Below are 56,142 nucleotides of genomic sequence, written 5' to 3'. Positions count from 1 at the left end.
CCTGGCGCTGGCCATCCCGCACACCACGGAGACCGGCGCGCCCTTCCCGGCGCGCGACGAGATCCTCTTCATCGCCTTCTCCGTCGTCCTCACCACCCTCGTGCTGCAGGGGCTCACCCTTCCGAAGGTCGTCAAGCGGCTCGGGGTGAGCAGCGACACCCAGGTGGAGCACGACATGGAGATGCTGCTCGCGCTGCGCGCCATGGCCGCCGCCAAGCAGCGGCTGAAGGAGGTCGAGGCGACCGAGGACTTCTCCGAGGAGGTCTCCGAACTCCTGCACCGCCGGGCCTTCGACGTCGGGGCCCGGATCTGCCCCGACATCGTCGACGACGAGAAGCGCGACCGGCACACCGCCCGCGTGCGGCGCACCAGGACGGTCGAGCGCGTCCAGCGCGACATGCTCTCCGCCGCCCGGCACGAGGTGCTCGCCGCGCGCAGCGAGCCCGGCTACGACCCCGAGATCGTCGACCGGGTGCTGCGCCAGCTCGACGTGCGCAGCCTGCGCGTGTCCCGGTAGGCGGTGCGTCCCGTCCTCTAGCGGGCCCCCGGGCCCGGGCCGATGTCACCGGCCCCGGGCGTGGCCTGCTCCCGGTCCGGGGCCTCGGCCAGGCCGGGGGCGGTGGCGGTGTTGATGCGCGGCAGCGCGTACGGGTGCTCGCGCCGCAGCCAGTCGATCATGTGCTCCCGCACCACGCAGCGCACCGTCCAGATGTCGTCCGCGTCCTTCGCCGTGGCCAGCGCGCGCACCTCGATCGTGGACGGCGTGCTGTCCGTCACCACCAGGCCCCAGGCCCGGCCGTCCCACTGCTCGCACCCCTTGAGGACGTCGTGCAGGTGTTCGCGCATCAGGTCGACGGGTGTGGCGTGGTCCAGATGGAAGTAGACGGTGCCGGTCATCCGGGCGTTGCCGCGGGACCAGTTCTCGAAGGGCTTGCTGGTGAAGTACGAGACCGGCATGGTGATCCGGCGCTCGTCCCAGGTGCGGACCACCAGGTAGGTGAGGGTGATCTCCTCCACCGTCCCCCACTCGCCCTCCACGACCACCGCGTCGCCGATCCGGACCATGTCCCCGAAGGCGATCTGCAGCCCCGCGAAGAGGTTGCCCAGCGTCGACTGTGCGGCGATGCCGGCGACGATGCCGATCACCCCGGCGGAGGCCAGCATGGAGGCGCCGAAGCCGCGCATCGCGGGGAAGGTCAGCAGCATGGCCGCGACCGCGACGACGCCGACGACCGCGGTGACGACCCGCTGGATCAGCGTCACCTGCGTCCGCACCCGCCGCACCCGGGCAGCGTCCTGGGCGGCGGAGGCGTACCGCGAGTAGGACGCCTCCACGACGGCAGCCGCGACCCTGACGACCAGCCAGGCGCAGGCCCCGATCAGCACCAGCGTCAGCACCTGCCCGATCCCCCGGGTGTGGCCGCGGGCCAGGTGCGCCTGTTCGTACGAGCCGCGCAGCAGCGAACTGCAGATCACCAGCTGGAGCGGGAGCCGGGCGCGCCGCAGCAGGTTCCACAGCGGGGTCTCCGGGTGCCGGGCGTCGGCCCGGCGCAGCGCGTGGCCGACGGCCCAGCCCACGGCGAGGGTGACGACGAGGGAGCCGCCCACCACGCCGAGCGGTCGTATGACGGAATCCATGTCTTCGACGGTAACGGGCATGATGGAGCCCGTACCCGACCGTGCGCCGATCATGGGAAGTGAAATTGTGAGCTCCGGCATGACCATTGTGCTGTTCCACTCGGCCTACGGACTCCGTCCCGCCGTGCACGCCGCCGCCGACCGGCTGCGTGCGGCCGGCCACGAGGTGCACGTTCCCGACCTGTACGAGGGCCGCACCGCGGAGACCGTCGAGGAGGGCATGGACATCAAGGACGAGATCGGCCGCGACGAACTGCTGATGCGCGCCGTCACCGTCTCCGGCCCGCTCTCCGACCGAGGCCTGGTCTACGCCGGGTTCTCGCTGGGCGGCTCCATCGCGCAGAACCTCGCCCTCGCCGACGAGAAGGCGCGCGGCCTCCTGCTGCTGCACGGCACCTCCGACATCGCCGACGACGCGGCCACCGGCCTCCCCGTCCAGCTGCACGTCGCCGAGCCCGACCCCTTCGAGCCCGACGACTGGCTGAACGCCTGGTACCTGCGCATGCGCAAGGCGGGCGCCGACGTGGAGATCCACCGCTACCGCGGGGCCGGCCACCTCTTCACCGACCCGGACCTCGACGACTACGACGCGGAGGCGGCCGAGCAGGCCTGGGCGGTCGCCCTGGACTTCCTCGCGGACCTCGCGGCGGAGGCGGGGGAGAGCGGGAAGGGCGAGTAACAACCCTGTGGGCGGGGGCCGTTGTCAGTGCCCGCTGAGATCATCCGGGACATGGGTGTTCTCTACGGGTACTACTCGGCCGCCGACGACAAGGACGCCGCCCGCGCCGTGGTCCGCGAGTTCCGCCGGGCCGAGGCCGGCAGCCGCGACCAGCACGTGACCCAGGGCATCGACCCGGTCGTGGAGTTGCTCCCCGCGGAGGTGCTCATCACCGGCCGCGCCCCCGAGGACGTGCGCTCCGACCCGCGCCGCGGCGCCCTGGTGGGGGTGGCCGGCGAGGGCAGGGTGGTCGCCGTCTCCCTCACCGACACCTTCCGCGACGCGCTCGCCGCCTTCGACGCGGACCTGCTCGACGACGTCGCCATGGGGTGGTCCCGCACCTCCGAGGGACTCCACGGCGTCCATGGCCCCGACGTCCTCGGGCCGTTCCTCAAGGAGCTCGCCGGGCTGGCCGGCCGCGCCACGGCGGACGGGCGGCGTCTCTACTGCTGGATACGCCCCTGAGCGACGGCGGCCCGGCGGGGCCCGGCGGCTGCGGCCAGCAGCAGGAGTGCGGCCGAGGGCAGGAACACGTACAGCGCGAGCACCGCGCCGATGACGGACCAGGCGACCAGCGCCAGTGCGATGACGACGCAGGCCTGGGCGAAGACCCGGGGGAACCGCCCGAGGAGCGGCGGCAGCGCAAGCGGCACCACGGCCAGCACGAAGAAGCCGCCGTAGTAGCTGTCCAGCCCGAAGAGCAGCCCGGGCACCGCCGCGGCGAGCGCCCCCACCGCGAGCACCCACTGCCGGCGCCCGATTCCCGTCCGTGCGTCCGGCCTTCCCGTCCCAGCCCCCATGGCCGCGCCTTCCCCCTGGCGAACACCGCTTTGAACGCGTTCAACATAGCGGATCGCGGGCCGGCCCAGTACCAGTGGCTGATCGCGGCGACGGTGCGCCCGGCGTCCAGGTGTGCGTCGAGCAGCTCCGCCGCGTCCAAGTGCGCGTCGCCCATGACGCGCGTCCGGTCGGCCACGCGGGCGAAGACTTCCTTCCGGTGGGTGCCGGAGACGCCCGGGGCCCCACTTCCCCGCGCGCAACGTGCTTTGCCGTTCCCGGGACGGCCGGGGTGGAATGGGCGGATGGAAGACCTGTCCTCGATCGCCGCCGCCCTGGCGGAGGTCGGCCCCCGCCTCAAACGCCTGCGCACACAGCGGGGCGTCACGCTCGCCGCGCTCTCCGAGGCCACGGGCATCTCCACGAGCACCCTGTCCCGCCTGGAGACGGGCGGGCGCCGGCCGAGCCTCGAACTTCTCCTCCCGATCGCCCAGGCCCACCGCGTACCGCTGGACGAACTGGTCGGCGCCCCCGAGGTCGGCGACCCCCGGGTACGCCTCACCCCGCCGCGTGAACGGCCGTACCGTCCTGCCGCTGACCCGGCAGCCGGGCTCCCTGCAGGCCTGGAAGGTCGTCATCCCGGCCGCCCATTGCGAGCCCGACCTCCGCGTCCACGAGGGGTACGAGTGGCTGTACGTGCTCTCGGGACGCCTGCGCCTCCTGCTGGGCGACCGCGAGGTCGTCCTCGGTGTCGGGGAGGCCGCCGAGTTCGACACCCGGCTGCCCCACTGGTTCGGCAGCGCCGGCGACCAACCCGTCGAGGTCCTCAGCCTCTTCGGGCCCCAGGGCGAGCGCATGCACGTCCGCGCGAGGCCCGGCGCCGGGAAGGGGGCCGGCGGGGGGTGACGTCTGAGGGCGAGGCGGTCGCAGCCGCCTACGGCACCGGTTGGCCGATCATCGGCTATTGCGTCGCTCTGCGGCCAGCCACCAGATCACCAGTGCCACGCCGACGACGAGACACAGCAGTGAGAAGTGGAACCCGCCACGGTGTCGGCGGAGCGCGAGTTCGAACGTGCTGTCCGTCGGCGGGACTGTACGGCCAGGCCGTAGTGCCCGACCAGGCAGTGTGACGATCACGCCCGCGGGCGGGCGTGGCCTCGCCGCGGTGGGTTGAGCGCGTGCGCTTCCACTGGCCCCCGGCAAGGGTCTGCTACTGGGTGGCCGAGGTTGCAGCAAGGGAGTCGGAGAACTACCAGGGCAGCCAACGGTCACCGGCGGAACCCGGTGCCGGAACGGGCGGGGAACCAGGGGGAATCCCAGCGCGGAGGCCTCACTCCCGCAACGGTGAATGCTCGCCCGCGCGGCAGGTGCAAGTTGCTGGGCCTCTTGTCGTACCCCAGAGCTACTGTGACCGCCGTTGATCGCGAACTACGGAAGGCGGGCCATGGGTGCCAGCGGGTGGGGCTATGTCACTCCCTGCAGAGGAAGCGTCGAGGCGACGCTCAAGGCCCTGCACGACGAGGTCTTCCAGGAGCTGTTCGGCGACGACGAAGAGTACGGAAGCCTTGCCGAGCTCTACGCCGACGAGGACATGAGCGAGTCGGGCACTCATTCGATTCTGGACGTATACCGCATAGTCGAGACGACAGAGCCTCCGCAGGAGCGGGAGGCGGACTACTTCACGCTCCGCCCACTCACTGCCTCCCGCCTTGTGCACCACTTCGGCACGGATCGGCCGACCGTGCGGCAGTACGAGGAAGCGATGACTCGGGCATACGAGGCCATGGATACCAGGCCTCTCGGGACCGAGGACACGACTTTGCTCGGCGAGGACCGGATGCGCTGGACCGGCGTCTACGTGGTCCTCTACACCGACAACCGGCCCAGCCATGTCGGATTCTTCGGTTCTTCCGGCGACTGAGCCTCACCACCGCGCTGGACCTCCGCTCAGGCGCCTCCGTAACCTGCCCCGGCCGCCTCAGTTCCCGCCTCATTCAGCCCCGTTCGCGATTGGATTGTTCACGCGCCAGGTGAGGCAGGGTCCGCAGTCCCAGTCTTCCAAACTAGTGCTTCGAGTGCGTTACGCCGACGCTCAATGGTGTTCATCAGGGCTTCCTGCCGATCGCGTTACCCGTCTGACCACGCTGTAAGGTGCTCTCACCGATCAGGGGGAGTCGTGGAAGACCTGACAACGTCGCTTGTGTCGCGCGTGTTGAGAGCAGTCGCGTCAGTGGCGTCCTTCGTCGTGGACGTGCTCGGTGTTCGCGACTGGATCAAAGGCGTCAGGCGCGACAAGCGCGGAAAACGATGACCACTGACGCGCAGTAGTTACCGTATCGGCGAGGAGTGGTACGGATCATGCGCGGGCCCGACCCATGGCCCGGTCGGGGGGCAGCGCCAGAAACCAGGTCAGAGAAGGTCTCGCCAGAAGGGAACCGTAGCTCGCGGGCTCCAGCTCCCATCGACTTCACCCCGCGCCTCGTCGAACTCCCGGTGCATGTAGTCGACCAGGTCCAGCCCGTAATAAATGATGTCGGTCTGCCACATCGAGAGCACCGGGTGCCCGGAGCTTCCCCGGCCGGCGGGCAGGTACCGGTGGCCATACACGGGCACCAGCAGCGGCACTTCCAGCAGGTGATGCCGCGCCGCATCCAGTGCCGCAGCCCCGTCAGCCGGACGCTCACCCCAGCCCTCGTACCAGAACCCGTTGTGCTCAACGTCGAGCAGAACACCCTCAACCGGCCAATCAAGCTGCTGGCGCAAGCTGTCCGGATCGCCGCCGCGCCATTCCGGCCAGGGCCTGGACCACGTCTGTCCGTCCTCGGGAGGCACGTTGACCGGAAGGCCTGCCGCAAGGAAGGCTCGATGATCGTCCGCGAACTCGAAGCCGTACTCGCGTTCGATACGCTCGAACTCGGCGTCCGTCAGCCCCGGCTCAAACTCATAGAGGCCTGTCTCTGCCAGGCGGCGTGCGGCCTCCGCACCCAGACGTACTCCCTCATGGCTGATCACCGCCGCACGCTAGCGCCAATCGCAGCCCGCAGTCATCCGAGTTCTCCGTGCTCCTTCTCCATGACCGAAGTCTTTAGAGCACGGCATCAGCGCTGGCCAGCGGGTCGTGCCGTCCGGAGCCGCAGCCCAGCCAGACCGCGGGCTGCTCAGTAGACCGATATGTGCACATGGTCGAAGTGGTTCTGCGTGATGGACCCGCGGTCCTCCATCAGTTTCCAGCCCTGCTGCGGGAGCCGGCTGGACCAGATGTGCTGCTCGTAGATGACGTACCAGATGCCGTATTCGTCCGCGTGCTCACGGACCCAGGCCACGATGTCCTCGCCCAGGGCGTCGGGTTTGCCGGTGGCCTTCTCGCCGGCGGGCATGAGCATGAAGTCGCAGGCGCGGCCGAGGGGGTGTTCGCCGCCGCCGGCGATGCCGCCCTCCTCGCGGTAGCAGCCGGGGGCGCCCTTGAGGCCGCGGGGGCCGAACTCCTTGACGACGGCGTCGCGGACGGTCTCCATGCGGGCGGTGATGTGCTGCGGCCCGCGGGGTTGCTCCTTGGGCCAGTTGGCCGCGCGGACCTGCGCGGAGAGTGTGGGCCACGCCACGGCGGCCAGTACGAGGCCGCCGATCAGCAGCAGCCCGAATATGGTGCGCCGCTTGCCGCGGCGCGCGTTGTCCCGCCCCCTGGTGGTGTTCATCGCAAGCCAGAACGCGCGACCGTGGCCGGAAGTGCCCGCCTGAACGCGGGGCGACCGTGACGCGAACAACACCACGCCCGGGGTCGTCTCCGGGCACGCGAGCGTACGCTCCTGCGTTGAGCCGGGAGACACGGACCAGCCCAGGAGGCACTGCACCGATGGCCACAGGCATGACGACGGACGACGAGCGCGGCGAGCGGATCCTCGAGGTCTTCGGCACCGCGTTCGGGGAGCTGCTGGCGGCCGATCCGGCCGCGTTCCGGGTCAAGTTCCGCAAGATGGCGGCGTCGGCGTTCGCCTTCTACCGGGGGACTGCGTGCCTCTACTACGCCGACCTGGCCGACGCCAAGGACGGCAGCCCGTTCCTGGACGAGCGCACGTCGCGGGTGTGGATCCACGGCGACCTGCACGCCGAGAACTTCGGCACGTACCTGGACGCCAACGGCCGTCTGATCTTCAACGTCAACGACTTCGACGAGGCCTACGTCGGCCCGTTCACCTGGGACCTGCAGCGCTTCGCCGCCTCCATAGCCCTGATCGGCTACAGCAAGGCCCTGGCCGACGACGTGATCTCCGGCCTGGTGCGCAGCTACGCCACCGCCTACCGCGAGCGCATCCGCGCCCTCGCCCAGGGCGAGGCCGTGCCCGCGCTGACGCTGGACTCCGCGCAGGGCCCGCTGCTGGACGCGCTGCGGCACGCCCGCTCGCAGACCCGGTTCGGGCTGCTGGACTCCATGACGGAGATCCGCGCCTGGGACCGGCGCTTCACCGAGGGCGGCGGCGCGGTGGAACTGGACGGCGGCACCCGCGAGAAGGTGCTGCGGGCCTTCGAGGCGTACCTGGACACGCTGCCGGAGACCAGCCTGATCAACCCCGAGAGCCACCGGGTCAAGGACGTCGTGGGCCGTCGCGGCGTGGGCATCGGCAGCGCGGGCCTGCCCTCGTACAACATCCTCCTCGAGGGCCACACCGACGCCCTGGAGAACGACGTCGTGATCTACATGAAGCAGGGGCAGACCCCGGCGGTCTCCCGGCACATCGCCGACCCCGCTGTGCGTGACTACTTCCGCCACGAGGGCCACCGCACCGTGATCTCGCAGCGCGCGCTGCAGGCGCACGCCGACCCGTTCCTGGGCTGGACGGAGCTGGACGGAGTCGGCCAGCTGGTCGCCGAGGTGTCGCCGTACGCGGTGGACCTGGACTGGTCGGACATCGACGACCCCGAGCAGATCGAGGCCGTCGTCGCGGACCTCGGCCGGGCCACCGCCGGCATGCACGCGGCGGCGGACGACGAGAGCGGGCACTCGCTGGTGCCGTTCTCCACGGAGGACGCCATCGACGAGGCCATAGCGCGGGACGAAGAGGGCTTCACCGGGTCGCTGGTGGAGTTCGCCCACTCCTACGGCGCCCGGGCCCGCGCCGACCACCAGATCTTCGTGGACCTGTTCCGCAACGGCCGCATCCCGGGGCTCTGATCCGGGGGCCCTGTTCCGGGGTTTAGGCATTGCTTACACACCGGCATGGCACACTCTGCGCCATGGAAGGGACCGGACCCAGGCTGAGGGCACTGCGCGCGGGATGCTTCGCCGCGCTGTGCGTGACGCTGTCCGCGACCGCCCACATCATGCTCTCGCAGGAGCCCCTGCCGATCACGACCACGGCGGGGGCCTTCGCGGGCGTCTTCGCCGTCGCGTACGCGCTCGGCCGCCGCGAGCGCGGCTACTGGCCGATCGCCGGCCTGCTCGTGCCGCTGGAACTGGCCGTCGACACGCTGTTCACCGCGGGGCAGAACACCTGCTACGGCCCCGGCGGCGGTCCCGTCACGGGCCCGTGGCGCTCGATCAACGAGGCGCTGGTCTGCCACGGCGACGTCGGCGGCTCCCTCGCCCAGGCGCCGGGGATGTCCGGCACCGGACCCGGCACCTCGCCTTGGCTGCTGCTCCTGGCGCACGTGTGCGTCGGCCTGGTCGCCGCCGGGTGGCTGCGGTGCGGTGAGGACGCCCTGCACCGCCTGCTGCGCGCCGCCTTCCGGCCGCTGCTCGTCGCGGTGGCCGTCTTCCGGACGGCCGGCCCGCGCGGCACCACCCGCCCTGGCGCGGCCGGGCCCGCTGCCGCCGCCCCGGCGCTGCCCCTGCTCCTGCACTCCGTCGTACGGCGAGGACCGCCCGCCCGCCTCGGCTTCCGCTGAGCACGGCGCACCACCCCTCACCCACGTACGTACGAGTCGGAGATCACACCATCATGAGCAAGCGGAACAGCCAGGCCGCCAAGAGCGCCGCCCGTGAGCGGCTGCGCGTGGAGCGCGAGCGGCAGCAGAAGCGGGAGAAGCTGCGGCGGCAGTTCTTCGTCGTCGGCGGCGTGCTGGGCGTGCTGGCGCTCGGCGCCGGCATAGCCGTGGCCGTCGTCAAGATGAACGAGCCGGGCTACTGGGAGAAGGCCGCGGAGAAGCCGCTGGTGAAGCCGGCCAACTCCTCGGGCAAGGACGGCACGTCGATCGTCATCGGCGACGAGAACGCCAAGCACACGCTGAAGGTGTACGAGGACCTGCGCTGCCCGGTGTGCGCGCAGTTCGAGCAGACCTCGGGCGAGACCGTCCAGAAGGACGCCAAGGACGGCAAGTACAAGATCTCCTACACCATGGGTGCCTTCCTCGACAACAGCCTCGGCCAGGGCCAGGGCTCGAAGAAGGCGCTGAGCGCGCTGGGCGCCGCCCTGAACGTCAGCAAGGAGGCGTTCGTCGACTACCACACGCTGCTGTACTCCAAGGACGTCCACCCCGAGGAGACCAAGGACGACTTCGGCAGCGCCGACAAGCTGATCGAACTGGCGCAGAAGGTCGACGCGCTCAAGGGCAACAAGACCTTCGAGAACGCGGTCCGCAACGGCACCTACGACAAGTGGGCGCTGACCATGGACAAGCAGTTCAGCGCGGACGGCGTCAACGCGACGCCGACCGTGAAGCTCGACGACAAGCCCATCGAGAGCGTGCAGGCGATGACCCCCGAGCAGTACACAGCGGCCGTCGACCAGATCATCGGCAAGGGATAGCACCGGCCCGCGGGCCGCTTCGCCCTCCGGCCCCCGGCGTCCTGCCGGGGACCGGAGGGCGAAGTGCTCCCGAACTCTTGTGCATCGGGGTCCCGGAAAGGGGTTACTGACGCGTAATCTGACCGTCCGTGACCGAGACCTCTGCACCCTCACAGACCTCATCGAGAACACCCAGCCGCCGTTCGGTCGTCAAGGCCGGTGCCGTCGTGACCGGCGCCGCGCTGATACCGCTGACGGCCGGCACCGCCCCCGCCTCCGCCGCCGCGACGCCCGCCTTCCTGCACGGTGTGGCCTCCGGTGACCCGCTGCCCGACGGCGTGCTGCTGTGGACGCGGGTGACCCCCGTGCCCGAGGCCGTCCCGGGTTCCGGGCTCGGCCCGGCGACCGAGGTGGGCTGGACCGTCGCCCGGGACAAGGCGTTCACCTCCGTCGTGGCGACCGGCACGGCGGCGGCGACCGCCGCCTCCGACCACACCGTCAAGGCCGACGTGCGCGGACTGCAGCCCGCCACGGACTACTGGTACCGCTTCACCGCCGGCGGCGTGACCTCCCCGGCCGGCCGCACCCGTACCGCACCCGCCGAGAACGCCACCGCCGACCGGCTGCGCTTCGGCGTCGTCTCCTGCGCCAACTGGGAGGCCGGGTACTTCGCCTCGTACCGGCACCTGGCCGCCCGCGGCGACCTGGACGCGTGGCTGCACCTGGGCGACTACATCTACGAGTACGGCACCGGGGGCTACGCCGCCCGCGGCACCGTCGTCCGCCCGCACGCGCCCACCCACGAGATCGTCACGCTCGCCGACTACCGCACCCGGCACGGCCGCTACAAGACCGACGCCGACCTGCAGGCGCTGCACGCCTCGGCCCCGGTGGTGGCGATCTGGGACGACCACGAGTTCGCCAACGACGCCTGGTCCGGCGGCGCCGAGAACCACACCGAGGCCGCCGAGGGCGCCTGGGCGGCCCGGGTGGCCGCCGCCAAGCAGGCCTACTTCGAGTGGATGCCGGTGCGTGCCTCGGTCGCCGGCACCACCTACCGGCGGCTGCGCTTCGGCAGGCTCGCCGACCTGTCCCTGCTCGACCTGCGCTCCTTCCGCTCCCAGCAGGCCTCGATCGGCAGCGGCTCGGTGGACGACCCGGACCGGACGATCACCGGCCGGGCCCAGCTGGACTGGCTGAAGGCCGGCCTCAAGACCTCGGACACCACCTGGCGGTTGATCGGCAACTCGGTGATGATCTCGCCGGTCGCCTTCGGCGCCCTGCCGGGCCACCTGCTGGCGCCGCTCGCGAAGCTGCTCGGCCTGCCCGCCGAGGGCCTGGCGGTCAACGTCGACCAGTGGGACGGCTACACCGACGACCGCCGCGAACTCCTGGCCCATCTGCGGGACAACGGCATCCGCAACACGGTCTTCCTGACCGGCGACATCCACATGGCGTGGGCGAACGACGTCCCGGTGAAGGCGGCGACCTACCCGCTGTCGGCCTCGGCCGCGACCGAGTTCGTGGTCACCTCGGTGACCTCCGACAACCTGGACGACATCCTCAAGGTCGCCCCGGGCACCGTCTCCACGGTCGCCGAGGCCGCCGTGAAGGCCGCCAACCGCCATGTGAAGTGGCTGGACATGGACTCCCACGGCTACGGCGTGCTGGACATCACCGGCGAGCGGGCGCAGATGGACTACTACGCTCTCTCCGACCGCACCGACCCGAACGCCTCCTCGACCTGGGAGCGTTCGTACCGCACCCTGTCGGGCACGCAGAAGGCCGAGCGGGTCTACTCGCCGGTACGCTGAGCCTCCCGAACGTCGATTTCCGGCCGGACCCCGCGTCATGCGGGGACCGGCCGGTACGGGGCGGGCGATGGGGAGCTCCCGGGTCCGAATCCGGACACACCGCCCGCCCCGCGTTCCGGGGACGTTGCTCCGGCCGGCGCGGACCCTCAAGGGTCCTTCGTTGTCTAGGGATTACCCTCTGTCCGCCAATGGGCCGGAAGGGGGCTGCACCGGTTCTGGCATGGACACATAACCTCCGGGCGGCGAGGAGGAAATTCCCCCCGTACGTCCCACGAGGAGTGCCCCCACATGTCACGCACCCCCCGTTCCCGCCGTCTCGTCGGTCTCGCCGCCGTGGCCGGAACCCTGGCCCTGCTCCCCCTCACCGGCGCGACGGCCACCGTGAGCAGCGCCTCCGCGCACACGAGAACCCCCGCCGAGCAGTGCGCGGACAGCGGTGACGCCGCGGCCCGCACGATGAAGGGCTCCACGGCCCACGAGCCCAACGCCATCAGCGACGCCACCGCCCAGGAGATGGACGCGGACCTGAAGAAGCGCGTCGCCAAGATCAAGGCCGAGGCCAAGGGCTCCCGTGCCGCCGCCGCCGCGACCACGACCATCCCCGTCTACTGGCACGTCATCCACAGCGGCAGCACCGGCAAGCTCAGCGCCTCCGCCGTCGCCGGCCAGATAGCGGTGCTCAACGCCGCCTACGCCGGTCAGGGCACCGGCAACGTCGACTCGGGCTTCCAGTTCTCACTGGTGGCGACGGACTACACCGACAAGGCCGCCTGGTACAACCTGACCGAGGGCTCCTCGGCCGAGACCGCGATGAAGACCGCCCTCCGCAAGGGCGGGGCGAGCGCGCTCAACATCTACTCGGCCAACCTCCAGGAGGACCTGCTCGGCTGGGCCACCTTCCCGAGCTGGTACGCCGGCGACCCCAAGGACGACGGCGTCGTCATCCTCGACGCGTCCGTCCCCGGCGGTTCCGCCACCAACTACAACCAGGGCGACACCGCCACCCACGAGGTCGGGCACTGGATGGGCCTCTACCACACCTTCCAGGGCGGCTGCGGCGCCAACGGCGACTACGTCTCCGACACGCCCGCCGAGAAGACCGCCGCCACTGCCTGCCCGACCGGCCGCGACACGTGCACGGCCGGCGGTGCGGACCCGATCCACAACTTCATGGACTACACCTACGACTCCTGCATGTACCAGTTCACCACCGGTCAGGTGAGCCGCATGAAGAGCTCCTGGACCGCCTACCGGGCGAGCTGACGCCACCGTCCGCGTCCGGCCGGTCACGGGGCCGGCCGGGCGCGGCGGGACGCACGGGAATGGCATCGGCTGTCGGACCCCCGGCGTAGGATTCCCAACGCCGCCAGATGACGACCGATGCCGGAGGTGTCGCTTCCCGTGACCACGCCGTTCACCCACCTGCATGTCCACACCCAGTACTCCCTCCTCGACGGAGCGGCACGGCTCAAGGACATGTTCAAGGCCTGCGGTGAGATGGGCATGACGCACATCGCCATGACCGACCACGGCAACCTGCACGGGGCGTACGACTTCTTCCACCAGGCCAAGGGCGCCGGGATCACGCCGATCATCGGCATCGAGGCGTACGTCGCGCCGGAGTCCCGGCGCAACAAGCGCAAGGTCACCTGGGGCCAGCCGCACCAGAAGCGCGACGACGTCTCGGCCTCCGGTTCCTACCTGCACAAGACGATCTGGGCGGCGAACGCGACGGGTCTGCACAACCTCTTCCGGCTCTCCTCCGACGCCTACGCCGAGGGCTGGCTGACCAAGTACCCGCGCATGGACAAGGAGACCATCGCCCAGTGGTCGGAGGGCCTGATGGCCTCCACCGGCTGCCCCTCGGGCGAAGTGCAGACCAGGCTCCGCCTCGGCCAGTTCGACGAGGCGGTGAAGGCCGCCGCCGAGTACCAGGACATCTTCGGCAAGGAGCGGTACTTCCTGGAGCTGATGGACCACGGCATCGAGATCGAGCGCCGGGTCCGCGACGGGCTGCTGGAGATCGGCAAGAAGCTCGGCATCCCCCCGGTCGTCACCAACGACTCGCACTACACCTATGCCAGCGAGGCCGACGCCCACGACGCGCTGCTGTGCATCCAGACCGGCAAGAACGTCTCCGACCCGGACCGCTTCCGCTTCGACGGCACCGGCTACTACCTGAAGACGACGGACGAGATGCTCGGCATCGACTCCTCCGACGCCTGGCAGGAGGGCTGCCGCAACACCACGCTGCTCGTCGCGCAGCAGGTGGACACCGACGGCATGTTCCAGGCGCGGAACCTGATGCCCCGCTTCGACGTCCCCGAGGGCTTCACCGAGGTCACCTGGTTCCGCGAGGAGACCATGCGCGGCATGAACCGCCGCTACCCCTCGGGCATCCCGGACGACCGGATGAAGCAGGTCGAGTACGAGATGGACACCATCATCCAGATGGGGTTCCCGGGCTACTTCCTCGTCGTCGCCGACTTCATCATGTGGGCCAAGAACAACGGCATCGCCGTCGGCCCCGGCCGGGGCTCCGCGGCCGGCTCGATCGTGGCGTACGCGATGGGCATCACCGACCTCGACCCGATCGACCACGGCCTGATCTTCGAGCGCTTCCTCAACCCCGAGCGCATCTCCATGCCCGATGTCGACATCGACTTCGACGAGCGCCGACGCGCCGAGGTGATCCGGTACGTCACCGAGAAGTACGGCGCCGACAAGGTCGCCATGATCGGCACCTACGGCACCATCAAGGCCAAGAACGCGATCAAGGACTCGGCCCGCGTCCTGGGCTACCCGTACGCGGTCGGCGACCGCCTCACCAAGGCGATGCCCGCCGACGTCCTCGGCAAGGGCATCCCGCTCTCCGGCATCACGGACTCCGCGCACCCGCGCTACAGCGAGGCCGGCGAGATCCGCTCGATGTACGAGAACGAGCCCGACGCCAAGAAGGTCATCGACCTCGCCCGCGGCGTGGAGGGCCTGGTCCGGCAGATGGGCGTGCACGCCGCCGGCGTGATCATGTCGAGCGAGCCGATCGTCGACCACGCCCCGGTCTGGGTGCGGCACTCCGACGGCGTCACCATCACGCAGTGGGACTACCCCAGCTGTGAATCGCTCGGCCTGCTGAAGATGGACTTCCTGGGCCTGCGCAACCTGACGATCATGGACGACGCCGTCAAGCTGGTTAAGGCCAACAAGGGCGTCGACATCGAGCTGCTGGCCCTGCCCTTCGACGACCCCAAGACCTTCGAACTGCTGGGCCGGGGCGACACCCTCGGCGTCTTCCAGTTCGACGGCGGCCCCATGCGCTCCCTGCTGCGCATGATGAAGCCCGACAACTTCGAGGACATCTCCGCCGTCTCGGCCCTCTACCGGCCGGGCCCGATGGGCATGAACTCGCACATCAACTACGCGCTGCGGAAGAACAAGCAGCAGGAGATCACCCCGATCCACCCGGCGCTGGAGGCCCCCCTCAAGGAGGTCCTCGACGTCACCTACGGCCTGATCGTCTACCAGGAGCAGGTGCAGAAGGCCGCCCAGATCATCGCCGGGTACTCCCTCGGCGAGGCCGACATCCTCCGCCGCGTCATGGGCAAGAAGAAGCCCGAGGAGCTGGCGAAGAACTTCACCATCTTCCAGGAGGGCGCCCGGAAGAACGGCTACAGCGACGAGTCGATCCAGGCGCTGTGGGACGTCCTGGTGCCGTTCGCCGGCTACGCCTTCAACAAGGCGCACTCCGCCGCGTACGGCCTGGTCTCCTACTGGACGGCCTACCTCAAGGCCAACTACCCGGCCGAGTACATGGCGGCGCTGCTCACCTCGGTGCGCGACGACAAGGACAAGTCGGCGATCTACCTCAACGAGTGCCGCCGGATGGGCATCAGGGTGCTCCCGCCGAACGTGAACGAGTCGGACGCCAACTTCACCGCGCAGGGCGACGACGTGATCCTGTTCGGCCTCACCGCCGTCCGCAACGTCGGCCAGAACGTGGTGGACTCGATCATCCGCTGCCGCAAGTCCAAGGGGAAGTACACCTCCTTCCCCGACTTCCTCGACAAGGTCGAGGCCGTGGTCTGCAACAAGCGCACCGTGGAATCGCTGATCAAGGCCGGCGCGTACGACGAGATGGGACACACCCGCAAGGGCCTCACCGAGCACTACGAGCCGATGATCGACAACGTGGTCGCGGTGAAGCGCAAGGAGGCCGAGGGGCAGTTCGACCTCTTCGGCGGCATGGGCGACGAGACCGCGGGCGACGAACCGGGCTTCGGCCTCGACGTCACCTTCTCCGACGTCGAGTGGGACAAGACGTACCTGCTCGCGCAGGAGCGCGAGATGCTCGGCCTCTACGTCTCCGACCACCCGCTCTTCGGCATCGAGCACGTCCTCAACGACAAGGCGGACGCCTCCGTCTCGGCCCTGGCGGGCGACTACTCCGACGGCTCGATCGTCACCATCGGCGGCATCATCTCCGGCCTGCAGCGCAAGATGACCAAGCAGGGCAACGCCTGGGCCATCGCCACCGTGGAGGACCTCGGCGGTTCCATCGACTGCATGTTCTTCCCGGCCACCTACCAGTTGATCTCGACCCAGCTCGTCGAGGACGCCGTGGTCTTCGTCAAGGGCCGGCTCGACAAGCGCGAGGACGTGCCGCGCCTGGTGGCGATGGAGCTGATGGTCCCCGACCTCACGGACGCCGGGACCAACGCCCCGGTGACCATCTCCATCCCGACGGTGAAGGTGACCCCGCCGCTGGTCGCCCGGCTCGGCGAGGTCCTCGCCAGCCACAAGGGGAGCACCGAGGTCCGGGTGCGGCTGCAGGGCGCCCGCAAGACGACGGTGCTCAGGCTCGACCGCCACCGCGTCACTCCCGACCCGGCACTCTTCGGCGACCTCAAGGCCCTCCTGGGCCCCGCCTGTCTCGCCACCGCCCAGCAGCAGGCGGGCTGATCACCCGCCGCGCGGGCGGCAGTACGTGCCGAGGGTGGCACCCCTTCCGGACGGGGTGCCACCCTCGGTCATGAGCGTCGTGCGCCTGCGCGCTAGTTGTGGCCGAACTTCTTCTGCCGCTTCTGCGACACGTGCGGTTCGGCGCCCGGGACCGTCATCGCCATCTGCTCGCGTCCGCCTGCGCTCTTCGCGTGCTCTTCGGTGGTCGCGGCGCTGCGGTCGTGCTGCTGGCCGGTACGTTCGCCCCGGTTCTTGTTCTTGCCCACGATTCCTCCTCGGGGGAAATCTCGGATGATGGGCCGCACTCAGGCTTGCACGGGAGTACGAAGGTCGCATTTCGGGCAGTTGCAGGGTGAGGCGCGCCGGTGATCGCGTAACCGGTCACAACGCCCCGGTGTTCGGGCAGACTCGGGGCAACAGTGTTACCGGGGGGACGGACGGCAGGACTTTCGGAGAAGAGGGTGAGACCGATGGACCGCTGCGTCGTCCTCGTGGACGCCGGGTACCTGCTCGGAGCCGCCGCGAGCCTCCTCGCCGGAGAGCCCTCCCGGTCCCGGATCACCGTCGACCACTCCCGGATCGTCGCGGGTCTGCGGGAGCGCGCCGAGCAGGAGACCGGCCAGCCGCTGTTGCGGATCTACTGGTTCGACGGCGCCCCCGACCGCGTCCCCCAGCCGGAGCACCGCAGGCTGCGCGTGATGCCCCGGGTGACGGTCCGCCTCGGTGCGCTCACCCGCACCGACGGACGCTGGGCGCAGAAGGGCGTCGACGCGGCCATGCACGCCGAGCTGTCCGAGCTGGCCCGCAACCGCGCCTGCTCCGACGTCGTACTGGTCACCGGGGACGGCGACCTCCTGCCCGGGATGATGTCGGCCAAGGAGCACGGCGTCGCCGTCCACCTGTGGGCCGTACAGGCCGCGGACGGCGACTTCAACCAGTCCGAGGACCTGGTCGCCGAGGCCGACGAGCGGCGCGTCCTGGACCGGGAGTGGATCACCCGGGCGATCCAGGTACGCGAGCCCGCCGGGGTCTGCGCACCGCTCACCCCGCGGCCCGAGATCGCAGCCATCCTCTCCGCGCCGCTGCCCGAGACCGCCCAGGGGGCAGAGCCGCAGCCCGCGGCCGACCAGCCCGCGGAGCCGGCCGCCGTCGCGCCCCGGGTCGTCACCGCCGACCGCAACGGCACCCGCCCGACCCCCGAGGCGCCGGCCGCCGCGGCCGGCAAGGGGATGGTGCCCACCCCCAAGGACGTGGCCGGCATCGTCCACCGCGGGCACTCCGCCCCGCACCCCGCCTCCCCGGCCGCCGCCGGCGCCACCCTGCGCTGGTCCTCCGACCGCGGGCTGGTCGGCGGCGCCGAGGGCGCGGACGCGGCCCTGCCCACGCTGGCCCAGCTCACCAGCCCCGAACAGCGCTGGGCGGACCGCGAGGAGGACATCACCGCCGTCAGCGGCGACCCGTACGAGGTCGGCCAGGTCTTCGCCGGCCGCTGGATCGGACGGCTCACCGACACGTCCCACCTCCAGGTGCTCTCCGCCGAGTACCCGCGCGTCCCGCACCGCATCGACGGCGAGCTGCTGCGCTACGCGGCCCGGTTCGGGCTGCTGGCCCACAAGGACGACCAGATCGACGAGCACGACCGTTACGCCATCCGGGCGGGCTTCTGGCGGGAGATCGACGCCCGCGCGGTGGTCGCGCGGGCCTCCCCGGGGGAGTGAGCGCGCCGGACCCGACCCTGCGGCACGTCCCGGCCGGGATGCAGCGTAGGCTCGGTCCTCGTGAGTACGGGCACGGAACAGGGCGCCACCACGCGGACGGCGGCGGTGGTGGTGACCGTGCGCGGGCTGGTGAAGAGCTACCCGGCCGGGCGGGGCCGGCGCGGCGCCGCGAGCCCCCCGGTACGCGCCAACGACGGCATCGACCTGGATGTCCGGGGCGGTGAGATCTTCGGGCTGCTCGGCCCCAACGGCGCCGGGAAGACCACCCTCGTACGCCAGTTGACGGGACTGCTGCGCCCCGACGCGGGCAGCGTCCAGCTGCTCGGACACGACCTCGTCCGGCACCCGGAGCGCGCGGCGCGGCTGATCGGCTACCTCGGTCAGGAGTCGAGCGCGCTGGACGAACTGACCGTCGCCCTCGCCGCCGAGACCACCGGACGGCTGCGCGGCCTCGACGCCAGGGCCGCGCGCGCCGAGCGCGACGCCGTCCTGGAGGAACTGGAACTGACCGCCCTCGCCTCGCGGCCGCTGAAGCGGCTGTCGGGCGGGGAGCGACGGCTCGCCTGCTTCGCCGCCGCCCTGGTGGGCGAGCGGCCGGTGCTCGTGCTGGACGAGCCGACCACCGCCATGGACCCGGTCGCCCGGCGCGCGGTGTGGGCGGCGGTCGACCGGCGGCGCGCCGAGCACGGCACCACGGTGCTGCTGGTCACCCACAACGTGATCGAGGCGGAGACCGTGCTCGACCGGGTCGCGGTCATCGACGAGGGCCGGGTCATCGCCTGCGACACCCCGGCCGGGCTCAAGGCGCTCGTCGCCGACGAGGTGCGGCTGGACCTGGTGTGGCGGGACGAGCCCCCGCTGGCCGTGCCCGCGGTGGCGGCCCTGCGGGAGACCGCGCGTGTCACCGGACGCCGCTGGACGCTGCGGCTGCCGCAGCAGCGGGCCCGTGCCGTGGTCGCCGACCTGACCGGCGGGCCCGCCTTCACCGCGCTCGACGATTTCACCCTGACGGCGCCGAGCCTGGAGGATGTCTACCTGGCACTCGGCGGTCGGCGGAAGGGACTGGTCAAGGCGTGAACCGCGGCAACGGCGAAGACGTGACCCTGGACGTGGACCGGAACGTGAACCCGAACGTGGAGCTGGACGTGCGCGGCACCGCGCAGCGGGGCGGCGCGGAGTGACGATCATCTCCGCGGGAGCGGACACCCGGACGGCGGCACCGGCGGCGGCCGCCGTCCCCCTCGGTGCGGCGCCCGCGACGCTCGCCCCGCGCGCCCGTCTGCTGCCCGCGATGGCCGCGGTGTACCGGGCGCAGCTGTCCCGGGCGAAGGTCGCCCGGATCCCGCTGCTGTTCGTGGCGACCTTCCAGTCGGTCGGCATCATGATCATGATGAGGGGTGTCGTCGACGGCGGCCCGGCCGCGCGCGCGGTGGTCGCCGGGTCGAGCGTGCTGGTCGTCGCCTTCGTGGCGCTCAACCTGCTGGCCCAGTACTTCGGGCAACTGCGTGCCTCCGGCGGCCTCGACCACTACGCCACCCTGCCGGTGCCCCCGGCCGCCGTGGTGCTGGGCGCGGCGGGGGCCTACGCCTCCTTCACCGTGCCCGGGACACTGGTCACGGCGGGCATCGGCTGCGCGCTGTTCCAGCTGCCCTTCGCGAACCTGTGGATCCTCGTCGCGGTCATCCCGCTGGCGGGGGCCGCGCTGTCCGGGCTGGGCGCCGCGCTCGGGCTGCTCGCGCCGCGCCAGGAGCTGGCCACCCTGGCCGGCCAGCTCGGCATGTCCGCGGCGCTGCTGCTGGGCGTGCTGCCGGCCGGCAACCTCCCCGAGCCCATCCGCTACGTACGGGACCTGCTGCCCTCCACCTACGGCGTGGAGGCCCTCATCCGCGGCTTCGACGACCACCCCGACTGGCTGGCGGTCACCACCGACCTCTCGGTGTGCGCGGCCGTGGGTCTGGTGTCGCTGGCGGTGGCCACCTGGGCCTACCGTCGCGCGGCCTGCCGGTGACCCGTGGGTGTGGTGCCGGTGAGGTGCCGGTGACGCGTGCCACGGACGGACCTGGCACGATGGCAGGGTGACCGCACCCCTGACCCCTCATGACCACTGGCCTCCCGCGCCGCTGCCGCCGTTCCCGGACCAGGAGAGCCGTATGGACCCCGTCCGGGAACTCAAGAGCGGCGCGCTGACCGCGGTGCTCGTGGCCGTGGCGGGCGTGGTCCTCGGGCTGCTGTGGCTGTGGCTGGCGCCGCGGATCCCGCTGGTCTCCGACGGCAAGGCGGTCTACCTCAAGGACACCGAGGGGGAGCAGGCGATCGGCGCCGACGGCACCTTCGTGCTGCTCGGGCTCGGCATCGGGGTGCTGACGGGGGCGCTCGTCTTCTGGCGCAGCCGGCGCGGGGGCGTCGGGGTCGTCCTCGGCATGGCCGTGGGCGCTGTCCTCGGCTCCGTGCTGGCCTGGCGGCTGGGCACCTGGCTCGGTCCCACCAGCGACCTGATCGCGCACGCCAGGGCGGTCGGCGCGAAGAAGGTGTTCGACGGCCCCCTCGAGCTGCAGGCCAAGGGCGCGCTCCTGGCCTGGCCGATCGGGGCCGTCCTCACCCATCTGGTGCTCACCACGGGCTTCGGCCCGCGCGACGAGCAGCTCCCCGCCGTGCACTGGAAGCCGCCACCGCCCCCTGGCGTCTGACCCGGGGCCGGGTCCGGGGCCGGAGCCCGGAGGTCACGCCGGGCGCCTGCCGTGGTTGGCGTTGCGCTTCTTGATCCGCCACTTGCGCTTGCGGGTGCGCTTGGACATCGGGCCTCCCCTGAGCCGGGTGCGCTTCCGGGCAGAGTGCGCCCGTACGGCCGCGCCGTCCAGGGGTCAGGCGCGTCCGATCGGCGCGACGACCGCGTCGGTGAGCCGTACCAGGTCCTGCGGAGCCAGTTCGACCTCCAGGCCGCGCTTGCCGGCCGAGAAGAAGACCGTGGCGTGCTCCAGTGCGGAGGCGTCCACGACGGTGCGCAGCCGTTTGCGCTGCCCCAGCGGGGAGATGCCGCCCCTGACGTACCCCGTGGTCCGCTCGGCGGCGGCCGGGTCCGCCATTGAGGCGCGCTTCCCGCCGGCCGCGGAGGCCAGCGCCTTCAGGTCCAGCGAACCCGCCACGGGGACGACGGCGACGGTCAGCGCCCCGTCCACGTCGGCGACGAGGGTCTTGAACACCCGGTCGGGGGAGGTGCCCAGCGCCTGCGCGGCCTCCTCCCCGTAGCCGAGCTCCGAGGCGGGGTCGTGGGCGTACGCGTGCACGGTGAAGGCGGCGTTCGCCTTCTCCAGGGCGACGGTGGCGGGCGTGCCGCCGGAGGATGACTGCTTCTTCTTGGCCATGGCGCTGCGAGGATACGTCAGTTCGGGCTCGGGACCTGCCGGGTCAGGTCCACGGCGGGCAGGGTGCGCAGTTTGTCGATGACGGCCGCCTCGCGGCGCAGCAGCCGCAGCTCCTGCTCCAGCCGGTCCGCGGTGTCCGGGGCCTCCAGCAGGGCCTGCTTCGCCGTGGTCTCGGCGACGGTCGCGGCCGCCACCAGGTACGACAGCACGGTCGGGTCGTCCGGCAGTTCCTGGTTCCCGGCCAGGCTCCGCTCACGGGCCCCGGCGAGCCGCTTCTGGTAGGTGCGGAACGCCCGCGCCACGTCGGCCGCCAGCGCCCCCGACCCGGTGCCGGGCACCTCCCCGACCTCCTCGACCTCACCGACCAGGTACGGCCCGGAGGCGTCCACGGACAGCAGCCGGAAGCGTGTCGTGCCGGTCGCCACGATGTCGAAGCCGCCGTCCTCGCGCTCCCCGATCGTCGCCGCGTCCGCGGTGCAGCCCAGCGCGTACAGCGCCCCGGACAGGTCCGCCGCGTACCCGGCCGACGCCTCCTCCGCCCCGGCGGGGGCGACCTCGTGGCCGTCCCGGATCGCCACGACGCCGAACCGGCGCGGCGCGTCCTCCGGCAGGGCCAGCAGGTCGCGGAAGAGCGCGAGGTAGCGCTCCTCGAAGACGTTCAGCGGCAGCACGAGCCCCGGGAAGAGGACGGAGCCGAGCGGGAAGAGCGGAAGACGAGCGGTCACGGTCAGCAAGCCTAGGGCCTGCGGCGCTCACCCCCATCGTCGCCCTCGTCCCTCGCCGCCCGTTTTCAGGCTTTGCGTCCGGTGTGGGGTCGTGTTTCCCCTCCGGCCGGGGCTGCGCGTCCGTGTGGGTGACGGGTCCGCGTGCGCGCGCGGTCCGTGCCGGGCGGGCGGGCGGGTGGTCCGGTTCGGGCGGTGCGGCCGTGTTGCGCCCGCGGCAGTGCGCTCGAGGCGCCGGCTTCGCCGTGGACGGCGCGCGTCCGCGGTCATGGCGGCGACCGCGCTTCTGCCGTGGCGGGGCCGCGCCCCTGGCGCTTTCGGCCTCGCTGTCGGAGCGGGAAGGGTGCGCGTGCCACCCCAGTCCGCACAGCGGTGGGGTCTGCGGCACTGGCGGCCCCCACCAGCGGCCGTGTTTCGCCGGCGGGCCGGCTTCGCCGGGGGGTTGTTCCGTGCGCCCGGGTTCGCCCTGGACGGCACGTCTGCGGTCATGGCCCGGCGGGGCCGCGCCGCCGGCACCGTCGGCCCGGGTGCCCCCGCGGCGACGGGCGCTTCACCGGGCGGCGGCGGGGCCTGCGGCTCCGGCCGCATCGCGGGCCCGGGCGGGGTGTCCGCGGCCGCGCCCCGACCGTGGCAACGCCCTGGGCGCCGTCGGCCCTGGTGCCCCGCCGCGCGGTGTCAGCCGCGGCGGAGGAGGCGGGAGGCGCCGGCGGCGACGGTGGTGGCGAGGATCCAGCCGAGCATGGTGAGGACGGCGGCCGCCCATTGGGCGTCGCCGCTGAGGCGCCAGGCGTTGTCCTGGCCGAGGTTGATGACCGGCAGGAGCAGGTCGAGGGCGAAGAGGGGGGCGTTCCAGTGGGGGAAGGCGCCGCCGTCGACGGGCTCTGGCTCGCCGTGGGCGGCGAAGAAGACCGCGCCGAACGCCCATAGCAGGGCCATCCAGATGGCGGCCCGGCCGGGGCGGTAGCCGTAGCCGACGGTCACGTCCTGGAGGTAGCCCCACAGCTTGCCCGCGAGCGGGAGGGTCTCGCGGCGCCGGCGGTGCTTGGCCAGCAGCACCTCGCGGGCGTCGGCGTCCTCGCCGCTCGCGCGCAGGGCCGCCGACAGGTGTTCGTACGGTTCGGGGCTGTACTCCGGGGTGGCCGCGGCCAGCCAGCCGATCCGGGCGCGCAGCGGGAAGGCCCCCTCGGGGCTGAGGGAGCCGTAGGCGAAGCCGGTCAGGTCGAGGCCGCCGGCCTCGGGCCAGCAGGTGCGGCTGTCGGTGAGGTTGCCCACGCGCGCGCCGGCCAGCGAGATCGTCCCGGTCGGCGGCTGGTCGAGGGTGAGCCGCAGCTCGGGTGTCTGGATCCGGCGCAGCGACAATTGCTGCCCGCCGGTGAGCCGGAACCTCGCCTGGTGGATGATCACCGCGTTGCCGAACCGGCCGTCGTCCAGTCGTACCCCGCCGTCCGAGCTGAAGCGCCGGGTGCGCACGCCCAGCGGGGGAGTGCCCCCACCGGAGCCGCCGGTGCCGACGTAGCCCGCGCTGAGGTAGAGGGTGTGCTCGACGGTGACGCGGGCCGCGTTGAGCGCGTAGCGGCCGTACGGGTTGTGCAGCCGGCTGCCGCGCAGGCTGAGCCGGCCGCCGATGCGGGCGCTGCGCAGGCTGATCTCGCCGGTCGCCTCGATCAGCTCGGCCTCGACGTCCTGGGCGACGCTGAGCCCGTCGGCCGCCAGCGCCCGGCCGTGCCGGTCCTTGCGCAGGGTGATCTGGTTGAGCAGCAGGTCCGTGCCGATGTGGGCGTCGGTGAGCCGTATCCCGCCCTCGATCGTGCACTGCGGCAGGTGGAGGTCCCCCGAGGTGTGCAGCCGGGCGGCCTCCAGCCGCGGTATGGCGCAGCGCACCATGCGCAGGGTCGTGAAGTTGCACTCCGCGAGCAGCACCTGCTGCTCGAAGCGGCAGTCGTGCAGCTCGACGTACGGCACCACCGTGCCGCCCGAGAGGTTGAGCTGCCCGCTGATCTGGGCCCCGGACAGCTTCACGCACGACACCCGCCCCGAGGCTGCCTGCGGCCCGTCGAGCAGCAGCTTGGCGATCACCTCGGCCCGTACCGTACGGTCCGGGCCCCAGAAGCGGTCGGCGGCGGGGTCGTCCCGCTCGGGGATGCCGGTGCGCAGGTCGTACAGCTCCCCCCGGCGGAAGGCCTCCCACAGGCCCTGCTCGACGGCGGTCCAGTCGTGCGGCGGCGCGACGTCCGACGGCTCGGTCACCGGTTTCCCTCCCGTGGCTCTCCGCGACGACGCAACGCTAGCGGGGGAGATCACCGGGCGGGGCCGGTACGCGTATCACGGACTGATACTCGACGAAGGCCCCGAGGGCGGTTCTCTACACTTGGGAGGGTGATCTCCCGAATCGATCTGCGTGGCGACGCCTTCCCGGCGGACGGCATCGACCGCGACCTGCTGCCCCGTGCCGAGCTCGACGTCGAGGCCGCACTGGAGAAGGTGCGCCCGATCTGCGAGGACGTGAAGCATCGGGGCACGGCGGCACTGATCGACTATGCGGAGAGGTTCGACGGCGTCACCATCGACCGGGTGCGTGTCCCGGCCGAGGCGCTGACCCGGGCCCTGGAGGAGCTGGACCCGAAGGTGCGGGCCGCGCTGGAGGAGTCGATCCGCCGGGCTCGGCTCGTCCACGGCGAGCAGCGCCGCACCGACCACACCACGCAGGTCGTGCCGGGCGGCACGGTCACCGAGCGCTGGGTGCCGGTGGAGCGGGTGGGCCTGTACGTGCCCGGCGGCCGCTCGGTCTACCCGTCCTCCGTGGTGATGAACGTCGTGCCCGCGCAGGAGGCCAAGGTCGGCTCGATGGCCGTCGCCTCACCCCCGCAGAAGGAGTTCGGCGGACTCCCGCACCCGACGATCCTCGCCGCGTGCGCCCTGCTCGGCGTGGACGAGGTGTACGCCGCGGGCGGCGCCCAGGCCGTCGCGATGTTCGCGTACGGCACCGAGGAGTGCCGTCCGGTGAACATGGTGACCGGCCCCGGCAACATCTGGGTCGCCGCCGCCAAGCGCCTGCTCAAGGGCCGCATCGGGATCGACGCCGAGGCCGGACCGACCGAGATCGCCGTCCTCGCCGACGCCACCGCCGACCCCGTGCACGTCGCCGCCGACCTCATCAGCCAGGCCGAGCACGATCCGCTGGCCGCCGCCGTCCTGGTCACCGACTCCGTCGACCTCGCCGAGGCGGTGGAGAAGGAACTCCAGACGCAGATCGCCGCCACCAAGCACGTCGAGGACCGGATCGTCCCCGCGCTGTCCGGCCGCCAGTCCGGCATCGTCCTCGTCGACGGGATCGAGCAGGGCCTGCAGGTGGTGGACGCCTACGCGGCGGAGCACCTGGAGATCCAGACCGCGGACGCCGCCGCCGTCGCCGCCCGGGTGCGGAACGCGGGCGCGGTCTTCGTCGGCGCCTACGCCCCCGTCTCGCTCGGCGACTACGCCGCCGGCTCCAACCACGTGCTGCCCACCGGCGGCTGCGCCTGCCACTCCTCCGGACTGTCGGTGCAGTCGTTCCTGCGCGGCATCCACGTCGTGGACTACACCCGCGAGGCGCTCGCCGGGATCGCCGCGCACGTGGTCACCCTTGCCGACGCCGAGGACCTGCCCGCGCACGGCGCCGCGGTCCGCGCCCGATTCGATTGGACGGTACCGGGTTCGTGACCGGCATCGACGACCTGCCCATCCGGGACGAACTGCGCGGCAAGTCCCCGTACGGCGCCCCGCAACTCGACGTACCCGTACGGCTGAACACCAACGAGAACCCGTACCCGCTGCCCGAGCCGCTGGTCGACCGGATCACCGAGCGGGTCCGCGCCGCCGCCCGCGACCTCAACCGCTACCCCGACCGGGACGCGGTCGAGCTCCGCACCGAACTGGCCAAGTACCTGACCCGCACGGCGGGCCACGAGGTGGGCCCCGCCAACGTGTGGGCCGCCAACGGCTCCAACGAGGTCATCCAGCAGCTGCTGCAGACCTTCGGCGGCCCCGGGCGGACCGCGATCGGCTTCGAGCCCTCGTACTCCATGCACAGCCTGATCTCCCGTGGCACCGGCACCGGCTGGATCTCCGGGCCGCGCCGCGAGGACTTCACCATCGACGTGGCCGCCGCCGCGCGGGTCATCGCCGAGCGGCGGCCGAACGTGGTCTTCGTCACCTCGCCCAACAACCCCACCGGCACCGCCGTCGCCGCCGACACCGTCCTGGCGCTGTACGAGGCCGCCCAGGCAGCGCGGCCCTCCCTGGTGGTGGTCGACGAGGCGTACGGCGAGTTCAGCCACGGCCCGTCCCTGCTGCCGCTGATCGAGGGCCGCCCCAACATGGTGATCAGCCGCACCATGTCGAAGGCCTTCGGCGCCGCCGGTCTGCGGCTCGGCTACCTCGCCGCCGACCCGGCGGTCGTGGACGCCGTCCAGCTGGTGCGGCTGCCGTACCACCTGTCGGCCGTCACCCAGGCCACCGCGCTGGCCGCCCTGGAGCACACCGATACGCTGCTGGGGTACGTCGAGCAGCTGAAGGCCGAGCGGGACCGCCTGGTCGGCGAGCTGAGGGCGATCGGCTACGAGGTCACGGACTCCGACGCCAACTTCGTCCAGTTCGGCCGCTTCGAGGACAGCCACCGCGCCTGGCAGGCGATCCTCGACCGCGGCGTGCTCGTCCGCGACAACGGCGTACCGGGCTGGCTGCGGGTCACCGCGGGCACCCCGGCCGAGAACGACGCGTTCCTCGAAGCGGTACGCGAGCTGAAGAAGGAGCAGTAACCACATGACCCGCGTCGGCCGCGTGGAGCGCACGACCAAGGAGACGTCCGTCGTCGTCGAGCTCGACCTCGACGGCACCGGCAGGACCGAGATCTCCACCGGAGTCGGCTTCTACGACCACATGCTCGACCAGCTCGGCCGCCACGGCCTCTTCGACCTCACGGTCAAGACCGAGGGCGACCTGCACATCGACACCCACCACACCATCGAGGACACCGCCCTCGCGCTCGGCGCCGCCTTCAAGCAGGCGCTCGGCGACAAGGTGGGCATCTACCGCTTCGGCAACTGCACGGTGCCCCTGGACGAGTCCCTCGCCCAGGTCACCGTCGACCTCTCCGGCCGCCCGTACCTGGTGCACACCGAGCCGGAGAACATGGCGCCGATGATCGGCAGCTACGACACGACGATGACCCGGCACATCCTGGAGTCCTTCGTCGCCCAGGCGCAGATCGCGCTGCACGTCCACGTCCCGTACGGGCGCAACGCCCACCACATCGTGGAGTGCCAGTTCAAGGCGCTGGCCCGGGCCCTGCGCTACGCCTCCGAGCGCGACCCGCGCGCCGCGGGCATCCTCCCGTCGACGAAGGGCGCCCTCTGATGAGCAAGGCCGCGGTCCTCTTCATCCTGCTCGGCCTCTTCCTGGCCGGCGGGGTGTACTCCTTCTGGAAGCAGAAGATGCCCAAGAGCGTCGTCGTGCTGCTCGGCATCGGCTCGGCCATGTCGCTGGCGGCCGGCCTGCTGCGGCTGTAGGGGGTTCCGGAAGATGAGCAAGGCTGCCAGGAAGGTCGTGGTCCTCGACTACGGCTTCGGCAACGTACGTTCCGCCGAGCGCGCGCTCGCCCGGGTCGGCGCGGACGTGGAGATCACCGCCGACTTCGACGAGGCGATGAACGCCGACGGGCTGCTCGTCCCCGGCGTCGGCGCCTTCGCGGCCTGCATGGCCGGGCTGAAGGCGGTGCGCGGTGAGTGGATCATCGGGCGCCGGCTGTCGGGGGGCAGGCCGGTGATGGGCATCTGCGTCGGCATGCAGATCCTCTTCGAGAAGGGCGTCGAGCACGGCGTCACCACCGAGGGCTGCGACGAGTGGCCGGGCACCGTCGAGCCGCTGCGCGCGCCGGTCGTGCCGCACATGGGCTGGAACACCGTCAAGGCGCCGGAGGACTCACGGCTGTTCGCCGGCCTGGACGCCGACGCGCGCTTCTACTTCGTGCACTCGTACGCGGTGCGCAGCTGGGAGCTGGAGACCGCCAACCCCGGCATCCGGGCCCCGAAGGTCACCTGGGCCACGCACGGCGAGCCCTTCGTCGCCGCGGTGGAGAACGGCCCGCTGTGGGCAACCCAGTTCCATCCCGAGAAGTCCGGCGACGCCGGCGCCCAGCTGCTGACCAACTGGCTCGACACCTTCAAGGACTAGGACGTACGCCGCCATGAGCACGACGCATCGCCTCGAACTCCTTCCCGCCGTCGACGTCCGCGACGGCCAGGCCGTCCGTCTCGTCCACGGCGAGTCCGGCTCCGAGACGTCCTACGGCGACCCGATGGCCGCCGCCCTGGCCTGGCAGCAGGCGGGTGCCGAGTGGCTGCACCTGGTCGACCTGGACGCCGCCTTCGGCACCGGCGACAACCGCGCGCAGATCGCCGCGGTCGCCCGCTCCATGGACATCAAGGTCGAGCTGTCCGGCGGCATCCGCGACGACGAGACGCTGGCCGCGGCCCTCGCCACCGGCTGCACCCGGGTCAACCTGGGCACCGCCGCCCTGGAGAACCCGGAGTGGGTCGCCAAGGTCATCGCCGAGCACGGTGACCGGATCGCGGTCGGCCTGGACGTCCGCGGCACCACGCTGCGCGGCCGCGGCTGGACCCGCGACGGCGGCGACCTCTACGAGACGCTCGCCCGCCTCGACTCCGAGGGCTGCGCCCGCTACGTCGTCACGGACATCGCCAAGGACGGCACCCTCCAGGGCCCCAACCTGGAGCTGCTGAAGAACGTCAGCGCCGCAACCGACCGGCCGGTCGTCGCCTCCGGCGGCGTCTCCTCCCTTGACGACCTGCGGGCGATCGCCACCCTGGTTCCCGAGGGGGTCGAAGGCGCCATCGTCGGAAAGGCCCTCTACGCCAAGGCGTTCACCTTGGAAGAGGCCCTGGAGGCAGTGTCCCGATGACGGAGACCCCCGAGGTACGGCGAGTGCAGAGCGACAGCCCCTGGGAGGAGCAGTTCGGATTCGCGCGTGCCGTGGGGGCGGGGGACCGTGTCCATGTCGCGGGCACCATGCCGTTCGTCGGCACCGTGCTCTACGGCGAGGGCGACCCGTACGAACAGGCCAAGGTGGCCTTCACCAACGCCCTTTCCGCGCTGGGGGAGTTCGGCCTGGACGCCGGGTCCGTCGTCCGCGTGCGGATCTACCTCACCCACACCCGCGACGTGGACGAGGTGGGCCGGGCGCACAAGGAGTTCTTCGACGCGGCCCGCCCGGCCACGACGATGGTCGTGGTCTCCGGGTTCGTGGACCCGCGGGTCCTGGTCGAAGTGGAACTCGAAGCATTCCGAGCATTCCGAGGAGCCTGAGCACAATGACCGTGGCGGTCCGAGTCATCCCCTGCCTGGACGTGGACAACGGCCGGGTCGTCAAGGGCGTCAACTTCCGGAACCTGCGGGACGCGGGCGACCCGGTCGAGATGGCCAAGCTGTACGACGCCGAGGGCGCCGACGAACTGACCTTCCTGGACATCACCGCGTCCTCCGGCAACCGCGAGACGACCTACGACGTGGTGCGGCGCACCGCCGAGCAGGTCTTCATCCCGCTCACCGTCGGCGGCGGCGTGCGGTCGGCGGACGACGTCGACAAGCTGCTGCGCGCCGGGGCCGACAAGGTCGGCGTCAACACCGCCGCGATCGCCCGGCCCGATCTCCTGCGCGAGATCGCCGAGCGGTTCGGCCGGCAGGTGCTGGTGCTGTCCGTGGACGCCCGGCGCACCGACGCCGGGACCCCGTCCGGCTTCGAGGTGACCACGCACGGGGGCCGCCAGGGCACCGGCGTCGACGCGGTGGAGTGGGCGCACCGCGCGGCCGAGCTGGGCGCCGGCGAGATCCTCCTCAACTCGATGGACGCCGACGGCACCAAGGACGGCTACGACACCGAGATGATCGCCGCCGTCCGCAAGCACGTCACCGTCCCCGTCATCGCCTCCGGCGGGGCGGGCCGCCTCGCCGACTTCCCCCCGGCCGTCGCCGCCGGCGCCGACGCCGTCCTGGCCGCCTCGGTCTTCCACTTCGGCGACCTGCGCATCGGCGAGGTCAAGCAGACCCTGCGGGACGCCGGGCACCCGGTGCGTTAGCCGCCCCGGGCGGCACCCGCGCGCAGCTGTCGGGGCGGGCCCCGTCGTGCCGGGCCGTTGACCCTGCTAGGCCTGGCCACCCTGCTGGGCCTGGCCGGCGGTCCGTACGGCGAGGCGGTCGTGGGCCAGGAGGGGGCGCGCGGCGGCGAGGGTGAGGGCGGAGAGGGTGACGCCGCCCGCGGCGCTGACGGCGGCCGCTCGGAGGGAGCCGTCGGCGAGGATGAGGCCGCTGACGGCGGAGCCGCCCGCGATGCCCGTGGTGACCAGGGTGACCAGCCAGGCGAAGGCCTCGGTGACGGTGCCCGCCGGGGCCAGTTCGCCGGTGAGGCGGAAGACCACGGTGAGCAGCGGTGCGAAGAACACCCCGCTGAGCAGGGCGATCAGCGCCATCGGCAGCGGGCCGGGGACCAGGGTGAAGGGCCAGAAGGTGAGGGCCATCCCGGCGCCGGTGACGGCCGCCTTCGTGGCCGCGTCCGCCCGCCAGGGCAGGGCGGCGATCAGCAGGGCGCCGGCCAGGGCGCCGGTCGAGTTCAGCGCCAGGAGGGTGCCCGCGCCGCCGGGCAGCGGGTGGCGCTCGGAGTAGGCGACGGCGAGGACGTTGAACGTGCCCAGCGCCCAGCCGCAGCCGGTCAGCGCGCACAGCAGCACCACCAGGGCCCGGCTGCGCAGCGGCCCCAGCCAGTGCACGGAACGGGCGGCGGAGGCCCAGGCACGGGAGGGCGCGGAGGTCGCGACGGAGAGCGCACCCACTACCCCGAGGGCGGCCGCGGCCAGCAGCGCCAGCCGGGGCGGGCCGGCCACGGCCAGCCCGCCGACCAGCAACGGGCCGCCGATGAAGACCAGTTCCTGGGCGCCCGCGTCCACGGCGTACGCCGACTCCAGTTCGTCCGGCTCCACCAGATCGGGCCACAGCGCCCGCAGGCACGGCTCCAGCGGCGGCGACGCGGCCCCGGCGACGGCCGGACCGAGCACCGCCACCGCCGTGCTGCCCGGTGCGGCGGCCAGCGCCACGAAGCCGGCGGCAGAGACCAGCGCCGAGACGATCAGCACGCGCGGCTGGCCCAGCCGGTCCACCCAGCGGCCGAGCAGCGGCCCGCCGATCGCCCCGGACAGCGCGTAGACGCCCCCGGCGGCGCCGACCAGCCGGTAGTCGGCGCCGGCCGCGCGCAGCGCCAGCGCGATGGCCAGGGCCGCCATGGCGGTCGGCAGCCGTCCGACGAGGGAACCGGACAGCAACCGGCCCACATGGGGCCGGCGGAGCAGCTTCAGGTACGGCACACGTCACCCACGGAGGTCGAGCGCTGCGGCGATCACGTCGTGCACCAGGGTCTCACCGGACGCCCGGTTCTCCTTCAGCCGTTCGAGATCCTCCGGCCCGAACCAGCCGTACTCCGTGTGCTTGCCCGGCTCCAGGCGCGGACGCGCGAGGTCCCCGTCGACGTCGACCACGAAGTCCGCCTCGTGGCGCAGGCCTTGGCCGTCGTCGCCCTCCCAGGTGGACACCCCGATCAGCCGCCGCACGGCGCGCAGCCGCCAGCCGGTCTCTCCCCTGGCCTTCGGCATGGGGGACCCCACCTCCACCTCGCGGGCCAGGGCCGCCAGGAGGGTCTCGCCGGGCTCCACGTGGCCGCCGACGATGTCCCAGCAGTCCGGGAAGAGCCTGCGGCCGGGGGAGCGGCGCTGGGCGAAGGCCCTGCCCTCCCCGTCGAGGACCACCGCCCCGACGGCCCAGGTCTCGCCCGGGCGCGGCACCGGTATCCCGGGCCCGGCCGACCCTGCGTCCGTTCCCGTCCCACCCTGGTTCGTGTCCATGGCCGCAGAGGGTAGCCCCGATGCGCAGGATCAGTTGCGCAATTTCCGTTGCGCAAATTTCCTTTCCTGTCTAGCCTCCTGGGTATGCCCGAGGAAGAGACGGAAGAGAACGCCGCGGACCCCCGCAGGATCACCGACCTCGACGCGCTCAAGGTCTTCACGCACCCGCTGCGCATCGAGCTCTACCGCGCCCTGTTCACCGCCCGCACCGCGACCGCCTCGCAGCTGGCCGACCAGGTCGACGAGGCGGTCTCGCTGGTCAGCTACCACCTGCGCAAGCTCGCCGCGCACGGCTTCATCACCGAGGCCCCCGGACAGAGCTCGGACGGCCGCGAGCGGTGGTGGAAGGTCAGCTCCGAGCGCGGATTCACCTTCCGCAGCTCGGACTTCGCCGACCGCCCCGAGGGCGCCGCCGTCATGGGCGAGGTGACCCGGCAGCTCCTCGCCACCCGGTACGCGCGCTACGCCGCCTACCTCGACCAGCAGCTCGCCTGGGGCAAGGAGTGGACCGACGCCTCCTTCAGCTCCGAGTACATGCCCCGGCTCACCGCCGACGAGATGCACCGGTTCGGCGAGGAACTGGGCGAGCTGATGAAGCGCTGGACCGACCGCGGGCGCGCCGCCGAGGAGGCGGGCGACACCGAGGGCCGCGAGCACGTCGCGGTGCACCTGTACGGATTCCCCTACCGGCCGTGAACCCCGAAGGAGCCGCGACCTCATGACGGCGCCCGCCATCGCCGCACCGCCCCGGTCCCCCTCCCCTGCCCCCGCCCACCGCGACCCCAACGTCCTGCGCTGGCTCGCCGCGTTCACCGCCTCGCTCGTCGGCGACGCCGTGTGGTTCCTCGCCCTGTCCTGGGCCGCCACCCGTGCCGGGGACCCCGGGCGGGCCGGGCTGGTGGTCGCCGCGGGCGCCGTGCCGCGCGCGGTGCTGATGCTCGGCGGCGGAGTGCTGGCCGACCGGTTCGGGCCGCGCCGCATCGTCATCGGCAGCGACCTGACCCGGTGCGCGGTGATGTTTGCCGCGGCCGCGCTGCTCGCCCTCACCACCCCCGGGCTGTGGGCGCTGGCCGTGGTCGCGCTGCTCTTCGGCGCCGTGGACGCGGTGTTCCTGCCCGCGGTCGGCGCCCTGCCTCCCCGGATCACCGGCCCGGACCAACTGGGCCGGCTGCACGGGATGAAGGGCATCGCGATGCGTGTCGGCAACGTGGCCGGGGCGTCGCTGGGCGGCACGGCCGTCGCGACCGGGGGCGCCGCCGCCGCGTTCGCGGCCGCGGGCGTGCTTTTCGCGGTCTCGCTCGTGCTGCTGCTCGCCGTCCGCATCGCCCCGCTGCCGCCCGACGACCGGGCCGCACGGGAGGACGGCACCGCGTGGCGGGACCTGGTGGAGGGACTGCGCCACATACACGGACGGCGCGTGCTCGCCGCCCTCATGGTCGTCATCGCGGTCGGCGAGCTCGGCTTCGCCGGGCCGTTCAACATCGGCCTCGCGCTGGTCGCCGCCGACCGGGGCTGGGGCGCCGCGGGGCTCGGCTGGATCGTCAGCGGCTTCGGCGCCGGGGCGGGTGCCGCCTCGCTGCTGCTGACGGTACGCGGCCGGCTGCCGCGCGCGGGGCTGGTCCAGGCCTGCTGCCTGGGTCTGGCGGCGCTCGCGGTGGCCGCCTTCGGCTTCGTCGCCGCGCTGCCGGGAGCGGTCGCCCTGGCGGTCGTGGTCGGCCTGGTGGCAGGGCTGAGCGGCGCGCTGTGCGGTGCCCTGCTGCAGACCTTCACCGAACCCGCCTACCTCGGCCGGGTCGGTTCGGTGGCCGCGCTGTTCTCGCTCGGCGTCGCACCGATGAGCTATCCGCTCACCGGTGCCGCCATCGGAGCGTGGGGTCCGCAGCCGGTGTTCGTGGCGAGCGCGGCGGTCGCGGCCGCGGGGGCCGTCGTGGGACTCGCCACGCCGGCGCTGCGGCGGGCGGAACTCGCCCGCCGCCCCGGGTAGCCGGACTCAGGAGGAGATCCCGAGCCTGGCGTCGTACAGCCGGGTCACCGCGTCCTTGTCGCCCTCCGTCTCCACCCGGGCGGAGTCCTGCCGGCCGAAGGCGAACAGCAGCAGCTCTCCGGGCTCCCCGGTCACCGTGACGACCGGGGCGCCGCGGTGCGCCACCGCGGTCTGGCCGTCCGGACGGCGCAGCACCACGCCGACCGGGGACTTGCGGCCCAGCAGACGGGCCGAGCGCTCCAGCCGGGACCAGAGCAGGTCGGCGAAGACGGCGTCCAGTTCGCGCGGCGACCAGTCCGGCTGGGCCCGGCGCACGTCCTCGGCGTGGACGTAGAACTCGACGGTGTTGGCGGCCTCGTCGATCTGCTTGAGGGCGAACGGCGACAGCCGCGGCGGCCCGGTGCGGATCAGCCGGATCAGTTCCTGGTAGGGCCGTTCGGCGAATTCCTTGCGCACCCGCTCCGACCGGTCCGCGAGGAAGGGGATGACCAGGCCGGCCGAGGCGTCACCGCGACGCTCCCGCACCACGACGTGGGCGGCGAGGTCGCGGGTGGTCCAGCCCTCGCAGAGGGTTGGCGCCTCGGGGCCGGCACTCTCCAGCAGGTCGGCGAGGAGCAGACGTTCACGCTGGGCATGAGTCGACATGCCGTCAGCCTACGTCCGGCCCCCGCCGGTGGGCAGCAGCTACGGCAGCGGTTTGGTCAGCTTCTTGCCGTCCGGCTTGTTGCTGAGGGTCAGGGAGCAGGAGACGGTGTTCGTGCCCTGCGACTGGTAGCCCGTGAGCTTCGGGTACAGCGCGTAGTAGAAGTACCCGGGGTTGTCCTTGACGTCCTTCAGGCGCTTGGCGGCGTCCGCCTCGCACAGCTTCAGGACCTTGGCCTTGAGCGCGGCCTCGGTGGCGAAGGTGCCCGTGATGGTCTCGTTGGCGATGACCTCGGCGTCGTGCGGGCCGTTGCAGGAGACCGTGGTGACCTCGGTGACGCTGCTGTCCAGGCCCGGGTCGTCGAAGCACTCGCCGGGGCTGAGCACGACGTACTTGCGGAAGGTCTCCGAGGGGTCCGGCTCCGTGGACGCGGTCGCGGTGTCCTCGGTGGCGGGGGCGGAGGCCGTGGGGCTGCCGCTCGTGGAGCCGGTGGCGGTCTTGTCGTCGTCCTCGCCGCCGCTCAGCGCGATGGCCAGGCCGCCGACCACGACGGCTATCAGGACGACCGCTCCGATGACGATCGCGGCCACCTTCGCGCCGCCACCGCCGCGCGGCGGCTGCGGCGCGGGCGGGTAGCCGTAACCGCCGCCCTGCTGCGGCGGCCCGGGGAACTGCGGCTGGTTCTGGTACTGCGGCAACGGCTGGGGCTGGTACTGCGGCTGGGGCTGGTACTGCGGCGGGCCGAAACCCCCCGGGGGCGGCCCAAAACCGCCGCCCTGTCCGGAGCGCGGGTCGTCGGGCGGCGACGGCGGAGGAAAACTCATGGACGAAGCATGCCCCATACGGGTGAGCGGGGTGAGGGCAGGAGCCGAAGTCGCACCGCCCGGAGCGGGCAGAATGGGGGGTATGGAATCCCCGCTCGACCCAGCCGTCGCCGCCCGTCTCAAGCGCACCGCCGACGGCCTCGTGCCCGCCGTCGCGCAGCAGTACGACACCGGCGAAGTCCTCATGCTCGGATGGATGGACGACGAGGCGCTGCACCGCACCCTCACCACCGGCCGCTGCACCTACTGGAGCCGCAGCCGTCAGGAGTACTGGGTCAAGGGCGACACGTCCGGGCACGTCCAGCACGTGAAGTCGGTGGCCCTGGACTGCGACGGCGACACGATCCTGGTCAAGGTCGACCAGGTCGGGGCGGCCTGCCACACCGGCGACCGCACCTGCTTCGACGCCGGTGAACTGCCGCTGTCCTGAACCGGCCGCGCCCGGGCACTAGGCTGCGGAGCATGACCACGGGCACCGTCACCCCCGACCTCGACACCTTCCGCAAGCTGGCGCAGGACCGCCGTGTCATCCCGGTCAGCAGGAGGCTGCTGGCCGACGGGGACACCCCGGTCGGCCTGTACCGGAAGCTCGCCGCCGAGCGCCCCGGCACCTTCCTGCTGGAGTCCGCGGAGAACGGCCGCTCGTGGTCCCGCTACTCCTTCGTCGGCGTCCGCAGCGCCGCCACCCTGACCGAACGCGACGGCCAGGCCCTCTGGCTCGGCACGCCCCCGGTCGGCGTGCCGGCCGGCGGCGACCCGCTGGAGGCGCTGCGGGTCACGGTCGAGGCCCTGCACACCCCGCGCGACCTGCACGACGACGCCGGACTGCCGCCGTTCACCGGGGGCATGGTCGGTTACCTCGGCTACGACGTCGTACGCCGCCTGGAGCGCATCGGCGACCACGCCCGCGACGACCTGGGGCTGCCCGAGCTCACCATGCTGCTCACCTCCGACCTCGCGGTGCTCGACCACTGGGACGGCTCGGTGCTGCTGATCGCCAACGCGATCAACCACAACGACCTCGACACCGGCGTCGACGAGGCGTACGCCGAGGCCGTGCGGCGGCTCGACGCCATGACCGCCGACCTGTCCCGCCCCGTGGACTCCGCGCCCGCCGAACTGCCGCCCTCCCGGCTCCCGGAGGAGGTCACCTCGCGCTTCGGCGGCGCCGCGTACCAGGCCGCGGTGGAGACCACCAAGGAGTACATCCGGGCCGGCGACGCCTTCCAGGTCGTGCCCTCGCAGCGGTTCGAGACGCCCTGCCCGGCGAGCGCCCTGGACGTCTACCGGGTGCTGCGGGCCACCAACCCCTCGCCGTACATGTACCTGCTGCGCTTCGACGGCTTCGACGTCGTGGGCTCCAGCCCCGAGGCGCTGGTGAAGGTCGAGGACGGCCGGGCCATGGTGCACCCCATCGCCGGCACCCGGCCGCGCGGGGCGACACCCCAGGAGGACCAGGCGCTCGCCGACGAACTGCTCGCCGACCCGAAGGAGCGCGCCGAGCACCTGATGCTCGTCGACCTGGGCCGCAACGACCTCGGCAGGGTCTGCGAGCCCGGCAGCGTCGAGGTCGTCGACTTCATGTCGATCGAGCGCTACAGCCACGTCATGCACATCGTCTCCACCGTCACCGGCAGCCTCGGCGCCGGCCGCACGGCCTTCGACGTCCTCACCGCCTGCTTCCCCGCGGGCACCCTGTCGGGCGCGCCCAAGCCGCGCGCGATGCAGATCATCGACGAGCTGGAGCCCACCCGGCGCGGACTGTACGGGGGTGCCGTCGGCTACCTGGACTTCGCCGGGGACTCCGACACCGCCATCGCCATCCGCACCGCGGTGCTGCGCGACGGGACCGCCTACGTGCAGGCCGGCGCCGGCATCGTCGCCGACTCCGACCCGGTCAGCGAGGACACCGAGTGCCGGAACAAGGCGGCCGCGGTGCTCCGCGCCGTCGGCACGGCCAACCGGATGCGCCCGGGGGCGTGACCGGCGCCGGGCGGGCCCCGCGTGCCGGAGCGGCGCGGCGACGGGGGATAGTGGTCGGGTGAGCAGCTCCGTACCCCAGCCCAGCACCGTCTCAGAACCGGCCGCCGGGCCCGCGGACCGCCGGCCGGCCGGCCGCGGCAGCATCGTCCTCGCCCTGGCGAGCGGCGTGCTCGGCGCCGCGGTCGTGCTCCTGGCCTCGGGCAAGACCTGGCAGGAGGGCAGCGCCCCGTTCGCCGATGGCGGGGTGCCGGTCAGCGTCGCCGGCCACCAGGTCACCGGGGTGCCGGGCGCGCTCGCGCTGGTGGGCCTCGCCGCCCTCGTGGCGGTCTTCGCCGTACGGGGAGCGGCCCGGCTGCTCGTCGGCGGGCTGCTCGCGCTGTGCGGTGCCGGGGCCCTCGTGGCGGCGCTGCTCGCGTTCGGCGACACCGCGGCCCTGGACGCGGCCGCGGCGACCGCCAGCGGCCTGTCCCGTACCACCGTCTCCGCGTCCTCCACCAGCGCTTGGCCGGGCGTCTCCGCGGCCGGCGGCGTGCTCCTGCTGCTCGCCGGCACCGTCGCCCTGCTGCGCGCCCGGACCTGGCCCGGCATGTCGAACCGGTACGACCGCGACACCCCGAAGCCGGCGCGTCCCGCCCGCACCGCCGCACCAGCCGGCGGGGAGGAGCGCCCCGAGGAGCTGTGGAAGGCGCTGGACCGCGGTGAGGACCCCACCGAGACGCCCTGACGCGCCGGGCCACCCCCCGCGCGCGGAGCGTGAGCGCAACGGGGGACAATGGCGCGTGACCCGCGTCGTCGCGCGGGCGGACGAACTGACGACCTTTCTCGAAGAACGACTTGGGAGCACTCATGGCGGGCAACAGCCACGGACACACCCCTGCCGCCTGGACCGGCGTGACCATCGCCTTCATCGGCTTCTGCGTCGCGGCTGCCTTCGTCGTCCTGGCGGAGCCGATCGGTATGTTCGCCGGCCTGGCGGTCGCCGCCCTGGGCGGTGTCGTCGGTCTCGGCATGCGCGCCGCGGGCCTCGGCAAGCCGATGCCGGAGAAGCAGCGCGGCTGACCCCCGGCAACGGGCGAGCCCACGGAGCCGCCGCCGGCGCATCAGCCGGCGGCGGCTCCGCGCTTTCCGGCCACCCCGGCTGTTCCGGGCGGGCGCGACGCGGGACAATCACCGGGTGACCGAGACTGCCGCCAGGCCGAAGCCGAGTGACCTCGCCGCCCCGCTGGGCGTCCTCGGCGGTGTCGCCGCCGCCTTCGCGTACGTCGGCACCTTCGACCCGAACGAGGCCGGGCACTACCCGGTCTGCCCGCTGCTGCAGTACGGGGGCGTGTACTGCCCGGGCTGCGGCGGGCTGCGCAGCGCGTACGCGGTCGTGCACGGCGACTTCGGGACGGCGGTCGGCCTCAACGCGCTTGCCGTGGCGGGGTATCTGCTCTTCGCCGTGCTGTGGACGGTCTGGTTCACCCGGACCCTGCGCGGCAGGTCCTTCGCTCTCCCGCTGCGGGCCGTGCACTGGTGGACGATCGCGGGCGTCGTACTGCTCTTCACCGTCGTCCGGAACCTTCCGTTCGGGTCCGCGCTGGCGCCCTGACCTGCGTCGAAGAGGCGCCCGGCCGGTCCGGCAGGTGCGCCGGCGCTCCGCCGGATGCGGGTCCTCCGCCCCCCGGCGGTTACCATCGCAGTGCCGGTGGAACATCTCACTGGCTTGATCGTTTCGCTTTCGGAAGGGGTCCTCTCGCGTGAGTGTGCTCGACGAGATCATCGACGGAGTCCGCGAGGACCTCGCCGAGCGGCAGGCCCGGGTCTCCCTCGACGAGCTCAAGGAGCGGGCCGCGAAGGCGCGCGACGCCAAGGACGGTGTGGCGGCCCTGCGGGGGGACAGCGTCAAGGTCATCTGCGAGGTCAAGCGGTCCAGCCCCTCCAAGGGCGCCCTCGCCGCCATCGCCGACCCCGCGGGCCTCGCCGCGGACTACGAGGCGGGCGGCGCCGCCGTGATCTCGGTCCTCACCGAGCAGCGCCGCTTCGGCGGCTCGCTGGCCGACCTCGAGGCCGTCCGCGGCAAGGTCGACATCCCCGTGCTCCGCAAGGACTTCATCGTCACCGCCTACCAGCTCTGGGAGGCCCGCGCCTACGGTGCCGACCTGGCGCTGCTGATCGTCGCGGCGCTGGAGCAGGACGCGCTGGTGTCCTTGATCGAGCGGGCCGAGTCCATCGGGCTCACCCCGCTGGTCGAGGTGCACGACGAGGAGGAGGTCGAGCGGGCCGTCGACGCGGGCGCCCGCATCATCGGCGTCAACGCACGCAACCTCAAGACCCTCGAGGTCGACCGCGGTACCTTCGCCCGCGTCGCCCCGGAGATCCCGGACCACATCGTCAAGGTGGCCGAGTCCGGCGTCCGCGGCCCGCACGACCTCATCGCCTACGCCAACGACGGCGCCGACGCCGTGCTCGTCGGCGAGTCCCTGGTGACCGGCCGGGACCCCAAGGCCGCCGTGGCCGATCTCGTCGCCGCCGGCGCGCACCCCGCGCTGCGCCACGGACGGGGCTGACCGGCACCATGACGACGTACGCGCGACTGGCCCGGGGCTGCCGTCCCCGTGGCTGCCGCGCGCCCGCGCGGCGCGTCCTCGGCCGCCGCGTGCGCTACCACATCGGCTGCGAGCCGGGTCAGATCAACGGGCGCCGATGGCGCTGACGGCGGCGCCGTCCTCCTGATGACCGGGGCACGGGTGTGCCCACCGGCGTCCCGCCGGTGACCGCCCCGCCGTGCTCCCCGGCCGTGGACGCGCGCCCATGCCGCGGGCGGCGCCCATCGCGCCGCCGGCGCCGTAACGTGACCATTGGTACGCGAAACCCTGGGGGCTGCCGACGCGCGCCCCCGAAGGAGCCGAGAACGTCATGTCCGAAGACTTCTTCATCCCCGACCCCGAGGGCCGGGTGCCCAGCGCCGAGGGCTACTTCGGCCGGTTCGGCGGCAAGTTCATCCCGGAGGCGCTGGTCGCCGCCGTGGACGAGGTCGCCGTGGAGTACGACAAGGCGAAGTCCGACCCCGCCTTCGCCGCGGAGCTGAACGACCTGCTGGTGCACTACACCGGCCGCCCCAGCCCGCTCACCGAGGTGCCGCGGTTCGCGGAGCACGCCGGCGGGGCGCGGGTCTTCCTCAAGCGGGAGGACCTCAACCACACCGGCTCGCACAAGATCAACAACGTGCTGGGCCAGGCGCTGCTCACCAAGCGCATGGGCAAGACCCGGGTCATCGCCGAGACCGGCGCCGGCCAGCACGGAGTGGCCACGGCCACCGCCTGCGCCATGTTCGGCCTGGAGTGCACCGTCTACATGGGCGAGGTCGACACCGAGCGCCAGGCGCTCAACGTGGCCCGGATGCGCATCCTCGGCGCCGAGGTCATCCCGGTGAAGTCGGGCAGCCGCACGCTGAAGGACGCCATCAACGAGGCGTTCCGCGACTGGGTCGCCAACGTGGACCGCACCCACTACCTGTTCGGCACGGTCGCGGGCCCGCACCCCTTCCCGGCGATGGTGCGCGACTTCCACCGCGTCATCGGCGTCGAGGCACGCCGCCAGGTCCTGGAGCGCGCGGGGCGGCTGCCGGACGTGGTCGCCGCCTGCGTGGGCGGCGGGTCCAACGCGATCGGCCTGTTCCACGCCTTCATCCCGGACGAGGGGGTGCGCCTGCTGGGCCTGGAGGCGGCCGGCCACGGCGTGGACTCCGGCGAGCACGCGGCGACCCTGACCGTCGGGGAGCCCGGCATCCTGCACGGCTCCCGCAGTTACGTCCTGCAGGACGACGAGGGCCAGATCACCGAGCCGTACTCGATCTCGGCCGGCCTGGACTACCCCGGCATCGGCCCCGAGCACGCCTACCTCAAGGAGACCGGTCGCGCCGAGTACCGCCCGGTCACCGACGACGAGGCGATGCAGGCGCTGCGCCTGCTGTCCCGCACCGAGGGCATCATCCCGGCCATCGAGAGCGCCCACGCGCTCGCGGGTGCGCTGCAGGTCGGCCGGGAACTCGGCGCGGAGGGCCTGGTCCTGGTCAACCTCTCCGGGCGCGGCGACAAGGACATGGACACGGCCGCCCGCTACTTCGGGCTGTACGACGAGGCTGAGGGAGCACAGCGGTGAGCGGGCAGATCGAGCTGCTGGACCGGACCCTGGCCGGTGCCAGGGCCGAGGGACGCGCCGCCCTGGTGGCCTACCTCCCGGCGGGCTTCCCGACCGTCGAGGGCGGCATCGAGGCCGCGAAGGCGGCCCTGGAGGGCGGCGCCGACGTCGTCGAGATCGGCCTGCCGCACAGCGACCCCGTGCTGGACGGCCCCGTCATCCAGACCGCGGACGACATCGCGCTGCGCGGCGGCGTGCGGATCAAGGACGTGCTGCGCACGGTGCGCGAGGCGCACGCCGCGACCGGGAAGCCGGTCCTGGTCATGACGTACTGGAACCCGGTCGACCGCTACGGCGCCGAGCGCTTCGCGGCCGAACTGGCGGAGGCCGGCGGCGCCGGATGCATCCTGCCGGACCTGCCGGTGGAGGAGTCCGAGGTGTGGCGGAAGGCCGCCGAGCAGCACGGACTGGCCACGGTGTTCGTGGTCGCCCCGAGCAGCCGGGACGAGCGGCTGGCGAAGATCACTGCGGCGGGCTCCGGCTTCGTCTACGCCGCCTCGCTGATGGGCGTCACCGGCACCCGCGAGAGCGTCGGGGCCGAGGCGGCCGACCTGGTGCGGCGCACCCGTGCCCAGACGGAGCTGCCGGTCTGCGTGGGCCTGGGCGTCTCCAACGCCGCCCAGGCCGCCGAGGTGGCGGGCTTCGCGGACGGGGTGATCGTCGGCTCGGCGTTCGTCAAGCGGCTGCTGGACGCGCCGGACCTGGAGCAGGGCCTGGCCGGAGTGCGCGAGCTCGCGGCGGACCTCGCCCGGGGCGTCCGCCGGTAGCGGCGCCCCGCGCTCGGCCTCACTCTTCCGGGCGAAACATGGGCCGGGGGTACGCGCGAGCGTGCCCCCGGTTCGTTGTGCCTGGGTGTGAGCGAGAAGAACCGTGAAGGAAAGCGCAGTGCCCGGGACCGGCTGCAGGAGCAGCGCGCGGTGGACCAGCGGCGGCAGAAGCGAAAGAGGACGCTGATCGTCGCGGGCTCCGTGGTCGGGGTCCTGGCCGTCGGCGCGATCATCGGGATCGTGGTGTCCAACAGCGGCGGCAGTGCCGGCGCCCCGGCCCTGACCCCGGTGGGCGCGACGGGCAAGGACAAGCTGGCCCTCCCCAACGGCGCGAGCGACGCCCCGTCCACGCTGACCGTGTACGAGGACTTCCGCTGCCCGGCCTGCGCGGCGTACGAGAACGAGCTCCGCGACACCATCCACGGTCTCCAGGACCAGGGTCAGCTCAAGGTCGAGTACCACCTCGTCCGGCTCATCGACGGGAACCTGGGCGGCACCGGCTCGCTCAACGCCGCCAACGCCGCGGCCTGCGCCCAGGACGAGGGCAAGTTCCGCGCGTACCACGACGTCCTGTACCAGAACCAGCCGCAGGAGAACGACGACCGCTTCGCCGACAAGAACCACCTGCTGGAGCTGGCGGGCAAGGTGCCGGGCCTGAAGACCTCCGCCTTCACCACCTGCGTGAAGGACGGCACGTACGACGACTGGGTGAACGCCAACAACGCGGCCTTCGGCGCCGCCGGCTTCAACTCCACGCCCACCATCCTGCTCAACGGCGGGGAGAACCTGCTCGCGAAGGGGCAGCCCAACCTGACCGCGGACCGGCTGAAGCAGCTGGTCACCGAGGCCAACAAGGGCAAGAAGCCCGGCACGGCGACCCAGGGAGCCACCCCGAAGAGCGCGTCCGGCGCCCCGGGCGCTCCGGGATCGGCTCCGGGATCGGCGCCCGCGGAGGGCTCCGCCACGGCCTCGCAGAGCGGCTGAGCCCTCCGCCCGTTATCCAGCCGTTGCCGGGCGGGTGCCCGCCGCACCCGCCCGGCACGGTAGCGTCGGCAGTGCCATGGAATTCATCGCCTTCATTCCCAGCCCGTCGCGCGGGGTCATCCACCTCGGCCCCATCCCTCTGCGCGGCTATGCCTTCTGCATCATCATCGGTGTCTTCGTTGCCGTGTGGCTCGGCGGCAGGCGATGGGTCGCCCGCGGCGGACTGAAGACCACGGTCGCGGACATCGCCGTCTGGGCGGTGCCGTTCGGCCTGGTCGGCGGCCGCCTCTACCACGTGATCACCAGTTACGAGCTCTACTTCGGCGAGGGCAAGGACTGGGTCAACGCGTTCAAGATCTGGGAGGGCGGCCTCGGTATCTGGGGCGCCATCGCCCTGGGCGCCCTCGGCGCCTGGATCGCCTGCCGGCGCCGCGGCATCTCGCTTCCCGCGTACGCCGACGCCGTGGCTCCCGGCATCGCCTTCGCCCAGGCCATCGGCCGCTGGGGCAACTGGTTCAACCAGGAGCTCTACGGGCGCGCCACCGACCTGCCCTGGGCGCTGAAGATCGACAGCGCCCACCGGCCGGCGGACAGCCTGGACGCCGCGACGTACCATCCGACCTTCCTCTACGAGTCGCTGTGGTGCGTCGGCGTGGCCCTGCTGGTCATCTGGGCCGACCGGCGCTTCAAGCTCGGCCACGGCCGGGCCTTCGCGCTCTACGTCGCGGCGTACACCGTCGGGCGCTTCTGGATCGAGTACCTGCGCGTCGACGACGCCCACCACGTCCTGGGCCTGCGGCTCAACGACTGGACGTCGATCCTGGTCTTCGTCGCCGCCGTGGCGTACATCGTGGTCTCGGCGAGGCTGCGGCCGGGCCGTGAGGAGGTCGTCGAGCCGGCGGCCGTCGCCGCGGCGGTGTCCTCCGCGCAGGACACGGACCCCGACGCGAAGGACACGGACGCCAAGGACGCGGACGCCGCGGATGCGCAGGCGCCGGGCGGGAAGAAGGCGGAAGCCGGCGAGGCGGAGTCCGATCCGGACCGGGACGAGGAGGACGGCGTCGGCGTCCCCGTCGACGCCGAGGCCAAGCCCGCCAAGAACCTCTGACACGCACGTCGCACAGCCCCGCGGCCGCCGTTCACCACCTGGTGACGGCGGCCGCGGCGTTTCCGGCCGGGGCACGTTTTCGCAGGTAAGGCAGGCTTTCCTTGCTGGAAACGCAGGGAATTCGAGCGTACGGTCGAGGCGTTCGAGGGAGGGACGGGGGATAGCCGCCCCGGGGGAAGGAGCACCTTGACCATGACGTCGGCCATGGAGCGCAGCGCACTGGGCCCGGCCCCCGAGCGGACGCCGGGGGAGGACGAGCAGGCCACGCCGTACCATGTGGCCCACCACACGCACCGGGACGTGAGCGGCGGCTGGCTGCGTCCGGCCGTGTTCGGGGCGATGGACGGCCTGGTGTCGAACCTGGCGCTCATGACCGGTGTCGCCGGCGGCAACGTGGCCCCCTCCACCATCGTGATCACCGGATTGGCGGGACTCGCGGCGGGCGCTTTCTCGATGGCCGCGGGCGAGTACACCTCGGTCGCGTCCCAGCGGGAGCTGGTCCAGGCGGAGCTGGACGTCGAGCGGCTGGAACTGCGCCGCAACCCCAAGGACGAGCTGCGCGAACTGGCCGCGCTGTACGTCGCCCGTGGCGTCGAGCCGGAGCTGGCCGAAGAGGTGGCCCGCCAGATGTCCAGGGACCCGGAGCAGGCCCTGGAGATCCACGCCCGCGAGGAGCTGGGCGTCGACCCGACCGACCTGCCGTCGCCGCTGGTCGCGGCCGGTTCCTCGTTCCTGTCCTTCGGCATCGGCGCCCTGCTGCCGGTGCTCCCTTACCTGTTCGGCGCAACGGTCGTCTGGCCCGCGGTGATCGTCGCGCTGGTCGGTCTCTTCCTCTGCGGGGCGGCTGTGGCGCGTGTGACGGCGCGCAGCTGGTGGTTCAGCGGACTCCGGCAGCTCGTCTTGGGCGGAGCCGCCGCCGGGGTTACCTTCGTTCTGGGCGCGCTGTTCGGCACCGCCGTCGGTTGAGCCGGGTGACGGCCACAAGCCACGTGTTACCCGCTCGTTTCAGCGCGACCGACACAGGGCATCAGTCTGTGGCGCCGTGGGCAGTGTCGCCTGCGTCTCACGTGAGCGATGCTGGCCCAAAACTGCCTGCTCGTAGCGCTGCTTAGTCCACATGATGGAACTGGCTATCCACTTTTCGGCCATCCGGCCATCATGTAACCTGCACGAAATCGCAGAGGGCCAACGTCGTCCCTAGTGCGCATGTCATATGCCAGATGACGACGACGGGAGAGCCGATGCGTTCCGCGTCCACGCACCCCCAGGCCGCCGGCTCCGGATCCGGCCGGTCCCACATGGACGGGCGTCCCGCCCCCCAGGGGATGTACGACCCCCGCAACGAGCACGACGCCTGTGGCGTCGGTTTCGTGGCAACCCTCACCGGTGAGGCTGACCACGCGCTCGTGGAGCAGGCCCTGACCGTGCTGCGCAACCTGGAGCACCGCGGGGCCACCGGCTCCGAGCCGGACTCCGGCGACGGCGCGGGCATCCTGATGCAGGTCCCGGACGCGTTCCTGAGGGCGGTCGCCGGCTTCGAGCTGCCCGCCGCCGGCCGGTACGCGGTCGGTACGGCCTTCCTGCCCGTCGAGGACGAGGACCGCCGCAAGGCCGTCGAGTCCATCGAGCGGCTGGCCGCCGAGGAGGGCCTCGCCGTCCTCGGCTGGCGAGAGGTGCCGACCGACCCCGCGAGCCTGGGCGCCACCGCCCGCTCGACGATGCCGTACTTCTCCCAGCTCTTCGTCGCGGACGCCGGGGGTTCCCGGTCCGGGATCGACCTCGACCGCCCGGCCTTCGTGCTGCGCAAGCGCGCCGAGCGCGAGGCGGACGTCTACTTCCCGTCGCTGTCGGCCCGCACGCTCGTCTACAAGGGCATGCTGACCACCGGCCAGCTGGAGCCCTTCTTCCCGGACCTGTCCGACGAGCGCATCGCCACCGCGATCGCCCTGGTGCACTCGCGTTTCTCCACCAACACCTTCCCCAGCTGGCCGCTGGCGCACCCGTACCGCTTCGTCGCCCACAACGGTGAGATCAACACCGTCAAGGGCAACCGCAACTGGATGCGCGCCCGCGAGTCCCAGCTCGCCTCGGACCTCTTCGGCGGGGACCTGGAGCGGATCTTCCCGGTCTGCACCCCGGACGCCTCCGACACGGCGACCTTCGACGAGGTGCTGGAGCTGCTCCACCTCGGCGGCCGCTCGCTGCCGCACAGCGTTCTGATGATGATCCCCGAGGCGTGGGAGAACCACGACTCCATGGACGCGGACCGGCGCGCCTTCTACCAGTACCACTCCACCCTGATGGAGCCCTGGGACGGCCCGGCCTGCGTCACCTTCACCGACGGCTCGGTCGTCGGCGCCGTCCTGGACCGCAACGGCCTGCGCCCCGGCCGCTACTGGGTCACCGACGACGGCCTGGTCGTGCTCGCCTCCGAGTCCGGCGTGCTGGACGACATCGCCGCGGACAAGGTGGTCCGCAAGGGCCGGCTGCAGCCCGGGAAGATGTTCCTGGTCGACACGGCCCGGCACCGGATCATCGAGGACGACGAGATCAAGGCCCAGCTCGCCGCCGAGCACCCGTACGCGGAGTGGCTGGACGCCGGCCTGATCCACCTCAACGACCTGCCCGAGCGCGAGCACATCGTGCACACCCACGCCTCGGTCACCCGCCGCCAGCAGACCTTCGGCTACACCGAGGAGGAGCTGCGGATCATCCTGGCGCCGATGGCCAAGACCGGCGGCGAGCCGCTGGGTTCCATGGGCACCGACTCGCCGATCGCGGCGCTGTCCGAGCGGCCCCGGCTGCTCTTCGACTACTTCACCCAGCTGTTCGCACAGGTCACCAACCCGCCGCTGGACGCCATCCGGGAGGAGCTGGTCACCTCGCTGATCAGCGCCGTCGGCCCGTCCGGCAACCTGCTGGAGCCCTCCCCGGCCTCCTGCCGCAACATCACCCTGCCGTTCCCGGTGATCGACAACGACGAGCTGGCCAAGCTCATCCACATCAACGCCGACGGCGACCTGCCGGGCCTGAAGGCCGCGACCCTGTCGGGCCTGTACCGGGTCTCCGGCGGCGGCGAGGCGCTGGCCGCGCGGCTCACCGAGATCTGCGCCGAGGCGGACGCCGCCATCGAGGACGGCGCCCGGCTGATCGTGCTCTCCGACCGGCACTCGGACGCCGAGCACGCGCCGATCCCGTCGCTGCTGCTCACCTCCGCCGTCCACCATCACCTCATCCGCACCAAGCAGCGCACCCAGGTGGGCCTGCTGGTCGAGGCCGGCGACGTCCGCGAGGTGCACCACGTCGCACTGCTCATCGGCTACGGCGCCGCGGCGGTCAACCCGTACCTGGCGATGGAGTCGGTCGAGGACCTGCTGCGCGCCGGCACCTTCCTCCAGGGCCTGGAGCCCGAGGCGGCCATCAGGAACCTGATCAAGGCGCTGGGCAAGGGCGTGCTCAAGGTGATGTCCAAGATGGGCATCTCCACCGTCGCCTCCTACCGCGGCGCGCAGGTCTTCGAGGCCATCGGCCTGGACACCGACTTCGTCGACACCTACTTCCACGGCACCACCTCCAAGATCGGCGGCGCCGGGATCGACGTGGTCGCCAAGGAGGTCGCCGCCCGGCACGCCAAGGCCTATCCCGCCTCCGGCATCGCCCCGGCGCACCGCCGGCTGGAGATCGGCGGCGAGTACCAGTGGCGCCGCGAGGGCGAGCCGCACCTGTTCGACCCGGAGACGGTCTTCCGGCTGCAGCACGCCACCCGCTCGCGCCGCTACGACATCTTCAAGCAGTACACGGACCGGGTGAACGAGCAGTCCGAGCGCCTGATGACGCTGCGCGGCCTGTTCCGGCTCAAGGACGGCGAGCGCGCACCGATCTCCGTCGACGAGGTCGAGCCGGTCTCCGAGATCGTCCGGCGCTTCTCCACCGGCGCCATGTCGTACGGCTCCATCTCGCGCGAGGCGCACGAGACGCTGGCCATCGCCATGAACCAGCTGGGCGGCAAGTCCAACACCGGCGAGGGCGGCGAGGACCCGGACCGCCTGTACGACCCGGCGCGCCGCTCCGCGATCAAGCAGGTCGCCTCCGGCCGCTTCGGCGTCACCTCGGAGTACCTGGTCAACGCGGACGACATCCAGATCAAGATGGCCCAGGGCGCCAAGCCCGGCGAGGGCGGCCAGCTGCCCGGCCACAAGGTCTACCCGTGGGTGGCCAGGACCCGGCACAGCACCCCCGGCGTCGGCCTGATCTCGCCGCCGCCGCACCACGACATCTACTCCATCGAGGACCTGGCGCAGCTGATCCACGACCTGAAGAACGCCAACCCGCAGGCCCGCATCCACGTGAAGCTGGTCTCCGAGGTCGGCGTCGGCACGGTCGCGGCGGGTGTCTCCAAGGCCCATGCGGACGTGGTGCTGATCTCCGGCCACGACGGCGGCACCGGCGCCTCCCCGCTGACCTCGCTGAAGCACGCGGGCGGCCCCTGGGAGCTGGGCCTGGCCGAGACCCAGCAGACGCTGCTGCTCAACGGCCTGCGCGACCGCATCGTGGTGCAGACCGACGGCCAGCTGAAGACCGGCCGCGACGTCGTCATCGCCGCCCTGCTGGGCGCCGAGGAGTTCGGCTTCGCGACCGCGCCGCTGGTGGTCTCCGGCTGCGTGATGATGCGGGTGTGCCACCTGGACACCTGTCCGGTCGGCATCGCCACCCAGAACCCGGTGCTGCGCGACCGCTTCTCCGGCAAGGCCGAGTACGTGGTGAACTTCTTCGAGTTCATCGCGCAGGAGGTCCGCGAGCTCCTCGCCGAGCTGGGCTTCCGCTCCATCGAGGAGGCCGTCGGCCACGCCGAGCTGATCGACACCACCGCGGCCGTCGACCACTGGAAGGCGCAGGGACTGGACCTGGCCCCGCTCTTCCACGTGCCCGAGCTGCCCGAGGGCGCGGCCATGCACCGCACCACCGACCAGGACCACGGTCTGGAGAAGGCGCTCGACAACGAGCTGATCGCGCTCGCCGGTGACGCCCTCGCCAACGGCGACCCGGTCCGCGCCCAGGTCGCGATCCGCAACGTCAACCGCACGGTCGGCACCATGCTCGGCCACGAGGTGACCAAGAAGTACGGTGGTGCGGGCCTGCCCGACGACACCGTCGACATCACCCTGACCGGCTCCGCGGGCCAGTCCTTCGGCGCCTTCCTCCCCAAGGGCATCACGCTCCGCCTGGAGGGCGACGCCAACGACTACGTCGGCAAGGGCCTGTCCGGCGGCCGGATCGTCGTCCGCCCCGACCGGGGCGCCGACCACCTCGCCGAGTACTCGACGATCGCCGGCAACACGATCGCCTACGGCGCCACCGGCGGCGAGCTCTTCCTGCGCGGCACCACCGGCGAGCGCTTCTGCGTCCGCAACTCCGGCGCCACCGTCGTGTCCGAGGGCGTGGGCGACCACGGCTGCGAGTACATGACCGGCGGCCGCGCGCTCGTCCTCGGCCCGACGGGCCGCAACTTCGCGGCCGGCATGTCCGGTGGCATCGCGTACGTCCTCGACCTCGACCCGGACAACGTCAACACCGGAATGGTCAACGTCGAGGAGCTGGAGGCCGACGACATCAAGTGGCTGCACGACGTGGTGCGCCGCCACCAGGAGGAGACGGGTTCGACCGTCGCCGAGCGCCTGCTCGCCGACTGGGGTCACACCCTCACCCGCTTCGGCAAGGTCATGCCGAGGGACTACAAGGCAGTGCTCGCCGCCAAGAACGCCGCCGAGCAAGCCGGGCTCTCCGAGTCCGAGACCGTCGCGAAGATGATGGAGGCGGCAAATGGCTGACCCGAAGGGCTTCCTCACCACGCCCCGCGAGACCGCTCCGACCCGCCCGGTCGAGGAGCGCAAGCAGGACTGGAACGAGGTCTACGTTCCCGGCGGCCTGCTGCCGATCATCACCAAGCAGGCCGGACGCTGCATGGACTGCGGCATCCCCTTCTGCCACAACGGCTGTCCGCTGGGGAACCTGATCCCCGAGTGGAACGACTACGCCTACCGTGAGGACTGGAAGGCCGCCAGCGAGCGCCTGCACGCGACCAACAACTTCCCGGAGTTCACCGGTCGCCTCTGCCCGGCCCCCTGCGAGTCCGCCTGTGTGCTCGGCATCAACCAGCCGGCGGTGACCATCAAGAACGTCGAGGTCACCATCATCGACCGGGCCTGGGACAGCGGGGACGTCACCCCGCAGCCCCCGGACCGGCTCTCCGGCAAGACCGTCGCCGTCATCGGCTCCGGCCCGGCGGGCCTCGCCGCCGCCCAGCAGCTGACCCGGGCCGGCCACACGGTCGCGGTGTACGAGCGGGCCGACCGCATCGGCGGTCTGCTGCGCTACGGCATCCCCGAGTTCAAGATGGAGAAGCGGCACATCAACCGCCGCATCGAGCAGATGCGCGCGGAGGGCACCAAGTTCCGCACCGGTGTCGAGATCGGCCGCGACATGGACGGCGCCAAGCTGCGCAAGCGCTACGACGCCGTGGTCATCGCCGCGGGTGCCACCCAGTGGCGCGACCTGCCCGTCGAGGGCCGTGAACTCGGCGGCATCTACCAGGCGATGGAGTACCTGCCGCTCGCCAACAAGGTGCAGGAGGGCGACTTCGTCGCCCCACCGGTCTCCGCCGAGGGCAAGCACGTGGTCGTCATCGGCGGTGGCGACACCGGCGCCGACTGTGTCGGCACCGCGCACCGCCAGGGCGCCCGTTCGGTCACCCAGCTGGAGATCATGCCGCGGCCGACGGACGACCGCCCGGCCCACCAGCCCTGGCCGACCATGCCGATGACCTACAAGGTCACCTCGGCCCACGAGGAGGGCGGCGAGCGCGTCTACGCCGTCAACACCGCGAGGTTCGAGGGCGACGAGGACGGCAACGTCAAGGCGCTGCACCTGGTCGAGGTCGAATTCCAGGACGGGAAGTTCGTGCCGCAGCCCGGCACCGAGAAGGTCATCCCGGCCGAACTGGTCACCCTCGCCATGGGCTTCACCGGCACCGACCAGCGCAACGGCCTGGTCGAGCAGCTCGGCCTGGAGCTCGACGCCCGCGGCAACATCGCCCGCGACAAGGACTTCACCACCAACGTGGACGGGGTCTTCGTCGCCGGTGACGCGGGCCGCGGCCAGTCGTTGATCGTGTGGGCCATCGCCGAGGGCCGTTCCGCGGCCCGCGCGGTGGACCACTACCTCACCGGCGCGAGCATCCTGCCGGCCCCGATCCGTCCGACGGATCGCCCCCTGACGGTCTGACCCTCCGTCACACCTGAGACGTCCCGTACAAGGGCGTACGGAACGGAACGCGGCGCCTGCCCTCACCCGACCGGGGGCAGGCGCCGCACTGCCATGTCGCGGAACTCCACCCGGGCGTCCTCGGTGTAGGCGCCCACCGCGCCCCGTGCGTAGGGGCGTTCGGCGTCCGTGAACGTAGTCAGGAAACTCCCGTCGACCGTGATCGTGAACGTGGGACCACGCTGCTCCACCTCGATCCGGTACCCGTGCCCGGTGGGGAACGGTGTCGCACCGGTGGCCAGGAAACGCTGGCCGCCCGGATAGGCCGGGTCGCGCTTGCCCAGCTCCCAGCCGTTGGGCTTGAGGGCGACGTAGTAGAAGTGCTCCGGGTCGCGGTACGCCCAGACCAGCCACGGCACCTCCCAGGGGTTGGGGCGGGGGGTGCGCAGCTGACGGAGCGTCCGGGTCCGCGCCGCGTACACCATGTCCCCGAACTCCTCGGTGGAGACCACCAGCCCCGCGTGGGTGACGTCCGGCCGGTCCGCCGCGCCCGGGGTGAGCAGCAGTGACGTGGCGTCCCCGCGGTTGTCGCCGTAGCCGTCGTACACCGACAGCCAGGGCCCGTGCACGGTGCCGTCCGTCCAGCCGGGCCCGGCGCTCCCGCGTTCCTGGCAGGCGTACACCACGCCGACCACCAGCAGCAGGGCGAGCAGCAGCCCGGTGGACCGCGGGCCCCTCCGCCGCGGGGGACGGAGGGGCCCGGGCGCGGAGGACCTCGTGGCGGTGGTCATGCCGCGGGGGAGGGCTCCGGGGCGCGCGGTGGCCGGACCGCGGAGGAGAGCCCCGTGGGCACGTCCTCCCCGAAGTCCTCGGCGAGCTGGGCGAGGACGCGTTCGGCCGCCCGGCCGTCGCCGAAGGGATTGCCCGCGGTCGCCATCCGGTGGTACTCGGCCGGGTCGTCCAGCAGCCGGCCCGCGGCGGTCAGGATCGCCTCGGGGTCGGTGCCGATCAGCCGGGCCGCGCCCGCCTCCACGGCCTCCGGGCGCTCGGTCGTCGTACGCAGCACCAGCGCGGGCTTGCCCAGGCTCGGCGCCTCCTCCTGGATGCCGCCGGAGTCGGTGAGGACGAGTTCGCAGTCGGCGAGGGTGGCCGCGAAGTCGGGGTAGCCCAGTGGCTCGACGACGTGGACCGCGTGGTGGCCGGTCAGTTCGGGCAGCAGCGCGTCGCGCACGGCCGGGCTCTTGTGCAGCGGCAGCAGGATCTCCACGTCCCCGCGCTGGCCGAGCCGGCGCAGCGCGCGGCCCATGGCGCGCATCCGCTCGCCCTGGTTCTCCCGGCGGTGCAGGGTGAGCAGCACCCGGCGGCGGCCGCTTCCGGGGAAGGCGCTGCGGCCCACGCCCTCGCCCAGGACCCACAGCAGGTTGTCGATGACTGTGTTGCCGGTCGTGAACACCTGGGTGTCGGGGGTGCCCTCGGCGAGCAGGTGGGCGGCGGCCCGCGGGGTGGGGGCGAAGTGCCAGCGGGCGATCCGCCCGATCAGCCGGCGGTTGAGCTCCTCGGGGAAGGGGTTGTCGAGGACTCCGGTGCGCAGGCCCGCCTCGACGTGTGCGACCGGGACCCGCTCGTAGAAGGCGGCCAGCGCCCCGGCCAGCGCGGTCGTGGTGTCGCCCTGGACGATCACCAGGTCCGGGCGGTCGTTCCTGATGACCTCGCCGAGTCCCTCCACCAGACGGGCCGTCAGCTCCGAGAGCTGCTGGCGCTCGCGCATCACGTCGAGGCCGGCCTTGGCCGGCACCTGCAGCAGGTCCAGCATCTGGTGGAGCATCTCGCGGTGCTGTCCGGTGGTGACCACGATCGGCTCGAAATGCCGCGAGGCCGCCATGGCGCGGGCCACGGGGGCCAGTTTGATCACCTCGGGCCGGGTGCCGAGGACGAGCATCGCCCTGATGGTTCCCGGCACTTCGGGAAAATCGACTGGGTAAGCGGACATGGTTCCCCCCTGGGACGGTGGCGCCGGTGATCGGCCGGCGAGAAGGAGTGCGGGCCGTCAGGTGCGCGCGGTCTTCAGCCAGGTGCGCTTGCCGGTGAGCATCCGGCACAGCCCCCACCAGCCCGCGGCGAACCAGATGTAGCCGTAGAGGATGAATGCGTGCGCCACCAGGACGGAGCGCACCAGCCCGAGCGTGCGCTCGCGCTTGGCGTAGACGAAGCCGTAGACGTAGGCCGCGGTGAAGGAGAGCAGGTACGGGCCGAGCAGCCACATCGGCGAGACCAGCGGCCGGCCCTCCTGGAACGAGGCGAGGACGGTGCCGGCGACGGCGACCAGGAAGGAGAGCGGCAGCAGCGAGGTGAGCAGGATCAGCACCGGGCTGGACAGGTGGTACAGCAGGTCCAGGGCCGGGCGGGTGGCCACCTCGCGCAGGATCAGCGGCACCAGGTTGGCGGACTGCAGGTGCCCCTGGAACCAGCGGGAGCGCTGCCGCACCAGCCGCCGTACGTCGAGCACGGCCTGCTGGGAGACGGCGGCGGTGGTGCAGTACTGGTTGCGCCAGCCGCGGGCGATCAGCCGGACCCCGAGGTCGAGGTCCTCGGTCAGGCTGTCGCTCCAGGGGCCGTCGCCGCCGAGCGTGTCGAGCGCGGACAGCCGCATGAACTGCCCGTTGCCGCCCATGCCGACGCTGCCGAGGAAGCGCCGGGCGCTCTGGAAGACGTCGCCGTAGACGACGAACTCCATGTCCTGCAGCCGGGCGAGCAGACCCAGGTGCCGGTTGTACATGCGGACGCCGATCTGGACGGCGCCGGTGGCCGGGTCGTCGAAGTACGGGTCGACGGCCTGGATGGTGTGCGGGTCGAGCCGGCCGTCGGCGTCGACGACGCAGATGACGACGTCCTCGGGGGCGCGGTGGCCGAGCAGCCCGGCGGCCCGCAGATGGCGCACGCCCGCGTTGAGCGCCGCGCCCTTGCCGCGCCGGGCGTCGGGGAGGCGGCGCTGGTAGAGCCGGACCCGTGAGCTGTCGGCGGCCCGGGCGACCTCGGCCGTACGGTCGTCGGAGGCGTCGTCGATGACCAGCGCCACGAAGCTGTCGGCGGGCAGCGAGGCGATCCGGGCCAGGCTCTCGGCGAGGACCTTCTCCTCGTTGAGGCAGGCGAGCAGGAAGACGTAGAAGCGCTGCCGGCCCGGCTGGCGCACCCGGCGGATGTGCCGCCGGGAGAGCAGGAACAGCGCGCTGTTGTAGGTCCCGGCCAGCACGATCAGTGCGGTCGCGGCCCACAGGGCGAACCGGCCGGTCATGACCCGCCCCCGGCGGGGCGGTCGACCGCCGCCGCACGGGCCGAGGGCCGGCGGAGCCAGAGTCTCGCCGCCATCAGACCGAATGCGATCAGGCAATACAGCAGGAAGCCCATTCCTGCCGCTATTTGTAAACCTCTGGCGAACGGAATGCCAGGAACGGTCCTCGAAGCCGTGGCCATACCGGCCAGCGGCAGCATTGTGCCCAGTGCGGGCCTTCCGTACATGAGTGAGTCCCCCCAATGTGTTCCGGTGCGAAAGGCGGCCCGGAACTCCAGGGCAGGAAGTTAGCAGATACTTTTTGATGATCATCGGCTCCGGCGTCAAACCCGAGGTCGCGTACCGGGCGTGTGTCGTATCGCCGCAGCTCCCGGGCGTGCGGAGAAAGGGAAATTCACCCTTCCGAGGGCTTTGGTTTCCGTGACTGAATGGATAATCGAACGAGAAGCGAATCCGATGATCATGTTGACAGTGGGCATTGCCGCTCTGAACAATCGGCGACCTGTTCCGTACCGGTGCATTGGGGGGAAACATGCAATCCCGCATCGGGAGGCCCGGGAAGTCCGGGGTCTCCGTCATCGTCATGCTCATCGCGGCCCTGCTGGGGGCCGCATTCCTGTCCGCCCCGGCGGGCGGCGCCGCGGAGCGCGGCCCGGCCGGCCAGGGCGACCACCGCCACCGCGGCGGGCCGCCGGGCGGCCGGGCCGGCCTCGGCGAGGTCGACTTCACCGGCTGGGCCAAGGC

Annotated in this window: 55 protein-coding genes and 1 pseudogene (1 of these 56 only partly in view); 40 read left to right on the top strand and 16 right to left on the bottom strand. The window is 72.2% G+C overall.

Features of this window, described 5'->3' with window-relative positions; all coding sequences use genetic code 11:
- Nucleotides 1-517, top strand: the 3' end of a protein-coding gene (locus tag ACFW3D_RS29545) for a Na+/H+ antiporter (protein ID WP_500509048.1). Its footprint begins 1,079 nt before the window's first position; the window shows 517 of its 1,596 coding nt (coding positions 1,080-1,596); its start codon lies off the left edge, out of view; it ends in the stop codon at nt 515-517.
- Between the two features lie 17 nt (nt 518-534).
- Here ACFW3D_RS29545 and ACFW3D_RS29540 read toward each other — a convergent pair whose 3' ends face one another.
- Nucleotides 535-1,638 carry a mechanosensitive ion channel family protein gene (locus tag ACFW3D_RS29540; protein ID WP_500509046.1) on the bottom strand — a complete coding sequence of 368 codons (1,104 nt, stop codon included), beginning with the start codon at nt 1,636-1,638 and terminating at the stop codon, nt 535-537.
- 79 nt (nt 1,639-1,717) lie between these two features.
- Between ACFW3D_RS29540 and ACFW3D_RS29535 the strand changes: the two genes are divergently transcribed.
- On the top strand, nt 1,718-2,317 hold the full coding sequence (locus ACFW3D_RS29535) for a dienelactone hydrolase family protein (RefSeq protein ID WP_500509044.1): 600 nt from the start codon (nt 1,718-1,720) through the stop codon (nt 2,315-2,317).
- A 51-nt stretch (nt 2,318-2,368) separates the two neighbouring features.
- On the top strand, nt 2,369-2,821 hold the full coding sequence (locus tag ACFW3D_RS29530) for a hypothetical protein (RefSeq protein WP_500509042.1): 453 nt from the start codon (nt 2,369-2,371) through the stop codon (nt 2,819-2,821).
- Here ACFW3D_RS29530 and ACFW3D_RS29525 read toward each other — a convergent pair.
- Nucleotides 2,800-3,156 carry a hypothetical protein gene (locus tag ACFW3D_RS29525; RefSeq protein ID WP_500509040.1) on the bottom strand — a complete coding sequence of 119 codons (357 nt, stop codon included), beginning with the start codon at nt 3,154-3,156 and terminating at the stop codon, nt 2,800-2,802. The genes ACFW3D_RS29530 and ACFW3D_RS29525 overlap by 22 nt on opposite strands.
- A 282-nt stretch (nt 3,157-3,438) precedes the next feature.
- Here ACFW3D_RS29525 and ACFW3D_RS29520 point away from each other — a divergent pair.
- Nucleotides 3,439-4,039: pseudogene (locus ACFW3D_RS29520) on the top strand (helix-turn-helix domain-containing protein).
- Nucleotides 4,040-4,550: 511 nt separating this feature from the next.
- Entirely contained in the window at nt 4,551-5,054 is a 504-nt protein-coding gene (locus ACFW3D_RS29515) for a hypothetical protein (protein ID WP_500509038.1), read from the top strand.
- 488 nt (nt 5,055-5,542) lie between these two features.
- Here ACFW3D_RS29515 and ACFW3D_RS29510 read toward each other — a convergent pair whose 3' ends face one another.
- A complete protein-coding gene (locus ACFW3D_RS29510; protein ID WP_500509036.1) occupies nt 5,543-6,145 on the bottom strand; it encodes a hypothetical protein in 603 nt (200 codons plus the stop codon).
- A gap of 146 nt (nt 6,146-6,291) precedes the next feature.
- Nucleotides 6,292-6,828, bottom strand: coding sequence for a VldE C-terminal domain-containing protein (locus tag ACFW3D_RS29505; RefSeq protein WP_500509034.1), 537 nt, complete (start codon nt 6,826-6,828; stop codon nt 6,292-6,294).
- Between the two features lie 158 nt (nt 6,829-6,986).
- On the opposite strand from ACFW3D_RS29505, the gene ACFW3D_RS29500 reads away from it, so the two are divergent.
- The 6 genes from ACFW3D_RS29500 (at nt 6,987) to dnaE (ending at nt 16,628) form a co-directional block, all read left to right on the top strand.
- Nucleotides 6,987-8,303 carry a DUF2252 domain-containing protein gene (locus ACFW3D_RS29500; protein WP_500509032.1) on the top strand — a complete coding sequence of 439 codons (1,317 nt, stop codon included), beginning with the start codon at nt 6,987-6,989 and terminating at the stop codon, nt 8,301-8,303.
- A gap of 62 nt (nt 8,304-8,365) precedes the next feature.
- Nucleotides 8,366-9,016: a hypothetical protein gene (locus tag ACFW3D_RS29495; protein ID WP_500509030.1), complete on the top strand. Its 651-nt coding sequence runs from the start codon at nt 8,366-8,368 to the stop codon at nt 9,014-9,016.
- A 53-nt stretch (nt 9,017-9,069) separates the two neighbouring features.
- Complete coding sequence (locus ACFW3D_RS29490) at nt 9,070-9,876, top strand: DsbA family protein (protein ID WP_500509028.1); 807 nt, start codon at nt 9,070-9,072, stop codon at nt 9,874-9,876.
- Nucleotides 9,877-10,004: 128 nt separating this feature from the next.
- A complete protein-coding gene (locus ACFW3D_RS29485) occupies nt 10,005-11,669 on the top strand; it encodes an alkaline phosphatase D family protein (protein ID WP_500509026.1) in 1,665 nt (554 codons plus the stop codon).
- 288 nt (nt 11,670-11,957) lie between these two features.
- Complete coding sequence (locus ACFW3D_RS29480; protein ID WP_500509023.1) at nt 11,958-12,932, top strand: zinc metalloprotease; 975 nt, start codon at nt 11,958-11,960, stop codon at nt 12,930-12,932.
- 117 nt (nt 12,933-13,049) lie between these two features.
- The gene (dnaE, locus tag ACFW3D_RS29475) at nt 13,050-16,628 is read left to right on the top strand and encodes a DNA polymerase III subunit alpha (protein WP_500509021.1); all 3,579 of its coding nucleotides are present in this window, start codon (nt 13,050-13,052) and stop codon (nt 16,626-16,628) included.
- Nucleotides 16,629-16,720: 92 nt separating this feature from the next.
- Here dnaE and ACFW3D_RS29470 read toward each other — a convergent pair whose 3' ends face one another.
- Nucleotides 16,721-16,894 carry a hypothetical protein gene (locus ACFW3D_RS29470; protein ID WP_500509018.1) on the bottom strand — a complete coding sequence of 58 codons (174 nt, stop codon included), beginning with the start codon at nt 16,892-16,894 and terminating at the stop codon, nt 16,721-16,723.
- Between the two features lie 204 nt (nt 16,895-17,098).
- Between ACFW3D_RS29470 and ACFW3D_RS29465 the strand changes: the two genes are divergently transcribed.
- From ACFW3D_RS29465 to ACFW3D_RS29450, 4 genes are all read left to right on the top strand, one after another.
- Nucleotides 17,099-18,346 (top strand): NYN domain-containing protein, encoded by a 1,248-nt coding sequence (locus tag ACFW3D_RS29465; RefSeq protein WP_500509016.1) that lies wholly within the window; start codon nt 17,099-17,101, stop codon nt 18,344-18,346.
- A gap of 60 nt (nt 18,347-18,406) precedes the next feature.
- On the top strand, nt 18,407-19,423 hold the full coding sequence (locus ACFW3D_RS29460) for an ABC transporter ATP-binding protein (protein ID WP_500509014.1): 1,017 nt from the start codon (nt 18,407-18,409) through the stop codon (nt 19,421-19,423).
- A gap of 100 nt (nt 19,424-19,523) precedes the next feature.
- The gene (locus ACFW3D_RS29455; RefSeq protein WP_500509012.1) at nt 19,524-20,354 is read left to right on the top strand and encodes an ABC transporter permease; all 831 of its coding nucleotides are present in this window, start codon (nt 19,524-19,526) and stop codon (nt 20,352-20,354) included.
- A gap of 67 nt (nt 20,355-20,421) precedes the next feature.
- Nucleotides 20,422-21,033: an ABC transporter permease gene (locus tag ACFW3D_RS29450; protein WP_500509010.1), complete on the top strand. Its 612-nt coding sequence runs from the start codon at nt 20,422-20,424 to the stop codon at nt 21,031-21,033.
- Between the two features lie 33 nt (nt 21,034-21,066).
- Here the strand turns inward: ACFW3D_RS29450 and ACFW3D_RS29445 are convergent, their stop codons facing one another.
- The 4 genes from ACFW3D_RS29445 to ACFW3D_RS29430 all read right to left on the bottom strand — a co-directional run bounded on the left by ACFW3D_RS29445 (nt 21,067) and on the right by ACFW3D_RS29430 (nt 24,677).
- Nucleotides 21,067-21,141, bottom strand: a complete 75-nt coding sequence (locus ACFW3D_RS29445) for a 50S ribosomal protein bL37 (RefSeq protein ID WP_488180945.1) — start codon at nt 21,139-21,141, stop codon at nt 21,067-21,069.
- A gap of 66 nt (nt 21,142-21,207) precedes the next feature.
- On the bottom strand, nt 21,208-21,708 hold the full coding sequence (ybaK, locus tag ACFW3D_RS29440; protein ID WP_500509008.1) for a Cys-tRNA(Pro) deacylase: 501 nt from the start codon (nt 21,706-21,708) through the stop codon (nt 21,208-21,210).
- 17 nt (nt 21,709-21,725) lie between these two features.
- Nucleotides 21,726-22,442 (bottom strand): LON peptidase substrate-binding domain-containing protein, encoded by a 717-nt coding sequence (locus ACFW3D_RS29435; RefSeq protein ID WP_500509006.1) that lies wholly within the window; start codon nt 22,440-22,442, stop codon nt 21,726-21,728.
- 663 nt (nt 22,443-23,105) lie between these two features.
- Nucleotides 23,106-24,677, bottom strand: a complete 1,572-nt coding sequence (locus tag ACFW3D_RS29430; protein WP_500509004.1) for an oxidoreductase — start codon at nt 24,675-24,677, stop codon at nt 23,106-23,108.
- 129 nt (nt 24,678-24,806) lie between these two features.
- Here ACFW3D_RS29430 and hisD point away from each other — a divergent pair, with 129 nt between their 5' ends.
- The 8 genes from hisD to hisF are packed head-to-tail and all read left to right on the top strand — an operon-like array spanning nt 24,807 to nt 30,562.
- On the top strand, nt 24,807-26,129 hold the full coding sequence (gene hisD / locus ACFW3D_RS29425; protein WP_500509002.1) for a histidinol dehydrogenase: 1,323 nt from the start codon (nt 24,807-24,809) through the stop codon (nt 26,127-26,129).
- Nucleotides 26,126-27,226 carry a histidinol-phosphate transaminase gene (locus tag ACFW3D_RS29420; protein ID WP_500509000.1) on the top strand — a complete coding sequence of 367 codons (1,101 nt, stop codon included), beginning with the start codon at nt 26,126-26,128 and terminating at the stop codon, nt 27,224-27,226. The genes hisD and ACFW3D_RS29420 overlap by 4 nt, the downstream gene beginning before the upstream one ends.
- A gap of 4 nt (nt 27,227-27,230) precedes the next feature.
- Nucleotides 27,231-27,824, top strand: coding sequence for an imidazoleglycerol-phosphate dehydratase HisB (hisB, locus tag ACFW3D_RS29415; protein ID WP_319661088.1), 594 nt, complete (start codon nt 27,231-27,233; stop codon nt 27,822-27,824).
- Nucleotides 27,824-27,976, top strand: coding sequence for a CG2302 family histidine operon protein (locus ACFW3D_RS29410; RefSeq protein ID WP_361803158.1), 153 nt, complete (start codon nt 27,824-27,826; stop codon nt 27,974-27,976). Before hisB ends, ACFW3D_RS29410 begins: the two co-directional genes overlap by 1 nt.
- A gap of 13 nt (nt 27,977-27,989) precedes the next feature.
- Nucleotides 27,990-28,640, top strand: coding sequence for an imidazole glycerol phosphate synthase subunit HisH (gene hisH, locus ACFW3D_RS29405; RefSeq protein WP_500508997.1), 651 nt, complete (start codon nt 27,990-27,992; stop codon nt 28,638-28,640).
- A 13-nt stretch (nt 28,641-28,653) separates the two neighbouring features.
- A complete protein-coding gene (gene priA, locus ACFW3D_RS29400) occupies nt 28,654-29,388 on the top strand; it encodes a bifunctional 1-(5-phosphoribosyl)-5-((5-phosphoribosylamino)methylideneamino)imidazole-4-carboxamide isomerase/phosphoribosylanthranilate isomerase PriA (RefSeq protein ID WP_500508995.1) in 735 nt (244 codons plus the stop codon).
- On the top strand, nt 29,385-29,792 hold the full coding sequence (locus tag ACFW3D_RS29395) for a RidA family protein (protein ID WP_500508993.1): 408 nt from the start codon (nt 29,385-29,387) through the stop codon (nt 29,790-29,792). The genes priA and ACFW3D_RS29395 overlap by 4 nt, the downstream gene beginning before the upstream one ends.
- A 5-nt stretch (nt 29,793-29,797) precedes the next feature.
- Entirely contained in the window at nt 29,798-30,562 is a 765-nt protein-coding gene (gene hisF, locus ACFW3D_RS29390) for an imidazole glycerol phosphate synthase subunit HisF (protein WP_500508991.1), read from the top strand.
- 66 nt (nt 30,563-30,628) lie between these two features.
- Here the strand turns inward: hisF and ACFW3D_RS29385 are convergent, their stop codons facing one another.
- Together ACFW3D_RS29385 and ACFW3D_RS29380 are read right to left on the bottom strand one after the other, a co-directional pair.
- On the bottom strand, nt 30,629-31,840 hold the full coding sequence (locus ACFW3D_RS29385; RefSeq protein ID WP_500508989.1) for an MFS transporter: 1,212 nt from the start codon (nt 31,838-31,840) through the stop codon (nt 30,629-30,631).
- Between the two features lie 3 nt (nt 31,841-31,843).
- The gene (locus ACFW3D_RS29380; RefSeq protein WP_500508987.1) at nt 31,844-32,374 is read right to left on the bottom strand and encodes an NUDIX hydrolase; all 531 of its coding nucleotides are present in this window, start codon (nt 32,372-32,374) and stop codon (nt 31,844-31,846) included.
- An 84-nt stretch (nt 32,375-32,458) separates the two neighbouring features.
- On the opposite strand from ACFW3D_RS29380, the gene ACFW3D_RS29375 reads away from it, so the two are divergent.
- Both ACFW3D_RS29375 and ACFW3D_RS29370 read left to right on the top strand, forming a co-directional pair.
- On the top strand, nt 32,459-33,070 hold the full coding sequence (locus ACFW3D_RS29375; protein WP_500508985.1) for a helix-turn-helix domain-containing protein: 612 nt from the start codon (nt 32,459-32,461) through the stop codon (nt 33,068-33,070).
- Nucleotides 33,071-33,092: 22 nt separating this feature from the next.
- Complete coding sequence (locus ACFW3D_RS29370) at nt 33,093-34,358, top strand: MFS transporter (protein WP_500508983.1); 1,266 nt, start codon at nt 33,093-33,095, stop codon at nt 34,356-34,358.
- A gap of 6 nt (nt 34,359-34,364) precedes the next feature.
- Here ACFW3D_RS29370 and ACFW3D_RS29365 read toward each other — a convergent pair whose 3' ends face one another.
- The gene (locus ACFW3D_RS29365; RefSeq protein ID WP_500508981.1) at nt 34,365-35,003 is read right to left on the bottom strand and encodes a TIGR03085 family metal-binding protein; all 639 of its coding nucleotides are present in this window, start codon (nt 35,001-35,003) and stop codon (nt 34,365-34,367) included.
- 39 nt (nt 35,004-35,042) lie between these two features.
- The gene (locus ACFW3D_RS29360; RefSeq protein WP_500508979.1) at nt 35,043-35,825 is read right to left on the bottom strand and encodes a hypothetical protein; all 783 of its coding nucleotides are present in this window, start codon (nt 35,823-35,825) and stop codon (nt 35,043-35,045) included.
- 82 nt (nt 35,826-35,907) lie between these two features.
- Here ACFW3D_RS29360 and hisI point away from each other — a divergent pair, with 82 nt between their 5' ends.
- The 14 genes from hisI (at nt 35,908) to ACFW3D_RS29290 (ending at nt 52,130) form a co-directional block, all read left to right on the top strand.
- On the top strand, nt 35,908-36,255 hold the full coding sequence (gene hisI / locus ACFW3D_RS29355; protein ID WP_500508977.1) for a phosphoribosyl-AMP cyclohydrolase: 348 nt from the start codon (nt 35,908-35,910) through the stop codon (nt 36,253-36,255).
- A 32-nt stretch (nt 36,256-36,287) separates the two neighbouring features.
- On the top strand, nt 36,288-37,808 hold the full coding sequence (locus ACFW3D_RS29350; protein WP_500508974.1) for an anthranilate synthase component I: 1,521 nt from the start codon (nt 36,288-36,290) through the stop codon (nt 37,806-37,808).
- A gap of 58 nt (nt 37,809-37,866) precedes the next feature.
- Nucleotides 37,867-38,532: a TIGR02234 family membrane protein gene (locus ACFW3D_RS29345; RefSeq protein WP_500508972.1), complete on the top strand. Its 666-nt coding sequence runs from the start codon at nt 37,867-37,869 to the stop codon at nt 38,530-38,532.
- 122 nt (nt 38,533-38,654) lie between these two features.
- Nucleotides 38,655-38,867 (top strand): HGxxPAAW family protein, encoded by a 213-nt coding sequence (locus ACFW3D_RS29340; protein WP_499607934.1) that lies wholly within the window; start codon nt 38,655-38,657, stop codon nt 38,865-38,867.
- 115 nt (nt 38,868-38,982) lie between these two features.
- Nucleotides 38,983-39,399 carry a DUF2752 domain-containing protein gene (locus ACFW3D_RS29335; protein WP_500508970.1) on the top strand — a complete coding sequence of 139 codons (417 nt, stop codon included), beginning with the start codon at nt 38,983-38,985 and terminating at the stop codon, nt 39,397-39,399.
- Between the two features lie 148 nt (nt 39,400-39,547).
- Nucleotides 39,548-40,357 (top strand): indole-3-glycerol phosphate synthase TrpC, encoded by an 810-nt coding sequence (gene trpC, locus ACFW3D_RS29330; RefSeq protein ID WP_500459465.1) that lies wholly within the window; start codon nt 39,548-39,550, stop codon nt 40,355-40,357.
- Nucleotides 40,358-40,365: 8 nt separating this feature from the next.
- On the top strand, nt 40,366-40,503 hold the full coding sequence (trpM, locus tag ACFW3D_RS29325; protein ID WP_431959897.1) for a tryptophan biosynthesis modulator TrpM: 138 nt from the start codon (nt 40,366-40,368) through the stop codon (nt 40,501-40,503).
- A gap of 203 nt (nt 40,504-40,706) precedes the next feature.
- A complete protein-coding gene (trpB, locus tag ACFW3D_RS29320) occupies nt 40,707-41,951 on the top strand; it encodes a tryptophan synthase subunit beta (protein ID WP_500508968.1) in 1,245 nt (414 codons plus the stop codon).
- Complete coding sequence (gene trpA / locus ACFW3D_RS29315) at nt 41,948-42,757, top strand: tryptophan synthase subunit alpha (protein WP_500508965.1); 810 nt, start codon at nt 41,948-41,950, stop codon at nt 42,755-42,757. Before trpB ends, trpA begins: the two co-directional genes overlap by 4 nt.
- Before the next feature lie 87 nt (nt 42,758-42,844).
- Nucleotides 42,845-43,741, top strand: a complete 897-nt coding sequence (locus ACFW3D_RS29310; RefSeq protein ID WP_500508963.1) for a DsbA family protein — start codon at nt 42,845-42,847, stop codon at nt 43,739-43,741.
- A gap of 76 nt (nt 43,742-43,817) precedes the next feature.
- Entirely contained in the window at nt 43,818-44,849 is a 1,032-nt protein-coding gene (lgt, locus tag ACFW3D_RS29305; protein ID WP_500508961.1) for a prolipoprotein diacylglyceryl transferase, read from the top strand.
- Nucleotides 44,850-45,053: 204 nt separating this feature from the next.
- On the top strand, nt 45,054-45,815 hold the full coding sequence (locus ACFW3D_RS29300) for a VIT1/CCC1 transporter family protein (RefSeq protein ID WP_500509063.1): 762 nt from the start codon (nt 45,054-45,056) through the stop codon (nt 45,813-45,815).
- A 275-nt stretch (nt 45,816-46,090) separates the two neighbouring features.
- Entirely contained in the window at nt 46,091-50,677 is a 4,587-nt protein-coding gene (gene gltB, locus ACFW3D_RS29295; protein ID WP_500509061.1) for a glutamate synthase large subunit, read from the top strand.
- On the top strand, nt 50,670-52,130 hold the full coding sequence (locus ACFW3D_RS29290) for a glutamate synthase subunit beta (protein WP_500508958.1): 1,461 nt from the start codon (nt 50,670-50,672) through the stop codon (nt 52,128-52,130). The genes gltB and ACFW3D_RS29290 overlap by 8 nt, the downstream gene beginning before the upstream one ends.
- A gap of 62 nt (nt 52,131-52,192) precedes the next feature.
- Here the strand turns inward: ACFW3D_RS29290 and ACFW3D_RS29285 are convergent, their stop codons facing one another.
- Genes ACFW3D_RS29285 through ACFW3D_RS29275 form a run of 3 tightly spaced genes read right to left on the bottom strand, consistent with a single transcriptional unit; the run spans nt 52,193 to nt 55,401 of the window.
- Nucleotides 52,193-52,900 (bottom strand): calcium-binding protein, encoded by a 708-nt coding sequence (locus ACFW3D_RS29285; protein ID WP_500508955.1) that lies wholly within the window; start codon nt 52,898-52,900, stop codon nt 52,193-52,195.
- Nucleotides 52,897-54,099: a non-hydrolyzing UDP-N-acetylglucosamine 2-epimerase gene (gene wecB, locus ACFW3D_RS29280; RefSeq protein WP_500508952.1), complete on the bottom strand. Its 1,203-nt coding sequence runs from the start codon at nt 54,097-54,099 to the stop codon at nt 52,897-52,899. The genes ACFW3D_RS29285 and wecB overlap by 4 nt, the downstream gene beginning before the upstream one ends.
- A 57-nt stretch (nt 54,100-54,156) precedes the next feature.
- Nucleotides 54,157-55,401, bottom strand: a complete 1,245-nt coding sequence (locus ACFW3D_RS29275) for a glycosyltransferase family 2 protein (protein ID WP_500508950.1) — start codon at nt 55,399-55,401, stop codon at nt 54,157-54,159.
- A 529-nt stretch (nt 55,402-55,930) separates the two neighbouring features.
- Here ACFW3D_RS29275 and ACFW3D_RS29270 point away from each other — a divergent pair.
- Nucleotides 55,931-56,142 (top strand): hypothetical protein (locus ACFW3D_RS29270; protein ID WP_500508947.1); only part of this gene is annotated, 212 nt, incomplete at its 3' end.

This window comes from Streptomyces sp. NPDC058864 (assembly GCF_042742985.1).
Taxonomy (GTDB): Bacteria; Actinomycetota; Actinomycetes; order Streptomycetales; family Streptomycetaceae; genus Actinacidiphila.
This window is presented reverse-complemented; position numbering and strand designations above follow the sequence as displayed.

Excerpts from the sequence above, each read along its gene's own strand:
- ACFW3D_RS29375 (WP_500508985.1), top strand. The coding sequence starts at position 32,459 with ATGCCCGAGGAAGAGACGGAAGAGAACGCCGCGGACCCCCGCAGGATC.
- hisF (WP_500508991.1), top strand. The coding sequence starts at position 29,798 with ATGACCGTGGCGGTCCGAGTCATCCCCTGCCTGGACGTGGACAACGGC.
- ACFW3D_RS29300 (WP_500509063.1), top strand. The coding sequence starts at position 45,054 with ATGGAGCGCAGCGCACTGGGCCCGGCCCCCGAGCGGACGCCGGGGGAG.
- ACFW3D_RS29505 (WP_500509034.1), bottom strand. The coding sequence starts at position 6,828 with ATGAACACCACCAGGGGGCGGGACAACGCGCGCCGCGGCAAGCGGCGC.
- ACFW3D_RS29530 (WP_500509042.1), top strand. The coding sequence starts at position 2,369 with ATGGGTGTTCTCTACGGGTACTACTCGGCCGCCGACGACAAGGACGCC.
- ACFW3D_RS29410 (WP_361803158.1), top strand. The coding sequence starts at position 27,824 with ATGAGCAAGGCCGCGGTCCTCTTCATCCTGCTCGGCCTCTTCCTGGCC.
- lgt (WP_500508961.1), top strand. The coding sequence starts at position 43,818 with ATGGAATTCATCGCCTTCATTCCCAGCCCGTCGCGCGGGGTCATCCAC.
- trpB (WP_500508968.1), top strand. The coding sequence starts at position 40,707 with ATGTCCGAAGACTTCTTCATCCCCGACCCCGAGGGCCGGGTGCCCAGC.
- priA (WP_500508995.1), top strand. The coding sequence starts at position 28,654 with ATGAGCACGACGCATCGCCTCGAACTCCTTCCCGCCGTCGACGTCCGC.
- hisH (WP_500508997.1), top strand. The coding sequence starts at position 27,990 with ATGAGCAAGGCTGCCAGGAAGGTCGTGGTCCTCGACTACGGCTTCGGC.
- ACFW3D_RS29285 (WP_500508955.1), bottom strand. The coding sequence starts at position 52,900 with ATGACCACCGCCACGAGGTCCTCCGCGCCCGGGCCCCTCCGTCCCCCG.
- ACFW3D_RS29350 (WP_500508974.1), top strand. The coding sequence starts at position 36,288 with ATGACCACGGGCACCGTCACCCCCGACCTCGACACCTTCCGCAAGCTG.
- ACFW3D_RS29380 (WP_500508987.1), bottom strand. The coding sequence starts at position 32,374 with ATGGACACGAACCAGGGTGGGACGGGAACGGACGCAGGGTCGGCCGGG.
- hisI (WP_500508977.1), top strand. The coding sequence starts at position 35,908 with ATGGAATCCCCGCTCGACCCAGCCGTCGCCGCCCGTCTCAAGCGCACC.
- ACFW3D_RS29275 (WP_500508950.1), bottom strand. The coding sequence starts at position 55,401 with ATGACCGGCCGGTTCGCCCTGTGGGCCGCGACCGCACTGATCGTGCTG.
- ACFW3D_RS29490 (WP_500509028.1), top strand. The coding sequence starts at position 9,070 with ATGAGCAAGCGGAACAGCCAGGCCGCCAAGAGCGCCGCCCGTGAGCGG.
- ACFW3D_RS29540 (WP_500509046.1), bottom strand. The coding sequence starts at position 1,638 with ATGGATTCCGTCATACGACCGCTCGGCGTGGTGGGCGGCTCCCTCGTC.
- hisB (WP_319661088.1), top strand. The coding sequence starts at position 27,231 with ATGACCCGCGTCGGCCGCGTGGAGCGCACGACCAAGGAGACGTCCGTC.
- ACFW3D_RS29395 (WP_500508993.1), top strand. The coding sequence starts at position 29,385 with ATGACGGAGACCCCCGAGGTACGGCGAGTGCAGAGCGACAGCCCCTGG.
- ACFW3D_RS29290 (WP_500508958.1), top strand. The coding sequence starts at position 50,670 with ATGGCTGACCCGAAGGGCTTCCTCACCACGCCCCGCGAGACCGCTCCG.
- ACFW3D_RS29465 (WP_500509016.1), top strand. The coding sequence starts at position 17,099 with ATGGACCGCTGCGTCGTCCTCGTGGACGCCGGGTACCTGCTCGGAGCC.
- ACFW3D_RS29365 (WP_500508981.1), bottom strand. The coding sequence starts at position 35,003 with ATGTCGACTCATGCCCAGCGTGAACGTCTGCTCCTCGCCGACCTGCTG.
- ybaK (WP_500509008.1), bottom strand. The coding sequence starts at position 21,708 with ATGGCCAAGAAGAAGCAGTCATCCTCCGGCGGCACGCCCGCCACCGTC.
- trpM (WP_431959897.1), top strand. The coding sequence starts at position 40,366 with ATGACGACGTACGCGCGACTGGCCCGGGGCTGCCGTCCCCGTGGCTGC.
- ACFW3D_RS29495 (WP_500509030.1), top strand. The coding sequence starts at position 8,366 with ATGGAAGGGACCGGACCCAGGCTGAGGGCACTGCGCGCGGGATGCTTC.
- ACFW3D_RS29525 (WP_500509040.1), bottom strand. The coding sequence starts at position 3,156 with ATGGGGGCTGGGACGGGAAGGCCGGACGCACGGACGGGAATCGGGCGC.
- ACFW3D_RS29340 (WP_499607934.1), top strand. The coding sequence starts at position 38,655 with ATGGCGGGCAACAGCCACGGACACACCCCTGCCGCCTGGACCGGCGTG.
- dnaE (WP_500509021.1), top strand. The coding sequence starts at position 13,050 with ATGCCGGAGGTGTCGCTTCCCGTGACCACGCCGTTCACCCACCTGCAT.
- ACFW3D_RS29360 (WP_500508979.1), bottom strand. The coding sequence starts at position 35,825 with ATGAGTTTTCCTCCGCCGTCGCCGCCCGACGACCCGCGCTCCGGACAG.
- ACFW3D_RS29480 (WP_500509023.1), top strand. The coding sequence starts at position 11,958 with ATGTCACGCACCCCCCGTTCCCGCCGTCTCGTCGGTCTCGCCGCCGTG.
- ACFW3D_RS29535 (WP_500509044.1), top strand. The coding sequence starts at position 1,718 with ATGACCATTGTGCTGTTCCACTCGGCCTACGGACTCCGTCCCGCCGTG.
- ACFW3D_RS29500 (WP_500509032.1), top strand. The coding sequence starts at position 6,987 with ATGGCCACAGGCATGACGACGGACGACGAGCGCGGCGAGCGGATCCTC.
- wecB (WP_500508952.1), bottom strand. The coding sequence starts at position 54,099 with ATGTCCGCTTACCCAGTCGATTTTCCCGAAGTGCCGGGAACCATCAGG.
- ACFW3D_RS29370 (WP_500508983.1), top strand. The coding sequence starts at position 33,093 with ATGACGGCGCCCGCCATCGCCGCACCGCCCCGGTCCCCCTCCCCTGCC.
- gltB (WP_500509061.1), top strand. The coding sequence starts at position 46,091 with ATGCGTTCCGCGTCCACGCACCCCCAGGCCGCCGGCTCCGGATCCGGC.